51 protein-coding genes and 1 pseudogene are annotated in these 54,214 nt (G+C 66.4%); 31 read left to right on the forward strand and 21 right to left on the reverse strand.

The features are described from left to right. The 3 genes and pseudogenes from ACOJTD_RS11730 to map form a co-directional block, all read left to right on the forward strand. Positions 1–245 (forward strand): annotated as a pseudogene (locus ACOJTD_RS11730) (hypothetical protein); the annotation flags it as partial. 112 nt (positions 246–357) lie between these two features. Continuing rightward, positions 358–1,671, forward strand: a complete 1,314-nt coding sequence (locus ACOJTD_RS11735) for a mechanosensitive ion channel family protein (RefSeq protein ID WP_420133089.1) — start codon at positions 358–360, stop codon at positions 1,669–1,671. 98 nt (positions 1,672–1,769) lie between these two features. Further along, positions 1,770–2,594 carry a type I methionyl aminopeptidase gene (map, locus tag ACOJTD_RS11740; protein WP_420133090.1) on the forward strand — a complete coding sequence of 275 codons (825 nt, stop codon included), beginning with the start codon at positions 1,770–1,772 and terminating at the stop codon, positions 2,592–2,594. Positions 2,595–2,851: 257 nt separating this feature from the next. On the opposite strand, the gene ACOJTD_RS11745 is transcribed toward map, so the two are convergent. After that, on the reverse strand, positions 2,852–3,850 hold the full coding sequence (locus ACOJTD_RS11745) for a Ku protein (protein WP_420133091.1): 999 nt from the start codon (positions 3,848–3,850) through the stop codon (positions 2,852–2,854). 142 nt (positions 3,851–3,992) lie between these two features. Here ACOJTD_RS11745 and ACOJTD_RS11750 point away from each other — a divergent pair, with 142 nt between their 5' ends. Both ACOJTD_RS11750 and radC read left to right on the forward strand, forming a co-directional pair. Then, positions 3,993–4,244: a hypothetical protein gene (locus ACOJTD_RS11750; protein WP_420133092.1), complete on the forward strand. Its 252-nt coding sequence runs from the start codon at positions 3,993–3,995 to the stop codon at positions 4,242–4,244. Between the two features lie 109 nt (positions 4,245–4,353). Continuing rightward, on the forward strand, positions 4,354–5,073 hold the full coding sequence (gene radC / locus ACOJTD_RS11755) for a RadC family protein (protein ID WP_420133093.1): 720 nt from the start codon (positions 4,354–4,356) through the stop codon (positions 5,071–5,073). A 170-nt stretch (positions 5,074–5,243) separates the two neighbouring features. Here the strand turns inward: radC and ACOJTD_RS11760 are convergent, their stop codons facing one another. The 6 genes from ACOJTD_RS11760 to ACOJTD_RS11785 all read right to left on the reverse strand — a co-directional run bounded on the left by ACOJTD_RS11760 (position 5,244) and on the right by ACOJTD_RS11785 (position 11,938). After that, on the reverse strand, positions 5,244–6,026 hold the full coding sequence (locus tag ACOJTD_RS11760; RefSeq protein WP_420133094.1) for a crotonase/enoyl-CoA hydratase family protein: 783 nt from the start codon (positions 6,024–6,026) through the stop codon (positions 5,244–5,246). Between the two features lie 240 nt (positions 6,027–6,266). Next, on the reverse strand, positions 6,267–7,184 hold the full coding sequence (locus ACOJTD_RS11765) for a phosphoribosylaminoimidazolesuccinocarboxamide synthase (protein WP_420133095.1): 918 nt from the start codon (positions 7,182–7,184) through the stop codon (positions 6,267–6,269). Positions 7,185–7,254: 70 nt separating this feature from the next. Continuing rightward, entirely contained in the window at positions 7,255–8,172 is a 918-nt protein-coding gene (locus ACOJTD_RS11770; RefSeq protein ID WP_420133096.1) for a pirin family protein, read from the reverse strand. Positions 8,173–8,314: 142 nt separating this feature from the next. Continuing rightward, positions 8,315–9,733, reverse strand: a complete 1,419-nt coding sequence (locus ACOJTD_RS11775) for a malonyl-CoA decarboxylase (protein ID WP_420133097.1) — start codon at positions 9,731–9,733, stop codon at positions 8,315–8,317. A 146-nt stretch (positions 9,734–9,879) separates the two neighbouring features. After that, a complete protein-coding gene (locus tag ACOJTD_RS11780; RefSeq protein ID WP_420133098.1) occupies positions 9,880–10,485 on the reverse strand; it encodes a PAS domain-containing protein in 606 nt (201 codons plus the stop codon). A gap of 88 nt (positions 10,486–10,573) precedes the next feature. Continuing rightward, complete coding sequence (locus ACOJTD_RS11785) at positions 10,574–11,938, reverse strand: MmgE/PrpD family protein (protein WP_420133099.1); 1,365 nt, start codon at positions 11,936–11,938, stop codon at positions 10,574–10,576. A gap of 165 nt (positions 11,939–12,103) precedes the next feature. Between ACOJTD_RS11785 and ACOJTD_RS11790 the strand changes: the two genes are divergently transcribed. After that, positions 12,104–13,222, forward strand: coding sequence for an FUSC family protein (locus tag ACOJTD_RS11790; RefSeq protein ID WP_420133100.1), 1,119 nt, complete (start codon positions 12,104–12,106; stop codon positions 13,220–13,222). Positions 13,223–13,225: 3 nt separating this feature from the next. Here the strand turns inward: ACOJTD_RS11790 and ACOJTD_RS11795 are convergent, their stop codons facing one another. From ACOJTD_RS11795 to ACOJTD_RS11805, 3 genes are read right to left on the reverse strand one after another with little or no spacing between them, the layout of a single operon-like run. Continuing rightward, positions 13,226–13,723: a hypothetical protein gene (locus ACOJTD_RS11795; RefSeq protein ID WP_420133101.1), complete on the reverse strand. Its 498-nt coding sequence runs from the start codon at positions 13,721–13,723 to the stop codon at positions 13,226–13,228. Positions 13,724–13,777: 54 nt separating this feature from the next. Then, positions 13,778–14,251 carry a DUF2867 domain-containing protein gene (locus ACOJTD_RS11800; protein WP_420133102.1) on the reverse strand — a complete coding sequence of 158 codons (474 nt, stop codon included), beginning with the start codon at positions 14,249–14,251 and terminating at the stop codon, positions 13,778–13,780. A 44-nt stretch (positions 14,252–14,295) separates the two neighbouring features. Then, the gene (locus ACOJTD_RS11805) at positions 14,296–14,757 is read right to left on the reverse strand and encodes a DUF2269 family protein (protein ID WP_420133139.1); all 462 of its coding nucleotides are present in this window, start codon (positions 14,755–14,757) and stop codon (positions 14,296–14,298) included. Positions 14,758–15,040: 283 nt separating this feature from the next. Here ACOJTD_RS11805 and ACOJTD_RS11810 point away from each other — a divergent pair, with 283 nt between their 5' ends. The 5 genes from ACOJTD_RS11810 (at position 15,041) to ACOJTD_RS11830 (ending at position 21,459) form a co-directional block, all read left to right on the forward strand. Beyond that, positions 15,041–15,658, forward strand: coding sequence for a hypothetical protein (locus tag ACOJTD_RS11810; protein WP_420133103.1), 618 nt, complete (start codon positions 15,041–15,043; stop codon positions 15,656–15,658). Beyond that, positions 15,655–17,007 (forward strand): chromate efflux transporter, encoded by a 1,353-nt coding sequence (gene chrA / locus ACOJTD_RS11815; protein WP_420133104.1) that lies wholly within the window; start codon positions 15,655–15,657, stop codon positions 17,005–17,007. Before ACOJTD_RS11810 ends, chrA begins: the two co-directional genes overlap by 4 nt. Before the next feature lie 153 nt (positions 17,008–17,160). After that, a complete protein-coding gene (locus tag ACOJTD_RS11820) occupies positions 17,161–18,336 on the forward strand; it encodes an alpha/beta hydrolase family esterase (protein ID WP_420133105.1) in 1,176 nt (391 codons plus the stop codon). A gap of 105 nt (positions 18,337–18,441) precedes the next feature. Further along, the gene (locus tag ACOJTD_RS11825; RefSeq protein WP_420133106.1) at positions 18,442–20,925 is read left to right on the forward strand and encodes a PAS domain-containing protein; all 2,484 of its coding nucleotides are present in this window, start codon (positions 18,442–18,444) and stop codon (positions 20,923–20,925) included. A 114-nt stretch (positions 20,926–21,039) separates the two neighbouring features. After that, a complete protein-coding gene (locus ACOJTD_RS11830) occupies positions 21,040–21,459 on the forward strand; it encodes a DUF1236 domain-containing protein (RefSeq protein WP_420133107.1) in 420 nt (139 codons plus the stop codon). 83 nt (positions 21,460–21,542) lie between these two features. Here the strand turns inward: ACOJTD_RS11830 and ACOJTD_RS11835 are convergent, their stop codons facing one another. Continuing rightward, positions 21,543–22,199, reverse strand: a complete 657-nt coding sequence (locus ACOJTD_RS11835; RefSeq protein ID WP_420133108.1) for an MBL fold metallo-hydrolase — start codon at positions 22,197–22,199, stop codon at positions 21,543–21,545. A gap of 288 nt (positions 22,200–22,487) precedes the next feature. Next, complete coding sequence (locus ACOJTD_RS11840) at positions 22,488–23,606, reverse strand: vWA domain-containing protein (protein WP_420133109.1); 1,119 nt, start codon at positions 23,604–23,606, stop codon at positions 22,488–22,490. Positions 23,607–23,730: 124 nt separating this feature from the next. On the opposite strand from ACOJTD_RS11840, the gene ACOJTD_RS11845 reads away from it, so the two are divergent. Then, positions 23,731–24,216: an MmcB family DNA repair protein gene (locus ACOJTD_RS11845; RefSeq protein WP_420133110.1), complete on the forward strand. Its 486-nt coding sequence runs from the start codon at positions 23,731–23,733 to the stop codon at positions 24,214–24,216. Positions 24,217–24,491: 275 nt separating this feature from the next. Here ACOJTD_RS11845 and ACOJTD_RS11850 read toward each other — a convergent pair whose 3' ends face one another. Together ACOJTD_RS11850 and ACOJTD_RS11855 are read right to left on the reverse strand one after the other, a co-directional pair. Next, a complete protein-coding gene (locus ACOJTD_RS11850; RefSeq protein ID WP_420133111.1) occupies positions 24,492–25,046 on the reverse strand; it encodes an ActR/PrrA/RegA family redox response regulator transcription factor in 555 nt (184 codons plus the stop codon). Positions 25,047–25,152: 106 nt separating this feature from the next. After that, positions 25,153–26,478, reverse strand: coding sequence for an ActS/PrrB/RegB family redox-sensitive histidine kinase (locus tag ACOJTD_RS11855; RefSeq protein WP_420133112.1), 1,326 nt, complete (start codon positions 26,476–26,478; stop codon positions 25,153–25,155). A 108-nt stretch (positions 26,479–26,586) separates the two neighbouring features. Here ACOJTD_RS11855 and ACOJTD_RS11860 point away from each other — a divergent pair, with 108 nt between their 5' ends. The 4 genes from ACOJTD_RS11860 (at position 26,587) to ACOJTD_RS11875 (ending at position 30,742) form a co-directional block, all read left to right on the forward strand. Further along, the gene (locus ACOJTD_RS11860) at positions 26,587–27,366 is read left to right on the forward strand and encodes an ABC transporter ATP-binding protein (protein WP_420133113.1); all 780 of its coding nucleotides are present in this window, start codon (positions 26,587–26,589) and stop codon (positions 27,364–27,366) included. Positions 27,367–27,376: 10 nt separating this feature from the next. Further along, complete coding sequence (locus ACOJTD_RS11865) at positions 27,377–28,207, forward strand: ABC transporter permease (protein WP_420133114.1); 831 nt, start codon at positions 27,377–27,379, stop codon at positions 28,205–28,207. 118 nt (positions 28,208–28,325) lie between these two features. Continuing rightward, positions 28,326–29,651, forward strand: coding sequence for a polyhydroxyalkanoate depolymerase (locus ACOJTD_RS11870; RefSeq protein ID WP_420133115.1), 1,326 nt, complete (start codon positions 28,326–28,328; stop codon positions 29,649–29,651). Between the two features lie 254 nt (positions 29,652–29,905). Continuing rightward, positions 29,906–30,742: a M48 family metallopeptidase gene (locus ACOJTD_RS11875; protein WP_420133116.1), complete on the forward strand. Its 837-nt coding sequence runs from the start codon at positions 29,906–29,908 to the stop codon at positions 30,740–30,742. A 329-nt stretch (positions 30,743–31,071) separates the two neighbouring features. On the opposite strand, the gene ACOJTD_RS11880 is transcribed toward ACOJTD_RS11875, so the two are convergent. Further along, entirely contained in the window at positions 31,072–33,327 is a 2,256-nt protein-coding gene (locus ACOJTD_RS11880) for a transglycosylase domain-containing protein (protein ID WP_420133117.1), read from the reverse strand. Positions 33,328–33,514: 187 nt separating this feature from the next. On the opposite strand from ACOJTD_RS11880, the gene ACOJTD_RS11885 reads away from it, so the two are divergent. Next, entirely contained in the window at positions 33,515–33,766 is a 252-nt protein-coding gene (locus ACOJTD_RS11885) for a hypothetical protein (RefSeq protein WP_420133118.1), read from the forward strand. A gap of 50 nt (positions 33,767–33,816) precedes the next feature. On the opposite strand, the gene ACOJTD_RS11890 is transcribed toward ACOJTD_RS11885, so the two are convergent. The 3 genes from ACOJTD_RS11890 to ACOJTD_RS11900 all read right to left on the reverse strand — a co-directional run bounded on the left by ACOJTD_RS11890 (position 33,817) and on the right by ACOJTD_RS11900 (position 36,024). Continuing rightward, a complete protein-coding gene (locus tag ACOJTD_RS11890; protein WP_420133119.1) occupies positions 33,817–34,023 on the reverse strand; it encodes a hypothetical protein in 207 nt (68 codons plus the stop codon). Between the two features lie 268 nt (positions 34,024–34,291). Continuing rightward, positions 34,292–35,512, reverse strand: a complete 1,221-nt coding sequence (locus ACOJTD_RS11895) for an ABC transporter substrate-binding protein (protein ID WP_420133120.1) — start codon at positions 35,510–35,512, stop codon at positions 34,292–34,294. A 149-nt stretch (positions 35,513–35,661) separates the two neighbouring features. Continuing rightward, a complete protein-coding gene (locus ACOJTD_RS11900) occupies positions 35,662–36,024 on the reverse strand; it encodes a DUF1304 domain-containing protein (protein ID WP_420133121.1) in 363 nt (120 codons plus the stop codon). A gap of 83 nt (positions 36,025–36,107) precedes the next feature. On the opposite strand from ACOJTD_RS11900, the gene ACOJTD_RS11905 reads away from it, so the two are divergent. From ACOJTD_RS11905 to ACOJTD_RS11915, 3 genes are all read left to right on the forward strand, one after another. Further along, positions 36,108–36,536, forward strand: a complete 429-nt coding sequence (locus ACOJTD_RS11905) for a DUF1330 domain-containing protein (RefSeq protein ID WP_420133122.1) — start codon at positions 36,108–36,110, stop codon at positions 36,534–36,536. Between the two features lie 158 nt (positions 36,537–36,694). Continuing rightward, positions 36,695–39,418, forward strand: coding sequence for an ATP-binding protein (locus tag ACOJTD_RS11910; protein WP_420133123.1), 2,724 nt, complete (start codon positions 36,695–36,697; stop codon positions 39,416–39,418). Between the two features lie 204 nt (positions 39,419–39,622). Further along, positions 39,623–41,239, forward strand: a complete 1,617-nt coding sequence (locus ACOJTD_RS11915) for a GAF domain-containing protein (protein WP_420133124.1) — start codon at positions 39,623–39,625, stop codon at positions 41,237–41,239. A gap of 166 nt (positions 41,240–41,405) precedes the next feature. Here ACOJTD_RS11915 and ACOJTD_RS11920 read toward each other — a convergent pair whose 3' ends face one another. Next, complete coding sequence (locus tag ACOJTD_RS11920; RefSeq protein ID WP_420133125.1) at positions 41,406–44,204, reverse strand: [protein-PII] uridylyltransferase; 2,799 nt, start codon at positions 44,202–44,204, stop codon at positions 41,406–41,408. A 241-nt stretch (positions 44,205–44,445) separates the two neighbouring features. Here ACOJTD_RS11920 and ACOJTD_RS11925 point away from each other — a divergent pair, with 241 nt between their 5' ends. From ACOJTD_RS11925 to mutT, 6 genes are all read left to right on the forward strand, one after another. Beyond that, a complete protein-coding gene (locus ACOJTD_RS11925; RefSeq protein ID WP_420133126.1) occupies positions 44,446–45,420 on the forward strand; it encodes an aliphatic sulfonate ABC transporter substrate-binding protein in 975 nt (324 codons plus the stop codon). Between the two features lie 99 nt (positions 45,421–45,519). Continuing rightward, on the forward strand, positions 45,520–46,377 hold the full coding sequence (locus ACOJTD_RS11930) for an ABC transporter permease (RefSeq protein WP_420133127.1): 858 nt from the start codon (positions 45,520–45,522) through the stop codon (positions 46,375–46,377). Then, complete coding sequence (locus ACOJTD_RS11935) at positions 46,377–47,162, forward strand: ABC transporter ATP-binding protein (protein WP_420133128.1); 786 nt, start codon at positions 46,377–46,379, stop codon at positions 47,160–47,162. The genes ACOJTD_RS11930 and ACOJTD_RS11935 overlap by 1 nt, the downstream gene beginning before the upstream one ends. Before the next feature lie 70 nt (positions 47,163–47,232). Beyond that, on the forward strand, positions 47,233–47,742 hold the full coding sequence (locus ACOJTD_RS11940) for an OsmC family protein (RefSeq protein ID WP_420133129.1): 510 nt from the start codon (positions 47,233–47,235) through the stop codon (positions 47,740–47,742). A 258-nt stretch (positions 47,743–48,000) separates the two neighbouring features. Beyond that, the gene (gene argJ / locus ACOJTD_RS11945) at positions 48,001–49,242 is read left to right on the forward strand and encodes a bifunctional glutamate N-acetyltransferase/amino-acid acetyltransferase ArgJ (RefSeq protein WP_420133130.1); all 1,242 of its coding nucleotides are present in this window, start codon (positions 48,001–48,003) and stop codon (positions 49,240–49,242) included. 193 nt (positions 49,243–49,435) lie between these two features. Then, on the forward strand, positions 49,436–49,837 hold the full coding sequence (gene mutT / locus ACOJTD_RS11950; protein ID WP_420133131.1) for an 8-oxo-dGTP diphosphatase MutT: 402 nt from the start codon (positions 49,436–49,438) through the stop codon (positions 49,835–49,837). Positions 49,838–49,987: 150 nt separating this feature from the next. Here the strand turns inward: mutT and ACOJTD_RS11955 are convergent, their stop codons facing one another. Together ACOJTD_RS11955 and ACOJTD_RS11960 are read right to left on the reverse strand one after the other, a co-directional pair. After that, positions 49,988–50,821 carry a methyltransferase domain-containing protein gene (locus ACOJTD_RS11955; RefSeq protein WP_420133132.1) on the reverse strand — a complete coding sequence of 278 codons (834 nt, stop codon included), beginning with the start codon at positions 50,819–50,821 and terminating at the stop codon, positions 49,988–49,990. A gap of 43 nt (positions 50,822–50,864) precedes the next feature. Further along, positions 50,865–51,167 (reverse strand): hypothetical protein, encoded by a 303-nt coding sequence (locus tag ACOJTD_RS11960; RefSeq protein WP_420133133.1) that lies wholly within the window; start codon positions 51,165–51,167, stop codon positions 50,865–50,867. 111 nt (positions 51,168–51,278) lie between these two features. Here ACOJTD_RS11960 and ACOJTD_RS11965 point away from each other — a divergent pair, with 111 nt between their 5' ends. The 5 genes from ACOJTD_RS11965 to ACOJTD_RS11985 form a co-directional block, all read left to right on the forward strand. Then, on the forward strand, positions 51,279–52,097 hold the full coding sequence (locus tag ACOJTD_RS11965) for a ComF family protein (RefSeq protein ID WP_420133134.1): 819 nt from the start codon (positions 51,279–51,281) through the stop codon (positions 52,095–52,097). A 50-nt stretch (positions 52,098–52,147) separates the two neighbouring features. Continuing rightward, positions 52,148–52,423 (forward strand): glutaredoxin 3, encoded by a 276-nt coding sequence (grxC, locus tag ACOJTD_RS11970; protein WP_420133135.1) that lies wholly within the window; start codon positions 52,148–52,150, stop codon positions 52,421–52,423. Further along, positions 52,420–53,298: a carbon-nitrogen hydrolase family protein gene (locus tag ACOJTD_RS11975; RefSeq protein WP_420133136.1), complete on the forward strand. Its 879-nt coding sequence runs from the start codon at positions 52,420–52,422 to the stop codon at positions 53,296–53,298. Before grxC ends, ACOJTD_RS11975 begins: the two co-directional genes overlap by 4 nt. Continuing rightward, positions 53,295–53,789 (forward strand): DUF1178 family protein, encoded by a 495-nt coding sequence (locus tag ACOJTD_RS11980; protein WP_420133137.1) that lies wholly within the window; start codon positions 53,295–53,297, stop codon positions 53,787–53,789. The genes ACOJTD_RS11975 and ACOJTD_RS11980 overlap by 4 nt, the downstream gene beginning before the upstream one ends. Before the next feature lie 178 nt (positions 53,790–53,967). Continuing rightward, positions 53,968–54,214: EamA family transporter (locus ACOJTD_RS11985; RefSeq protein ID WP_420133138.1), on the forward strand; the 247-nt coding region annotated here is incomplete at its 3' end.

Raw genomic sequence — 54,214 nt, forward strand, 5'->3', positions numbered from 1 at the left:
GGGTGCGCGGCTCCGGCGAGATCATGTGGCACGGCGAACGCATCTTCGTCAGCGAGGCGCTGGTCGGCGAAGTGATCGGCATCGCCGAACTGGAGACCGGCGACCAGATCGTGCGGTTCTGCCACTACGACATCGGCCTGATTGATCGCCACCGCGTGTTCCGGCGCTTCGCTCCGCCCCGAGAGGGGCTGCGCTACGCGCCGCAACACGCGGACCCAGACCTGTCGACAATCATCCCGGTCTAAAGTGTCGGGAATCATGCCGGTTGAACAGGGCAGTGAGTCAGCTCCCCATCTGGCCCAAATCACAGCCGCCCGCTAAGACAAGGCCGCCAACAGCGGGAGCGCGGCACCGGCGATGATCGATCTCACACAGGCTTACGAGGCGCTACTGGCGGCGGCGAGTTCGGTCGGCGCGGAAATTACCTCGCCCTGGTTCTACACTCAGCTCGGCATGATCATCGTGGCGCTCGGCATCGGGCTCGGCGGCGGCGCGCTGATCAAGGCGCGGGTCGATATGACCAAGCTGACCATGGGCTGGCCGGCGCCGCTGCGGATGTTCCTGCGGGTGGTGGTGGACAGCGCCTGGACGGCGATCTTCGCGCTGGTGGTGATCGCGATCCGGCTGGTGATGCTGCATGCGACCTGGCCGAGCCGCAGCTATCTGATCGGCATCTCGGCCAAGCTGGCGCTGGCCTGGCTGGTGATCCGGCTGGTCACCAGCATCCTGCGCAACGCCTTCCTGATCCGCGTGGTGTCGGTGTCGGCCTGGTGCGTCGCGGCGCTCAGCATCATCGGCCAGTTGTTTCCGGTGCTCGACGCGCTGGATTCGGTCTCGATCGAGATCGGCGGCCTGCGGCTGTCGCCGCTGCTCGTGCTGAAGCTGGTCGTACTGCTCGCGGTGGCACTGTGGCTGGCCAATATCGGCAGCAACTTCTTCGAAGGCCGCATCAAGCAGACCGGCGACCTGACGCCGTCGATTCAGGTGCTGCTGATCAAGCTGACGCGGATCGGCCTGATGGTGGCGGCGATCGCGATGGTGATGAGCGCGGTCGGCATCAACCTGCAGGCGCTGGCGGTGTTCTCGGGCGCGGTGGGCGTCGGCATCGGCTTCGGCCTGCAGAAGATCTTCGGCAATTTCATCTCCGGCGTGATCCTGCTGGCCGACAAGTCGGTGAAGCCCGGCGACCTCGTCACCATCGGCGAGAACTCCGGCAAGATCAGCGCGATGAACACCCGCTACATCTCGGTCGCGGCCGGCGACGGCCGCGAGTTCCTCATTCCCAACGAGGACCTGATCACCCAGAAGGTCGTCAACTGGACCTACACCGACAAGAACACGCTGGTGAAAGTCGCCTTCGCGACCAATTACGACGCCGATCCGCGGGTCGTCTGCAAGCTGGCGGTCGAGGTCGCAGCCGGGGTGCCGCGCGCCTCGAAGACCAAGCCGCCGGGCTGCATCCTGACCGAATTCACCGACACCGGGATGAAGTTCGCGCTGACGTTCTGGATCGCCGAGCCGGACGGCATGGACGGCGTCAAGAGCGAGGCGATGCTCGGGCTGTGGGACGCGTTCAAGCGCGAGGGCATCCGCGTTCCCTATCCGGTGCGCGAATTGCGGGTGCGCGGCGGCGCGCTGCCGGTCGAAACCATCGTCGAAATGCCGCAATAAGCGGCTCCGGTCTCGTCCGGAGCGGCTTCGGCTTGCGTGCGGCGCGCCGATGACTAGATTGCCATGAATCCTTCGTTTTCCCGAACCAGACCGGCCCAATGAGCTACGTGGACGCCTCCGACGCCGCCCTGCGCAAGACAGGGCAGATCAAACTGCATGGACCGGCCGGTTTCGCCGGCATGCGCAAGGCCGGGCAGGTCGTGGCGCAGTGCCTCGACGAGCTGGTCGACATCGTCAAGCCGGGCGTGCCGACGTCGCGGATCGACGATTTCGTGCGCGACTTCGCCTTCAGCCACGACGCCTTCCCGGCGACGCTGATGTATCGCGGCTACCGCTATTCGACCTGCACCTCGGTCAATCACGTGGTCTGCCACGGCATGCCGGGCGACCGGCCGCTGAAGGAAGGCGATATCGTCAATATCGACGTCACCATGATCGTCGACGGATGGTACGGCGATTCCAGCCGGATGTATCCGGTCGGCCCGATCGCCCGCAAGGCCGAGCGGTTGATCGACGTCACCTACGAGTCGCTGCTGCGCGGCATCGCCGCAGTGAAGCCCGGCGCCACCACCGGCGACATCGGCCACGCGATCCAGAGCTTCGTCGAGCCGCAGCAGATGACGGTGGTGCGCGACTTCTGCGGCCACGGCCTCGGCCGTCTGTTCCACGACGAGCCGAACATCATCCACGTCGGCAGCCCCGGCCAGGGCGCGGTGCTGAAGCCCGGCATGTTCTTCACCATCGAGCCGATGATCAATCTCGGCAAACCCTATGTGAAGATCCTGTCCGACGGCTGGACCGCTGTGACCCGCGACCGCTCGCTGTCGGCGCAGTTCGAACACTCGATCGGCGTGACGGAAACCGGCTGCGAGATTTTTACGGCGTCGCCGAAGGGCCTGGACAAGCCGCCGTTCGTGAGCTGACGGGCGCTGAGATAGCAAGCTCACTGCCTGGGGCGCCCTCACCCCAACCCTCTCCCGCAAGCGGGAGAGGGAGCCCGCTGCCTGTGCGTAGAGGCTGTGCGGTCTCCTCGAAACGAAATGATCAGCTCTGAGACGAAACTATCAGTTCTGAGCCCGAGGTCATCAGTACCCCCTCTCCCCGCGCACGGCGCGCCCCCTCTCCCGCTTGCGGGAGAGGGTTGGGGTGAGGGTGACGCGAGCACTGAAGCTGCCGTGAACTAACCGGCCTTCCGCGCTTTGCTGCCAGCGACACTCCGCGCGAGCTTCTTTCCCTTCGCCGGTTCTTCCTTCGCCTTGCCGGCGCCGCTGCCTGAGATCGGCAGCAGCATTTCCTTTTGCCCCGGCGCGGACTTGCGCTTCTTGGGGCGGGCGGGTTTTGCGGCTGGCGCCTTGTCGGACTGCTCGGACGCGGCTGACTTTTTCGCGGCAGGCGCCGCCTTCTCGCTTTGCCCGAGGCTCTTGCGCAGCGCTTCCATCAGGTCGACGACATTGTCGCCCCGCGGCCGCGCCTTGGCGGCGATCGGCTGGCCGGCGACCTTCTTGTTGATCAGTTCGGTCAGCGCGGTCTCGTAGTGATCTTCGAATGTGTCCGGCTCGAAATGGCCGGACTTCTGCTCGACGATGTGCTTGGCCAGGTCGAGCATATCCTTGGTGATCTTCACGTCCTGGATGTCGTCGAAGTAATCGGCGGCGTCGCGGACTTCGTAGGGATAGCGCAGCAGCATGCCCATCAGGCCGTTGTCACGCGCTTCCAGCGCGATGACGTGCTCGCGGTTGGTCAGCACCACGCGGGCCAGCGCGACGCGATCCATCGACCGGATGGTCTCGCGGATCACCGCATAGGCGTCGTGGCCGACCTTGCCGTCGGGCACGATGTAGTACGGCCGCACCAGATACAAATCGTCTATCTCGGATTTAGGCACGAACTGATCGATCTCGATGGTGCGGGTCGATTCCAGTGCGATCGCATCGAGTTCGTCGCGGGTGATCTCGATATAGGTATCGGAATCGACCTTGTAGCCCTTCATGATGTCGTCGGCCGATACCTCCTCGCCGGTTTCGGCGTCGACCTTGAGGTATTTGATGCGGTGGCCGGTGGAGCGGTTGATCTGGTTGAAGCTGATCTTCTCGGAGTCCGACGTCGCCGGAAACAGCGCCACCGGACAGGTCACGAGCGACAGCCGCAAAAAGCCTTTCCAATTGGCGCGAGGGGCCATTGACGCAAACTCCACAGACGCAACACACTGAGCCGGGTCGGCCCTTGGAACCGGGACTCAAGTGCAGGGCCTCGGATTCGTTCCCGGCACGCCTATATTACCGTTTATCTGGATTACCATTCGTTTGGTTCGGAGTATCAGGATGGTCGATCGCAGCCGGAAGATCCCGAAGGATCAGCCGCGCGACCTTGCAGAACGCATGGCGCGGCGCAGCAAGGCCGACGGCTTTGTCCGGCAGACCTTCGTGCTGCCGCGGCTCGACGCGCGGGCGAAAGCGCGGGCATTTCTGGAGGCCTGGCCGAAGGCCGCCTACATGTCGGGCGTGGAAAGCTGGCGTGAGCTGCCGGACGATACGATCGAATTTACCATGCGGCGATTGCCGACAGCGGATTGAGCGCGCGACCGTCGTCTGGGGCAAACGATCACTTGCCGGTTGCAAAAGCAGCGGCGCGCGGCATGGTGAGACGGGTGAGGATACGCGCCGGCCATGCTTTCGGACCGTCATGCCAGCAAATCGCGGTGAGCCAGTTCAGCAGCCCGGCTTCGCCGAGGCGCCGCATTACCACGGCCATCGCGAACGGCTGCGCGAACGCTTTCGCGAGGCCGGCGCCGACGCGCTGTCGGACTACGAACTGCTCGAGATGGTGCTGTTCCGCGCGCTGCCGCGCCGCGACGTCAAGCCGCTCGCCAAGGCGCTGATCGCACGGTTCGGCTCGTTCGCCGAAGCGATCCACGCGCCGGAGACGCGGCTGCGCGAAGTCGGCGGGCTCGGCGAGGCGGCGATCACCGAGATCAAGCTGATTGCAGCGGCGGCGGCGCGGGTCACCAAGGGACAGGTCAAACAGCGCACCGTGCTGTCGTCGTGGTCGGTGGTGATCGATTACTGCCGCACCACGATGGCGTTCGCCGACAAGGAGCAATTCCGCATCCTGTTTCTCGACAAGCGTAATCAGCTGATCGCCGACGAGCTGCAGCAGGTCGGTACCGTGGATCACACACCGGTGTATCCGCGGGAGGTCGTCAAGCGCGCGCTGGAGCTCTCCGCGACCGCGGTGATCCTGGTGCACAACCATCCCTCGGGCGATCCGACGCCGTCACAGGCCGACATCCAGATGACCAAGCAGATCGCCGCCATCGCCGACCCGCTCGGCGTCGCCGTGCATGACCACATCATCGTCGGCAAGAACGGGCATGCGAGTCTAAAGGGGATGAAGTTGTTTTAAGCTAACTACATGCGATGAGTTGTCATCCTGAGGTGCTCGCCCACAGGGCGAGCCTCGAAGGATGCGGCGACGGGTGCGTGCGGCCCATCCTTCGAGGCCGCCGCTGGGCGGCGGCGCCTCAGGATGACGTTGTGCATTAGGACGGCAGCTGGGCGGCTACTCGTCCGCGCTTAGAACGCCCCGTGCCGGCCTTCGCCCGCGCTGAACCGCTCGGCGCCCTGGAGGGTTTCGCCGCTGTCGATCACCTGCAGCCCGCCGCGCATCTCGTTCATGATGGCGTCGTCTTCCGGCATGTCCCATTGCTGCAGCGCCGACAGCCGGTCGGCGCGCAGACAGGTCTGCGGGAACGCGGCGATCTCCTTGGCGAGCGTGATGGCCTGAAATGCCGCTTCGCCGCGGTGGACCAGGCGGTTGGCGAGGCCGATGCGATGCGCCTCGATGCCCGAGACGGCGCGGCCGGTCAGAATGAGGTCCATCGCGTGCGAATGGCCGATCAGGCGCGGCAGCCGGATGGTGCCGAGGTCGATCAGCGGCACGCCGAAGCGGCGGCAGAACACCCCGAAGGTGGCGTCGTCGGCGGCGACCCGCATGTCGGCCCACAGCGCCAGTTCGAGCCCGCCGGCGACCGCATAGCCTTCGACCGCGGCGATGACGGGTTTGCTCAGCCGCAGCCGGCTCGGGCCCATCGGGGCGATGCTGCCATGACCGGCGATGTCGCGACGCCGCTCGGCGTCGCCCGATGCGACCGCCTTGAGGTCGGCGCCGGCGCAGAACGTGCCGCCGGTGCCGGTCAGCACCGCAACGGAGGACGTCTCGTCGGCGTCGAACGCCAGGAAAGCGTCGTACAGCTTCTTCGCGGTGGCGCCGTCGACCGCGTTGCGGCGCTCTGGCCGGTTGATCGACAAGATCGTCACCGGTCCGTCGCGATTGATCAGCACCGTATCCTTGGGCATGCGGAAACTCCGTCGTCGTGCGAGGTCAGAGGCGGGGATTGTGAGAGCGGATATCAGCTGCGGCTGGGGCGTCAGCCTTGATTATTATCAAAGGCCGTCCCCGCGGTCGTCATTCCGGGGCGCGCGAAGCGCGAACCCGGAATCCCGAAGCGTCCTGCGACTCCGACGTTTCCACACCTGCGGGATTCCGGGTTCGTGCGCGTTCCGCGCACGCCCCGGAATGACGGGGGCGGGGCGGAGTTACTTCACCACCAGGTCAGTTCCCGTCAGCCTGCGATAGGCTTCGAGGTAGCGCTGCGAGGTGGCGGTGACGACGTCGTCCGGCAGCTTCGGCGGCGGGGCTTCGCCGTTCCAGCGGCCGGCGCGGCGTTCGGCGTCGAGGTGATCGCGCAACGGCTGCTTGTCGAAGGAGGGCTGAGGGCGGCCCGGCTCGTATGCGTCGGCGGCCCAGAACCGCGACGAATCCGGCGTCATCACCTCGTCGATCAAAATGATCCGCCCGTCCTTGTCGCGGCCGAACTCGAACTTGGTATCGGCGATGATGATGCCGCGCTCGCGGGCGATCTGTTCGCCGAGCGTGTAGATCGCGCGGGTCATGTGCTCGAGCGTATAGGCATCCTCCTCGCCGACGATCTCGCGCATCCGGGCGATGGTGATGTTCTCGTCGTGGCCGGTCTCCGCCTTGGTGGCGGGCGAGAAAATCGGCGGCGTCAGCTGGCCGCTTTCCAAAAGGCCCTCGGGCAGCTTCTCGCCGGCCAGCGTGCCGGAGGCGGCGTATTCCTTCCAGGCCGAGCCAGTGATGTAGCCGCGGATGACGCACTCGATCGGAAACACCGTGGTGCGGCGGCACAGCATGGCGCGGCCGGCGATTTCGGCGCGATGCGGTGCCAGTACCGGCACGGCGTCGACGATCTCGTCGGTCTCGGCGCTAATCATGTGGTGCGGCACCACGCCGCCGAGCTGGCTGAACCAGAACGCGCTGACCTGGGTGAGCACCGCGCCCTTGCTCGGGATGGTCTCGCCCATCACCACGTCGAACGCGCTGATCCGGTCGGTGGTGACGAGCAGCAGGCGCTCGTCGTCGACGGCGTAGATGTCGCGCACCTTGCCGCGGCCGATCTTGGTCAGCGGCAGGTCGCTCGAAAGCATCGTGGTCATGGCCGGGTCTTTCACGCAGCAAGCGACCGCCGGCGGCCGGCGGTGCGCAACAATCGGGAACGCCAGTTTATCATTCCGGCAGCGGAATGAACTCGCTCTCGTTCGGAACGGCGGCAAAACGGCCGGTTTTCCAGTCCTGTTTGGCCTGTTCGATGCGCTCCTTGCTGGAGGAGACGAAATTCCACCAGATGTGGCGTGGCCCTTCGAGCGCGTCGCCGCCGAGAAACATCATGCGGGTGTCGGTCTGGACCCGGACGGTGATGCGGTCGCCAGGACGGAAGATCAGCAACTGCGGCCCGACATGGCGGTCGCCGGCGATCTCGATCTCGCCGTCGACCAGATAGATCGCGCGCTCCTCGTGGTCGGGGTCGAGCGGCACCGATGTGCCGGCGCGGGCGTTGACCTCGGCATAGAACCACGGCGACACCATCGTCACCGGCGACGACTTGCCGAATGCCGAGCCGGCGATCACCCGGGCGGTAAAGCCGGTGGTCTCGATGGTCGGCAGCGTCGCGGCGGCGAAATGCTGGAACGACGGCGCGATTTCCTCGCTGCCTTTCGGCAGCGCGATCCAGCTCTGCAGGCCGAGCATCGCCTGGCCGTCGCGACGCTCCACGTCGGGCGTGCGCTCGGAATGCGCGATGCCGCGGCCGGCGGTCATCAGGTTCATGGCGCCGGGCGCGATCTCCTGGATGTTGCCCTCGCTGTCGCGGTGCATGATCTTGCCGTCGAACAGATAGGTGACGGTGGCGAGCCCGATATGCGGATGCGGCCGCACGTCCATGCCCTTGCCGGCGAGAAACTGCATCGGGCCGAAATGATCGAAGAAGATGAACGGCCCGACCATCTGCCGCTTGCCGTGCGGCAGCGCCCGGCGCACCGCGAAGCCGTCGCCGAGATCCCGCGTGCGCGGCACGATGACCAGATCGAGCGCGTCGCAGCTCTGCGGATCGCCGAGCTCGGGATCGATCGATGGCATCCAGCTCATGGTGGTCTCCTCAAAATTTTCGATCCGTCATTGCGAGGAGCGAAGCGACGAAGCAATCCAGCTCAGTGCACGGCGTCTGGATTGCTTCGCTGCGCTCGCAATGACGGGGGTAGGTCATTGCCTGTAGCATCCGGCCGCGATGTTACGCTGGCGGTGCGATGGCCAGCGTTGCGGTCTTGCCGTTCGTCTTGCGCGGCTCGCTGGTCAGCGGCTTTGACGGCAGCTGCTTGCGGACCGCGGAGGCGGCGGCGATCTGGCCGCGTTCGGCGAAGGCTTCGTGGTTGGCCTCGATCTCGCCGAGCGCATACAGGTAGTTCACCATCAGGCCGTGCGACTGGCGCATGCCGTTGGGCGAGCGGTCGCCGAGGAAGTTGAGCGCTTCGAGCCGCGCGCCATTGCCGAGATGGAAACGCGCCACCGGATCGAGCGGCAGGCCGCGCGGGTTCTTGGCCTGCAGGAAGTATGCGGCCGCGAGCGCCAGCAGCAGCGGCTTGATGTGATCCGCGATCTCCTGATCCTCGAACCAGGTCGGCGTATCGAGCACCTCGAGCGCGGAGCGCGCGGAAGCGTCGAGCAGCACCGAGTCTGCATTGGCGCGCTCGCGCGCCAGCCATTTGGCGAAGCCCGGCACCGGCGACAGCGTGACGAAGCTCTGCACGTTGGGCAGCTCGCGCTTGATCTCTTCAACGACCTGCTTGATCAGAAAGTTGCCGAACGAGATGCCGGCGAGGCCCTTCTGGGTATTCGAGATCGAGTAGAACACCGCCGTCGTCGCATCTTTCGGCGAGATCGGCTCGCGGTCGAGGTCGAGCAGCGGCGCGATCGCGTTCGGCCGATCCAGCGTCAGCGCGACTTCGACGAAGATTAGCGGCTCGTCGACCAGCTGCGGATGGAAGAAGCCGTAGCAACGCCGGTCCGCCGGCGCGAGCCGCGCGCGCAGATCGTCCCAGTTGTGAATGGCGTGGACCTGCTCGTAGCGGATGATCTTTTCGAGAATGTTCGCCGGCGTATTCCAGTCGATCCGTTGCAGCACCAGGAAGCCCCGATTGAACCACGAGGTGAACAGATGCACGAAGTCGTCGTCGACATGCTTGAGTTGCGGATGATCACCGAGATGCCGCAGCACGCCTTCGCGCATCCGCACCAGCGAGGCGGTGCCGCCGGGCGCGAGGTTGAGGCGGCGGATCAGTTCCTGCCGCCGCGGCTCGGCGGCCTCGAGCAGGCGACCGGCTGCGTCCGGTGACGCACCGCTGACGTGAAAGGCTTCGACCGCCGCGGTGAGCTCGGCGAGGTCCGGGCCGAACTGTTCGGCCAGCGCATCGAGAAAGCCGATCTGGTCCTGCTCGTCGGCGTCGTCGTAGCCGGACAGCGGCGTGCGCGCCAGCACCACACCGGTCGCTTCGCCGCGGCGGGACAGCAGCGTTTCGCCGAGCGCGATCAGCTCCTCTTTGGTCTTGGGCTGATTGTTGTTCGACTTGAACAGGCTGCGGCCGCGCTCGGTGAGGCTGGTGAACAGCCCGCCGAGGAATTCCGACGCGCGATCGACGGTCGCTTGCGGCATTCAATTCTCCTCATGACTTCGGACGGAACGGCGTCGCGCAACAGGCGCGGTACGACGAAAGCATAAAGGCGCCGCGCGACCTGTTCCAGACGCGCGACGCCGCAGATGGTTGCGCCACGGCATCGTGATCGCCGCGGCCGCGACAATCAGCTCGCCAGCACCTCGGCCGTCACGTCCTCGACATGATGCAGCAGGCAGATCAGGCGGCCGTCGGCGTCGTGGATCGGCGTGTTGATCGGCTGCCAGTAGCGCTCGATGAAGACCCCCGACGCATCGCGAATGTCGTAGCGCTGCACGCTCATCGCGTGCGGCTGGCCCGTCTCGACCACGGAGCTCAGCGACTCGTAGAGATTGCTGACGCCGTCGGCGGTGTCGATTGCCGGATTGTCCGGGAAGACATCGAACAGCGGCTTGCCGGCGACGTCGCGGCGGTTGGTCAAAGTGGCGCGCGCATAGGCATCGTTGATGTCGATGATCTTCAGCCCCGGGCCGGGATCGAGCAGCATGTAGGCATGCTCGGAGGTCTCGAAGCTGGGACGTAGCTGATTGATCACCGACTCCAGATCGCCGCTCGGCCGTTTCGGCGGCACCGGCGACAGATTGGCGCCGGAGAGCTGGGAATTGAGCAAAGCGAGTTCGCGCCGCGCAGAGGACAGCAGCGTCAGCAGCGTGCGTCGCAGGGTCGGGTCGGTGGCCTCGCCGAGCAGCCGGGCGAAATGCGCGATGTTCTGTTCGCAAACGAACCGCTGCATAGCCAGCTCCGTCGCGCAGGTGTGCCGGCGGAAATAGCTACTCAGGATTGAAAGTAAGTCAATACCTCGGGCCGGGTGGGCCGGCGCGTCAGCGCGCCAGGCCCGTCACCTCGGACACCTTGCCGAACCGCTCCAGCGACAGGATCGCGTCGGCGAAGGTCTGCGCGCCGCCGTTCAGCACCGGGCGGGCGAGCTGCAGGAATTTCTGCGCCATCGCCTGGTCGGTCGGGAAGGAATTCGGCTCCCCCGACGGATCGGCGTAGATCCGTTCGTGCACGCCGTCCTCCGTGGTGATCGAAACCCGGGCGCCGAACGGATGGGTCTTTCCTTCCAGCCGGGAGTCCTGGACGACATCGAAGCGGTCGGCCAGCGCGTCGATCGCCGGATCGCCGAGCCGGGCGTAGTCGTCCCAGCCGAAGCTGCCCTGCTCGAGCGCCAGCGCGCCGGTGAAGAACATCGAGAACTGGCCGCCAACGATCGATGACGGATGCCGCTTGGTCGAGGCGTCGCCGGTCAGCGTGATGCCGTTGCGGTGCAGGCCGACCTCGACCTTCTTGACCTGATCGGGCGTCAGATTGTGCTCGCGGCGCATCGCGATCAGCGCGTCGATCGCCGCATGGGTGTAGCGGCAGCTCGGATACGGCTTCACGCCGATCTTCATCGTCTCGTAGACTTTGCCGAGATCGGCCACCGCCTTGTCGTGATGCGGCGTGTCGGTGTAGCCGACCAGCAGACCGTGAATGCCTTCGACGGATTCGCTGGAGCCGAGGAAGTCGTTCTTGGCCAGCGTGGCGGCGATCACGCCGTTCATCGCGGCGGCGCCGACCTGATAGCGCTTGTTCCAGGCGCCGTTGACCAGAAATTGCAGCGAGCCAGCGGCCTGGCTGCCGGAGACGCCGAACGCCGAGACGATCTGCTCGGCGCTGAGGCCGTAAAGCTTGGCGGCTGCCGCAGCGGCCCCGTAGGTGCCGGCGGTGGCGGTCGGGTGGAAGCCGCGGGCGTAATGCGAGGTCGGGTCGAGCGCGTTGCCGAGCCGGCAGCAGACTTCATAGCCGGCAACGATCGCGGTCAGCACGTCGCGGCCCGAGGCGCCGACCAATTCGCCGACCGCGAAGGCAGCCGGCACCACCGGCGCCGACGGATGCAGCGAGGAGTCGGCGTGGGTGTCGTCGAAGTCCAACGAATGGCCGAACGCGCCATTGAGCAGCGCCGCTACCGCCGGGGTGCGACGCTTGGCGTCGCCGAACACGGTCGCTTCGCCGTCGGCGTCGAGCGACAGCGCCTGCAAGGTCGCCAGCAAAGAGGGGGTCGATTCGGCGTCGCGGCGGGCGCGGATCGCGCTGCCGAGGAAATCGAGCGTGAGCACCTTGGCCCGGGCCAGCACGTCCTGCGGAATGTCGTCGAAGCGCAGTGCGGCGACGTAGGCGGCAAGCGTGGCGGTTTCGTTGGCCATGGGGGAGCTCCCTTGTTGTTTTGCGCGGCACGTTAGGCGGGGAGTCGGCACGGTTCAAGCCGCGCCGTCGCACAACGGGGCTGCGCGCCGGCCGCGCCGGCGATTGCGCCGCGGCAGCCGCTATGCTCTGTCAGCCGTCACCGTCAAGGCTGCGATTCCACCTGTATGAAGCCGTTCTGGTCCCGATATCCCGCACAGTGGCGTCCGCGCCGGCCGCAATGGGGGCTGGCGCTGCGCGTCACGCTCGCGTCGCTGCTGGCGCTGGCGATCGCGCAGGCGCTGCATCTGCATTTGCCGCTCTGGGCGGTGCTGACTGCCATCATCGTCACCCAGCTCAGCGTCGGCCGCTCGGTTCAGATCGCGTTCGACTATCTGGTCGGCACCGTCGGCGGCGCGATCTATGGCGGCGCCATCACCATCCTGCTGCCGCACCACAACGAGCTGGAGCTGCTCGGCGTGCTGGCGCTGGTGGTGGCGCCCTTGGCGCTGCTTTCGGCCGTCAAGCCGAACCTCAACGTCGCCACCGTGACGGCGATCATCGTGCTGCTGGTGCCGACCATGACCAAGGTGGCGCCGCTGGATTCGGCGATCGACCGGGTGCTGGAAGTTGCGGTCGGCGCGTTGACCGGGCTGCTGGTGTCGTTCCTGGTGCTGCCCTCGCGGGCGCAGGCATTGGCGCTCGGCTCGGCCGCGCGGGCGCTCGATCTGATGGCGGTGGCGCTCGGCGAACTGCTCAACGGCCTGACCAAGGGCCTCGACACCGACGCGCTGCACCGGCTGCAGGACGGCATCGGCGAATCGCTGGTGAAGCTGAACCAGATCGGCGGCGAGGCCGAGCACGAGCGCGCCACCGGCCTGTCGGCCGGGCCGGATCTCGCGCCGCTCAATCGGACGCTGCTCCGGCTGCGGCACGATCTGGTGATGGTCGGCCGCGCCGTGACGGCGCCGCTGCCGGAGCCATTGAAGGACCGTCTCGGCCCGTCGCTGGAATCGTTTCGCGCGGCGGCGACCCTGCACCTCGCTGCCAGCGCGGCGGCGCTGCGTGACCGCGCGCCGCCGCCGCCGCTGCGCGCCGTGACGGCAGCGCTCGACGCCTATGCGGCCGAAGTTCAGGCGGTTAGGCAGGACGGGCTGACGCGCGGCCTGTCGGGCGAGCAGATGGAGCGCTTCTTCGCGCTCGGCTTCGCGATGGAGCAGCTGCGTCAGAACTTCGTCGATCTGGAAATGCGCGTCGCCGAATGGGTCAAGGCGAGTGCCGCCGGCAAGGCGTCGTCGGCAGGCTGAGCTTTATCGCGTACGGAGCGCTTCCAGCGCCAGCTCGCTGAGCCGCTGCGGATCGTGCTCGCCGCGCGAGGCGTCTTCGAGAATGCGGTCGGACAGAAACTGCAGCACGCTCGACGGCGTCTGCAGCGGCAGCGTCTCGACGCAGCGCTCCAGCGCCTCCGACATCGCCGCGACGACGGGCGGCGCGAAGGCGTGGGGCGCCGGTTGCGAGTCGCTCGGGGGCGGCACGGGGGCGACCGCCGGGGCTTTGAGCTTGCTGCCGAGCCGCGCCGCTTCTTCCAGCACGCACAAATGGATCAGCGCGGATTGGGCCAGCGTGTCCTCGTCGGTCTCGCCGGCCCGCGCCAGCGCGACGATCCGGGCCGCCAGCCGCTTGCGGTTGTCGTCGGTGTCGGCGCGCGAACCCTCGATCTCGATGAAGCGCTCCCATGCGCTGTCGAACGCGCGCGCCAACGCGGCGGTGCGCTCGTCGGGGGCCGACAGGCCGGCAGTCTCGGTCATTTCGCCATCCACGCTGCGCCAACCGCTGCGGTCCGCTGAAGTTCCGGCCGCGCGTCAATCCGCGAGCTGGCTCAGCATTCCACGCACCACCAGCCGGTGAAACGGCATGATGGTCGCCAGATAGATCCGGCCGAGCCGGTTGTTGGTCCGCACCAGCGTCGAGGCGACGACCCGCCGGGTATGTGCCTGGCCTTCGACATCGATCACGACGCGGAAGTCGAGATGGCTGTCGTCGAAGCCGGCGACGATCCGTTCCGGCGTTTCGCTGCGGACCGGGAAGATGCCAATGCTGTCGCCGCGATCGGGCCGGTTCGCCGCCGGCGTCTTGAGGCCGAACGGCGCCACGACGAGGTTGCGCAGCCGCATCAGCATGCCGATCCAGGCCGGGCCGTGTTCGATCATCCGGATCGCCGCGCTGCGGGCGTCGAGCGTCCGGCTGCCGATTCCGACGGCGTAGGCGTCGACGAAGTTCGCGCCGGGCAGCAGCGCGCCGGGATCGACGGTCGGCCGGATTTCCTGGACCTGCATCGCAAGCTCCTCGGTTTGCTCGCGTCGCGATGGCGCGCGGCCGCTCAGATCTTGACCACCATAAAGAAGATCGCCGCGACCAGCGGCACGGTGGCGACGATGCCCCAAACCAGCCAGCGCCGCGCGTCGCGCCAGTAACTTTCGGGAATCGGGCTGCCGTCGGCGAAGCCGCGCGCCGCCTTCGCCTGGCGGATCTGCAGCGGAATCAGGACGCCGAGCCACATCAGGCCGGACACCGCGAACAGGATCTGGCCGATCACCAGCCAGAACGAGGAGAACAGCGGGAGGCCCTTGTGGATCGCGGCGCCGTAGCCGCCGACCATCACCAGCACGATGCCGATCACCGTGAAGATGAAATCCGACACGGTGACGCCGCGCTGGGCATGGGCGACGATCTTCGGATCGCGCGTCATGTCCGAGAATGCCTTCCAGAACGCCGTGATGGTGACGTTGCCGACCAGCACGACCACGCCGACGACGTGGAGAAACTTGAGGACGTCGTAGATTTGGTCCGACAACATGCACTCCGGTCCGGGCCTGCCGGTCAGCGCCGCGCAACCGGGACGCGAGCGCGACGGACATGATCTGCTCGGGGTTTTCCGGGCGCTTGTCAAATCGACCTTCGTTGCGCGGCAGGATGGCGCGCAGCCGCCATCGCGTCTCGCTCGGCGCGCGGTGAAACCTTCGCGTCGGGAACAGTTGAGACGGCCGGGCAGAGTTGTTAGCGTGACTAAGCGCCTGAGTCGCGACGCCCACCGCGTTTCCTTTCCGCTCTATCCGGCGAGCTGCATGAGCAGACCTCAGCTTTTGCCCGAGTCTCCCAGCGAGCTGGAGATTGCCAGATTTCTGCGCCGATTTTCCGAGCTGATCGCCACCGGCCAGAGCGCCGGCTATCTACGCGAGGCGGCCGGGCTGATCGAACAGCAGGCCGATCGCATTCGCCAGACCGAAGATCAGCTTCAGCAACAGACGCGCGAAGCGGAGCAGAGCCGCGCGGCGACGCGTGAGGCCGAGGCGCAGGCACAGAGCCTGCGCGACGACGCTGCCCCGCAGCAGCGGGCGGTTGCGGCGCTGCAGGACAGGCTGGCGGCGGCCGAAACCGAATTCGCCGCCCATCGCGCACGCCTGCTGGAGCGGATCGTCCGGGCCGAGGGCCGTGTCGCCGAGGCCGATCGCGAACTCCGCCGGCTGCGCGGCCAACTTGCGCCGCTCGGCCGGAGCCATGCGGTGGTCGCGGTCGAGACGCTGCGGCTGCTGCGCGGGCAGTTCGATGCGCTGGCGCAGGACCTTCAGCGCGGCGGCGATCTGGTGTCCGGCGCGATGTGCCAGGTCGGCATCTGCGCGATCGACCAGACGCTGGCGGCGAGATCCACGCCACGCCCCGCTGCTGTCCGGGAGAGTGCTTGAGCACTGCCGTGCCGCAGCCGGGCCGGGCGGACGCGCGCGGCCACGGCGTTTCGCTGGCAGAGGCGACATCGACGTGGCTGCGGATCGCGCTGCTGTCGTGCGGCGGTCCGGCCGGCCAGATCGCCGTGATGCACCGCATCGTTGTCGACGAGAAGCGCTGGGTTTCGGAGCAGCGGTTTCTGCACGCGCTGAACTATTGCATGCTGCTGCCGGGCCCGGAAGCGCAGCAGCTCGCCACTTATCTCGGCTGGCTGATGCATGGCACCCGCGGCGGGCTGATTGCCGGCGGGTTGTTCATTCTGCCGGGCGTGATCGCCATCATGGCGCTCAGCGTCGTCTACATGTCGTTCGGCCAGCTCGGCATCGTCGCGGCGCTGTTCTTCGGCCTCAAGGCGGCGGTGCTGGCGATCGTGCTACAGGCGGTGGCCCGCGTCGGCGGCCGCGCGCTGAAGACCCACAGCATGCGGGCACTCGCTTTGCTGGCGCTGCTCGCCATCACGATCTTCGACGTGCCGTTTCCTCTGATCGTGCTAGGCGCGGGACTAATCGGCTGGCTCGGCCATCGCGGCGGCTGGCTGCCGGCGCAGGTCGCTGCGGCAGCCGAGGATGAGCTCGGCGCAACCGGCAGTTCGTCCGCGCAGGCGCTCCGCGTCGCGGCGGTGTGCCTGGTGCTGTGGCTGACGCCGGTGGCCGTGCTGCTGATCGCGCTCGGACCCGAGAACGTGTTCAGCCAGCTCGCGGTGTTCTTCTCCAAGATGGCGCTGGTGACGTTCGGCGGCGCCTATGCGGTGCTGGCCTATGTGGCGCAGCTCGCCGTCGATCACTACGGCTGGCTGCGGCCCGGCGAAATGCTCGATGGCCTCGGCATGGCGGAGACGACGCCGGGGCCGCTGATCATGGTGCTGCAATTCGTCGGCTATGTCGCGGCGTATCGGGCGCCTGGGATATTGCCGCCAATTGCGGCGGGCGTGCTCGGCGGGCTGCTCACCACCTGGGTCACCTTCGCGCCGTGCTTCCTCTGGATTTTCCTGGGCGCGCCCTACATCGAACGGCTGCGCGGCAACGCGGCGCTGACGGCGGCGCTTGCGGCCATCACCGCCGCGGTGGTCGGAGTGATGCTCAACCTGGCGCTGTGGTTCGCGCTGCACACCATCTTTCGCGAGGTGCGCAAGCTTCCGGTCGGCGCGCTGTCGCTGGATGTGCCGGTGCTTTCGAGCTTCAATCCGTGGGCTGCGCTGCTGGCCGCCGCCGCGATGGTGGCGGTGTTTCGCTTCAAGGCCGGCACCGCCGCGGTGCTGCTGCTGTGCGCGGCCATGGGTCTCGCGCTGCACCTTGCGGGGCTGGTCTGAGCTGCGCGTAAGGCCGGAACTTTCCGGCGGCCCCGGCTCTTGGATTTGCCTTTGCTGCGCCGACGCCGCGCACAAAACCGTGCGCGTCATTCCATATTGCGGTGCAGCAACTATATCAGCCTGTGCCTGCGGGCTGACCGATCAGGAGCTGCCGTGTCCCTCAAAAATACCATCGACTTCCTCGCCCATCTGCCAAAAATGAATGGATTCAGCGGCTTGGAGGGAATCGGCGGGGCCGCGGAAGCCGCCAGCCCGCTGACCGAAACGGCCGATTTCGGTGCAAATCCGGGCAATTTGCGGATGCTGTCGTTCATCCCTGAGGGGCTGTCGCAGCGCATTCCGCTCGTGGTCGTGCTGCATGGCTGCACCCAGACGGCGGCGGGCTACGATGTCGGTGCCGGATGGTCGGCCTTGGCGCAGCGTTACGGCTTCGGGCTGCTGATGCCGGAGCAGAAGCGCGCCAACAATCCGAACGCCTGCTTCAACTGGTTCGTGCCGGAGGACATCCATCGCGACCATGGCGAGGCCGGTTCGATCCGGCAGATGGTCGAGCATCTGACGCAGCACCACGATATCGACCGCGCGCGCATCTTCGTGACCGGCCTGTCGGCCGGCGGCGCAATGGCGGCCGTGATGCTGGCTACTTACCCTGACGTGTTCGCCGGCGGCGCGGTGATCGCCGGCCTGCCTTACGGCGTCGCCACTAATGTGCGGGCCGCATTGAAGGAGATGCGGCATCCGACGCATCTGCCCGCTCATCAGCTCGGCGATCTGGTGCGCAAGGCGTCGGCGCATCGCGGGCCGTGGCCGAAGCTGTCGGTGTGGCAGGGCACCGCCGACCGCACCGTCCATCCCGGCAATGCCGACGCGCTGATCGAGCAGTGGCTCGATCTGCACGGCCTGCCGGAGACGCCGATGGCGGAGCGCAAGGTCGACGGCTTTCCCCACAAGGTGTGGTGGAACTCAAGTGGCGAGCCGACGGTGGAGTCCTACACCATCACCGATATGGCACATGGTACGCCGCTCGGCCTCTCCAATGACGAGCCTTATGGTGTCGCGGGTCCGTATCTGCTCGATGCTGGAATTTCCTCGTCCTACCATATCGCCACGTTCTTCGGTCTCACCGGGCGCATTCATCAGCGCAAGGCCCTGACCAAGCCGGCAGCGAAACCCGAGCGCGAAGCCGCGACAGCGGAACCTCAGGCCGCCAAGGCGAAAGCCCGCAGTTCCGCCGGCGCGCGCGCCGGCCAAGGTCCGCGCGATCGTCGCGGCATCGATGTCAACGCGGTGATTACCCGCGCGCTTACGGCTGCGGGATTGATGAAGTAACGGCCAGCCGCGAGCCGGCGGGTTCCATGCGCCGGCTCAGGGTTGCGGCAGCGTCTGACGGTGTTAGGTTGCCGCAATCGCCGCGGCGAGATCCTCTCCTGACATATGCTGGACCCTCAATCATCGCTGATACCGGACTTTCTCGCCCGTGGTGGTGAAATGGGCGCGCTGACGCGCGCGCATGATTGGACGAGTTCCCCGCTCGGGCCTCCGCAGAATTGGCCGCAGGGGTTGCGCACGGCGCTGCGGATCGTCCTCAACACGCATCATCCGATGCTGGTGTGGTGGGGCCCGGATCAGCTGCAGTTCTACAACGACGCGTATCGCGAACTCATCGGGCCCGAGCGGCACCCACGCGCGCTCGGCCAGCCGGCCCGCGAATGCTGGCCGGAATTCTGGCATTCGCTAGCGCCGAAGATCGAGCAGATCATGGGCGGCGGCGAGCCGATCTGGCGCGAGAACGATCTGGTGCCGGTCATCCGCCACGGCCGGCTCGAAGATATCTACTGGACCTACGGATTCAGCCCGATCGATCAGGACGACCGCGTCGGCGGCGTGCTGGTGGTGTGCCGTGACGTCACCGGTGACGTGCTGGCCTCGCACGCACTGCGCGAACGCGAGGCCGAACTGGCGCGGGTTCAGCAGATCGGCCGGATCGGTGGCCTCGAAGTCGATCTGCGCTCCGGTTTCCGCAACCGGCGCTCGCCCGAATATCTGCTGGTCCACGGCTTGCCGCCGGATGCCACGCACGAAACCCACGAAGACTGGGTGCGGCGGATTCATCCTGAGGATCGCGAGGCGACCGAGCAGCAATTCGTCGAGGCGGTGAAGGGGACTACGCGGGACTACACGGCGCGCTATCGCATCATTCGCCCGAGCGATGGCGAGACGCGCTGGATCTCGGTGCGGTCGGTGATCGAGCGCAGCGACGACGGCACGCCGCTGCGGCTGGTCGGCGCGCATATCGACGTCACCGAACAGGTCGAGGCCGAGCAGCGGCTGCAGGCCAGCGAGGAAGCGGCGCATCGGCTGGCCGATCAGCTCGCGCAGCTCAACACCACGCTGGAGCAGCGTGTGCAGGAGAAGACGCGCGAGCGCGACCGGATCTGGAATGTCTCGCAGGATCTGCTGCTGGTCGCGGGACGCGACGGCGTATGGCGCACCGTCAATCCGGCCTGGACCCAGACGCTCGGCTGGAGCGCCGCCGAACTACTCGACAACACGTCGGACTGGCTGGAGCACCCGGCCGACGGCGGCGTGACGCGGCTGCATTTCGCGCGGCTCTCCGCCGGTCCGGGCACGGTCCGGTTCGAAAGCCGCATTCGCCATCAGGACGGCAGCTATCGCTGGCTGTCCTGGACCGGCGTGTCCGACGCCGAGGCGATCTATGCGGTGGCGCGCGACGTCACCGCGGAAAAAGCCGCAGCCGAACGGCTGAAGCTTGCCGAGGAGGCGCTCCGTCAATCGCAGAAAATGGAGGCGGTCGGCCAGCTCACCGGCGGCATCGCGCACGACTTCAACAATCTACTGACCGGCATCGTCGGTTCGCTCGACCTGATGCAGACCCGGCTGGACCAGGGCCGGCTCGACAATCTCAGCCGTTACATCGGCGTGGCGATGACGTCCGCCAATCGCGCTGCGGCGCTGACGCACCGGCTGCTCGCCTTCGCCCGTCGCCAGCCGCTGGTGCCGAGGCCGGTCGACGTCAATCAACTCGTGGTCTCCCTGGAAGATCTGCTGCGGCGAACCATCGGCGAGGCGATCGATCTGTCGATCAGGTCGGCGCCGGATCTGTGGCTCACGCTGTGCGATCCCAACCAGCTCGAAAGCGCGCTGCTCAATCTCGCCATCAACGCGCGCGACGCGATGCCGGACGGCGGGCGGCTGACGGTGTCAACGCACAACGCCAGCTTCGATGCCGCCGAGATGCCGGCGCTGGTGCCGGGCGACTATGTCTGCCTCACGGTGTCGGACACCGGGACCGGGATGAGCGAAGAGATTGCGGCACGCGCGTTCGATCCGTTCTTTACGACCAAGCCGCTCGGGCAGGGTACCGGGCTCGGGCTGTCGATGATCTACGGCTTTGCCCAGCAGTCGCACGGCCATGCCGGCATCGTCAGCCGGCTTGGGGAAGGCACGTCGGTGACGTTGTATCTGCCGCGCGAATACAGTGATGCGGCTTCTGGCGACGATGCGGCGGCACGGGCACACGAGCCCGAGGCGCACGGCGAGACCGTGCTGGTGATCGAGGATGAAGCGGTGGTGCGCGGCGTGGTCGTCGAGATGCTGCGCGATCACGGCTACAACGTACGCGAAGCGATCGACGGCCCGTCGGGACTGGCGATGTTGCAAAAAGGCGGGCCGGTCGATCTGCTGCTGTCGGATATCGGTCTGCCCGGCCTCAACGGCCGTCAGCTCGCCGACCAGGCGCGCCTCACGCGGCCCGATCTCAAAGTCGTGCTGATGACCGGCTACGCCGAAAGCGCGGCGATGACCGAGGGCATCGCCGAGGCCGGCATGGAGCTGATCACCAAGCCGTTCGAGCTCGGCGATCTGGCGGCGCGCATCCGCGCACTGCTGGCGAAGTAGTTCCTCTCTGAACGTCGGTTCATCCCGGCAAATTTCCGTGTAGTTGCGTGTTGGGCGGCCGGAACTGAATTCGGTACGGTGACTTGTCATGCGCATTCCCGAACACGGAGACGAATGATGAAACGCTTTATCGGAACTGCCGCGGTGATCCTGGCGCTCGCTGCCCCCGCCGTTGCCAATGCTCAGGGTGTCCCCGGGGGCGTCGAGCGCGGCGCACGTGAAGGCGAACGCGCAGCCGGCCCGCTGGGCGCGGTGGTAGGTGGCACCATCGGTGGCGTCGTCGGCGGCGTCAGCGGCATTCTGGGCGTCGATGATCGTCCGCGCTTCCACTCCTATGTGGTCGAACAGCGCCGTCCGTCCTACACGTATCGCGACGAGCTGCGCGTCGGCGCCGTCCTGCCGGCTGAAGGCGTGACCTACTACGAAGTGCCGGACCGCTTCTCCGCCGCGCGTGAGTATCGCTACACGGTGGTGAACGGCCGCACGGTTCTGGTCGAGCCGCGCACCCATCGCGTGGTCGAGATCATCGACTAATCATTCCGGTACGGGATGACAAAACAGGCGGGTCGCTTAGCGGCCCGCCTGTTGGTCTATTCCGGATTGATCGTGAGAACGGGTCAGGTCAGGAACGGATTGGTCTGGCGCTCCTGGCCGATACTCGATCCTGGCCCGTGGCCGCAGATGAAGCCGACGTCGTCGCCGAGCGGCAGCAGCTTGTCGGTAATCGAGGCGAGCAGCGTCGCATGATTGCCGCCGGGCAGATCAGTGCGGCCGACCGAGCCGGCGAACAGCACGTCGCCGACCAGCGCGAACCGCATCGCCTCGTTGAAGAACACCACGCTGCCCGGCGAATGGCCGGGGCAATGCAGCACCTGAAATTTCAGCTCGCCGACCTCGACGCTGTCGCCCTGATCGAGCCAGCGGTCGGTGGTGACGTCGCGGACGCCGTCGATGCCGAAACTGCGGCCGCTGTTGACGACGTTCTCCAGCAGAAACTGATCGTCGCGATGCGGTCCGATAATCTGCACCTTGAGCGCATCGCGCAGATCGGCGGCGCCGCCGACGTGGTCGATATGGCCGTGCGTCAGCCAGATCGCCTCGACGCTGACGCCGACCTTCTCGATCGCGGCGAGAATCTCCGGCACGTCACCGCCGGGGTCGACGACCACCGCCTTGCGGGTGGCTTCGCACCACAGCAGCGTGCAGTTCTGCTGGAACGGCGTAACGGGGATAATGGTGGCGCCGGCTTTGGCTTTGGTCTGTGTCTCGGTCATGAAGTGAGAATGCCCTGCCGATGTGACCAAGTCAAAACGGGCGGATCTCAAGCGCCGCGCGGCCACGACAACACCGGCCAGCGCCCGCTAACGCGGGCGACCCAGTATTCCAGTGTGCTGGTTGCCTGGGCAATGCGCAGCTTCGAGTGCTCTGGAATACTGGGCCCTCCGCTTTCGCGGAGGGTGACGGCTGCGGGTGGGGCGGACGCTGTGCCCTACCGGTGTGAGCTATCGCTTCTGCCGCTTCAACTCGGCTGCTGCCGAAACTTGGCTACAGCTTCGACTCGACTACCGCTTCAACTGCACCTTCAGCGTCGCCTCAACTTCGCGATCGAACGAAGAGGCCTGCTTCGGCTGCTTGTCGCGATGGTTGCGCAAATAGTCGTCGCGTTGCTTGACCAGCGCGGCGAGTTTGGCGTTGAGCGACTGGCGTTTGCTGATCTGGGCGTCGATCTGAACTGCGCGCTGCTCGGCGGGGAGCGCGCGCAGGCTGGCGGGCAGGTCCGCGTCCTTGACGTCGCCGAGCTTCTGCCGGCCGGCCGCAATGTCGCCGACGAGATCGCCGCCGCCTGTGACGGCTTCGGACGACGTGGCGGCGCGCTTGTTGAGGTAGCTGGCCATGTCGGAGGCGGCCGCCGGTGCTGCGGCGGCGACTTCGGATAACTGCCGCATCTTGTTTTCGGTCCGCTTCTGCAGCGGTGCAGGGCCGTAGGGAATCACGGTGCCGTTGATTTCCTTCTGCAGGATGATGATGTCGTCGTCATAGGGCGTCTGGATGATCACCACCTGACCGCCGTCCTGCGGGATCGGGATGTAGCGGCCGCGGCCGCCTTCGGCGATCTCGTGCCAGACCCGCTCGGTATCCTCTGCGCTTCCAGCCTGCACAGCGTTGACGATGATGTCTTTCTGACGCGCTACCGCGAGCGTGGTCGGGTATTTGGTGTCCTGCGCGTAGTCCATGTGCGGCGGCGCGTCGCCGACCAGGAAGACGATGCGGCGGGTGTCGCTGCCGCTGGTCCATTTCAGCTTGTTGACCGCGACGTCGAGCGCTTCGTTGACGCTCTCCGGCCAGTCGCCGCCGCCGCGCGCCTGCAGTTCGAGCAGCCGGGCGTAGAGGTCCTGGATGTCGGCGGTGAGTTCGACGCTGCGCGTGACGTAGTCGTCGCCGATGTCGCGATAGGCGACCAGTCCCATGCGGATGTCGGCGTCCGGATTGCTGTCGACGATCGCGGTGGCGATCGACCAGATCTTGCGCTTGGCGCCCTCGATCAGGCCGCTCATCGAGCCGGTGGTGTCGAGCACGAAGGCGACTTCGACCGCCGGCTTGGCGTATGCGGCCGATGAAAAGCCGAAGGGCGCGGCGAGCGCCGCCAGGGTCAGCGCCCGGAACAGGGTGATGCGGTTCATCTTGATGGTCTCCAACTGCCCCCGCAGCCATGCCTGATGCATCGCTGCGCGGCGCGCGGCGATGGCGCGGTTCCGTCATGCTCCGCTTGGGAGCCGGCATCGGAATCGGCTAGACTTCGTCGCGATGAACACGAATGCCGTTCACTTGGTTGTGCCGCCCGATTTGCGGCAGTCGGAAACCGCGCTGCAGATCGCGCGCGGCACCACGCGGCTGCTGCGCTCGCTCGGCTTCGCCTGCGTCAGCGAATTGCCGCTGCCGTCGGGCCGGCGCGCCGATCTCGTGGCGCTGAACGAGCGCGGCGAGATCTGGATCGTCGAGATCAAGTCCTCGCTGGCGGATCTCCGCGCCGACCAGAAATGGCCGGAGTACCGGGCGCATTGCGACCGGCTGTTCTTCGCCTTCACCCAGGATCTGCCGTGCGAGATTTTTCCGGGCGACACCGGTCTGATCGTCGCCGACGGCTACGGCGCCCATCTGCATTGCGAAGCCCCCGAGCACAAACTCCCGGCCCCGACCCGCAAACTGATGATGCTGCGCTTCGCGCTGGCCGCCGCCGGACGGCTGAATCGGCTGAGCGATCCGCAAGGGGTTGGCGAAGGTTGGTGGTAGCGCGCTTAGTCGTGTGCCGACGGCGCTGTGCGGGACGCGACTAAACCACTTCCACGTTCGTCATTCCGGGGCGCGCGAAGCGCGAGCCCGGAATCCATAACCCCTGGAGTCAGTGATTAGTAAAAGCCGTCCGACGCTGTGCGCTCTCGCGCGCACGGGGCGTATGGATTCCGGGCTCGCTTGCTGCGCAAGCGCCCCGGAATGACGACCGAGAGGTTGATGAATCGCAGCAAGCAGCTGAATCGGGTCCGCGCCTCGCTTCGTCGCGCCTCGCCTCAGCGCGGCGCGCGCTTTGCCAAAATCCGCTGCAGGGTGCGGCGGTGCATGTTGAGGCGGCGGGCGGTTTCGGAGACGTTGCGGTTGCACATCTCGTAAATGCGCTGGATGTGCTCCCAGCGCACGCGGTCGGCCGACATCGGGTTGTTGGGCAGTTCGGACTTCTCGTTGCCGCTCGCCAGCAGCGCCGCGACGACGTCGTCGGCATCCGCCGGCTTCGACAGATAGTCGACCGCGCCCATCTTTACCGCGGTCACGGCGGTGGCAATGTTGCCATAGCCGGTGAGCACGATGGCGCGCGCGTCCGGACGCTCCTTCTTCAGCGCGGACACCACGTCGAGACCGTTGCCGTCGCCGAGCCGGAGATCGACCACCGCGAAGGCCGGCGCCTGCTTGCCGATCTGCGCCAGACCGCTGGAAACGCTGTCGCAAGACGTGACGGCGAAGCCGCGGGTCTCCATCGCGCGCGACAGGCGCTCAAGGAACGGCTTGTCGTCCTCCACGATCAGCAGCGAGCGATCGGCGTGGTCGTTCAGTTCGGGGATGGCGTTCACGGCGCGGGGTCTCCTGAGCGTCAATCCAAAAGATATGGCGACAGGGTGCGACAATGCCAAGGCCCGGCCGGCCCCGGGGCCCTGCGACCGGACCGCGCGCCCCCGGTCAAGACTCTGCGATTGCAGCGCTTTCGGTATTCTCGAAGCGGCCCCGCGGCCACGTCAGCTGGACCACGGCGCCGTGGTCGGGAAACAGCTTGTTGCGGAACGACACCTTGGCGCCGGTGCGCTCCAGCAGCGTGCGGGCGATGAACACGCCGAGGCCGAGGCCGGCGCGGTCGGTCTGGCCGTCGTCGTCGGGGTGCCGGCGCCGCGACAGATACGGCTCGCCGATCCGCTTCAACAGGTCCGGCTTGATGCCCGGGCCGTCGTCGGAGATCATGATCTGGACGGTCTCGGCATTCCACCAGGCGTTCACCTCGACCGTCTCGCGAGCGAAATCGACGGCGTTTTCCAAGATGTTGCCGATGCCGTAGAGGATCGCCGGGTTGCGCATCACCACCGGCTCGCTGACGCCGGAGACCGCCACCCGGATCTTGATGGTGACGCCGAAATCGCGGTGCGGCGCCACCGCCTCTTCGAGCAAGGTGGACAACGGCATCTTGTCGAATGGCGCCCCGGCTGCGTTGAGATGCGAGATCTTGGCGAGAATCTCGCGGCAGCGCTGCGCCTGTTCGCGCAGCGTGCGCAGGTCGCCGACCATCTCGGGCGGCGCAGATTTTTCCAGTTCGCGCGAGATCAGGAAGATGGTCGAGAGCGGCGTGCCGAGCTCGTGTGCGGCGGCGGCGGCCAGCCCGTCGATCTGGGTGAGATGCTGCTCGCGTTCCAGTACCAGCTCGGTCGCCGACAGCGCGTCGGCGAGCTTGCGCGCCTCCTCGGTGACCTGGAAGGTGTAGACGCTGGTGACGCCGATCGCGAGCAGGATCGAGAGCCAGACGCCGATCAGATAGATCTCCGGCAGTTGCACGGCCTCGTCGCCGGCCCAGGGCAGCGGCTGGTGGGTGTAGCCGAGCAATGCCGCGCAACCGGCGGCGAAAATGCCGAGCGAGATCGTCATCCGGGTCGGCAGCGCGGTGGCGGCGATCAGGACGGGACCGAGGAACAGGAACGAGAACGGGTTCTGCAGGCCGCCGGTGAAGTAGAGCAGGCCGGCGAGTTCGGCGATGTTCAGCGCCAGCAGCAGCGCCGCATAAATCGGCTCCATCCGCTGCATCGGATTGAACGCGATCTGCAGCCCGAGGCTGACGACCGCCGAGCCGCCGATGATGGCGAGGCAGGGCAGCACAGCGAAGTCGAATTCGAGCCCCTGCGCGACGATGAAGATCGCCGACAGCTGGCCCAGCGCCGCCAGCCAGCGCAGCCGCAGGATGGTGTCGAGCCGGACATGGCGGCGGGGATGGCGGAAATCGGCGGAGATCAGATCATCGGACATGCGCCGGACACTACAAGCCGCGCCGGACGTTCACAATTCGCGCCGTGGTCGCGGCGCCGGGGCCCGCGGCTTGCGCCGAGCCGCGCCGCCGGTCAAAAGGCCCGTGTCATGACGATCGAGAGCACATCCCGGCCTGCGGCGCCGGCCGACACCGCGGCGATCGAGGTCGCGGATCTGGTCAAGGTCTACAAGGCGACGCGCGCCGTGGACGGCGTGTCGTTCCGCGTTCCCCGCGGCAGCATCACCGGCCTGCTCGGCGGCAACGGCGCCGGCAAGACCACCACGATCGCGATGATCATGGGGCTGGTGCAGCCGACCGCCGGAAGGATCCGCGTGCTCGGCCGGACCATGCCGGAGCAGCGCGCCGAGGTGCTGGGGCGGATCAATTTCGAAAGTCCCTACGTCGACATGCCGTCCCGGCTGACGGTGCGGCAGAATCTCAGCGTGTTCGGACGGCTCTATGACGTGCCCGATCTGCGTGGCCGGATCGCCGAGCTGGCCTCCGATCTCGACCTGACAGAGTTTCTCGACCGGCCGAGCGGCAAGCTGTCGGCCGGTCAGAAGACCCGCGTCGCGCTCGCAAAGGCGCTCATCAACCGTCCGGAGCTGCTGCTGCTCGACGAGCCGACCGCGTCGCTCGATCCGGATACGGCGGACTGGATTCGCGGCCATCTCGAAACCTATCGCAAGGCCCGCGGCGCCTCGATCCTGCTCGCCTCGCACAACATGCTCGAGGTCGAGCGGCTGTGCGACCGCGTGGTGATCATGAAGCGCGGCCGGATCGAGGACGACGACACGCCGGCCGCCATCATGGCGCGCTACAACCGCGCGACGCTCGAAGACGTATTTCTCGACGTCGCGCGCGGCCGTGACCGCGGCGACGCGTGAGGAGGGCAGCATGCGATCGCTGATCAGCAGCCTCGAACTCGGCCAGGGCATCGCCTGGCATCGCATCGCCGCCATGGTGCTGCGCTATTGGTATCTGCTGCTGTCGTCGTGGCCGCGACTGCTCGAACTTGTGTACTGGCCGGCGCTGCAGATCATCACCTGGGGTTTCCTGCAGAGCTACATCGCCGAGAACGCCGGGTTCTTCGCCCGTGCCGGCGGCACGCTGATCGGCGCGGTGATCCTGTGGGACATCCTGTTCCGCGGCCAGCTCGGCTTCTCGATCTCGTTCCTCGAAGAGATGTGGGCGCGCAATCTCGGCAACCTGATGATGAGCCCGCTGAAGCCGATCGAGTTTCTGATCTCGCTGATGATCATGAGCCTGATCCGGCTGGCGATCGGCATCGTGCCGATGACGCTGCTGGCGATGATCTTCTTCGACTTCAACCTGCTGGGCTTCGGGCTGCCGCTGATCGCGTTCTTCTGCAACCTGATCTTCACCTCTTGGGCGCTCGGCATCTTCGTGTCCGGCCTGGTGCTGCGCAACGGCCTCGGCGCCGAGAGCATCGTCTGGTCGCTGATGTTCGGGATCATGCCGCTGGCCTGCGTGTACTATCCGGTGTCGGTGCTGCCGCACTGGCTGCAACTCATCGCCTGGGCGCTGCCGCCGACCTACGTGTTCGAGGGGATGCGGGCGCTGCTGATGCAGCATCACTTCCGGGCCGACCTGATGCTGTGGGCGCTGGGGCTCAACGCCGTGCTGTTCGCCGCCTCCTTCGTGAGCTTTCTGGTGATGCTGAACAGTGCACGCCGCCACGGATCGTTAATTCAAAGCGGCGAATAGGCCGTTTCCGGACAGCATTCGGCCCCGCTCTGTGCTCATATTTCGATCTTGTGATTGACGCCCCCCGGCCCAGCGGCCACTATGCTGCGGCGCGAGAAGAGCCCGAGGGACAGATACTATGCCAGTGATTGGTGAATTTGGCCGCCCGCCGGAGATGCCGGCCGAAGTCAGCCCGGCGATGACCACGCCGATGTACTGGTTCTACGAACTCGCCCACGCGTCGCTCAATCCGGCGCGGGCGATGTCGGATGCCACCAAGCTGGCGCTGAAGAATCCGCTGAATCCCTGGAGTCACACTGATTTCGGCAAGCAGATCGCGGCAGCCTGCGAAGTGTTCGAACGCACCACGCGGCGCTACGGCAAGCCGGAATGGGGCCTCGACACCACCGAAGTCAACGGCATGCGCGTGCCGATCGAAATTCACAGCGTCTGGGAAAAGCCGTTTTGCCGGTTGCTGTATTTTGAACGCAAGCTGGAACACCCGCTGCGCCATCCGCATCCGCGGGTGCTGATCGTCGCGCCGATGTCGGGGCACTACGCGACGCTGCTGCGCGGCACCGTCGAGGCTTTCCTGCCGACCCATGAAGTCTACATCACAGACTGGTCGGATGCCCGGATGGTGCCGGTCGCGGCCGGCCGCTTCGACCTCGACGATTACGTCGATTATGTCATCGAGATGCTGCAGGTGCTGGGCGGCAACGTTCACGTCGTTGCGGTGTGTCAGCCCTCGGTGCCGGTGCTGAGCGCGGTGTCGGTGATGGAGGCCAACCAGGATCCGTTCGTGCCGCTGTCGATGACGCTGATGGGCGGCCCGATCGACACCCGCCGCAACCCCACCGCGGTCAACAACCTCGCGGCCGAGAAGGGCATCGACTGGTTCCGCAGCCACGTCATCACCAAGGTGCCGTTCCCTCATCCTGGCTTCATGCGCGACGTCTATCCGGGCTTCCTGCAGCTCAACGGCTTCATCAGCATGAACCTCGACCGCCATGTCGACGCGCACAAGAACCTGTTCAATCATCTGGTCCAGGGCGACGGCGATCTCGCCGACAAGCATCGCGAGTTCTACGACGAATATCTGGCCGTGATGGACCTCACCGCGGAGTTCTACCTGCAGACCGTCGATCAGGTGTTCGTCAAGCACGCGCTGCCGAAAGGCGAGATGATGCATCGTGGCAAGTTGGTCGAGCCGTCGAAGATCACGCGCGTCGCGCTGATGACGGTCGAAGGTGAAAAGGACGATATCTCCGGACTGGGGCAGACCGAAGCCACGCACACGCTGTGTAGTTCGATCCCGGACGATCGCCGTGTGCACTACGTGCAGAAGGGCGTCGGCCACTACGGCGTCTTCAACGGCTCCCGGTTCCGTTCTGAAATCGTGCCGCGCATTTCCGACTTCATGGTGTCGGCTGCTAATGGCGCGCGTGCGAGCGCTGCGGAGTAATCAGTTGGCGATCAGCTGCGCGATGGCTGTGGATAGGTCTCGCGAGCTTCGCGTTTTATGGAGCCGAATCAAAACGAAGCGTGATTAGTTCGGTGTTAGTGTGCTTGGGGGAATCCGGATTCACCGGGTTCCCAATGAGTGAGGACTGAGTCACGATTCAGGTCAGGTATTTGAATCGAAATTCGCTGAAAATTCGAGTTCCGAGGCCCATTTTGTAGGGGGCTGGTCAAGCCGAAACCCCTTATATTGGGCAAATGATTTGTTTTTGCGCCGAGCGCTTCCATTGGTGGCGGATATGGCAGAGTCCAGGCGACCCTTCGTTGTCCGGATCTGCAGAAATGGCCTTCCGCGCATTGCTCTATCGGCGGCCCACCGAGCCGTCGACCATCGCCGTCCGTCACGGCTCCCAGTTCTTCGCTGTTCGCATCAGGCGCCATCGCCGCGCCAGACGCTATACGCTGCGTATTCATCCGAGTGACCGCGAAGCGATCCTGACGATGCCGCCGCGCGGCACGCTCGCCGACGCCAAGGATTTCGCGCAGCGTCACGGCGCATGGATCGCCGCGCGTCTCGGACGCCTGCCGAAGGCAGCGCCGTTCCAGCCGGGCACGCTGGTGCCGCTCCGCGGCCACGACCACAAGATCGTGCATCGCGCCGGCCGCGGCACGGTGTGGACGGAAGTGCGCGAGTCCGGCGAACGGATCATCTGCGTCGCGGGCGAGGCCGAGCATATCGACCGCCGCGTCCACGACTTCCTCAAGCGCGAGGCGCGCAAGGATCTGCAGAAGGCTTGCGATCACTATGCGCCGGCACTCGGCGTCAAGGTTGCCAGGCTGTCGATCCGCGATCAGTCGAGCCGCTGGGGCTCGTGCACCTCGGCCGGCTCACTGTCGTTCTCGTGGCGGCTGATCCTGGCGCCGTCCTACGTGCTGGATTATCTCGCCGCGCACGAAGTCGCGCATCTCGTCGAGATGAATCACTCGCCGCGATTCTGGCGAGTCGTCGGCAAGGTCTGCCCGCAAATGGAGCGCGCCAAGACCTGGCTCGACACCCACGGCAACGACCTGCACCGCTACGGCATCAGCGATTGAGGCGTGCTGGACGCGGGCTTTGTGCTCGCGTCGCCCTCACCCTAGCCCTCTCCCGCAGCGGGAGAGGAGTTCGCAGTTGTCGGGGTGAGCAACTGCCATCACGGCGAAGCATAACCAGGGGCAGGGCGGCTACCTCATCACCCCCCGTTATCGCCCGCGAAAGCGGGCGACCCAGTATGGCAGAGCGCCTGTGTTGCGCTCAGCGATAACCGCGTATTCCCTGGAATACTGGATCCTCCGCCTTCGCGGAGGATGACGGTTGATAGCGAGGCACCGACTGGACCTAAGCTGATCAGCGCAGCTTCGCTCGCATCATCGGCACGGAGCGATCACCGTCCGAACAGCCGATCCATCAGCCAGCCATCGAGCCCCGCATCCGCCTCAGGCCGCACGTTCGCGCGCGTCGGCGGCGGCATGCGGCTGGCGCCTTGCGGTGGGGGCATGTTGGTGACTTGGGTCTCGCCGCGAGGACCGGCCTGGGCAATCGTGCCGCCGCCTGCCGGCACGGCGCCGCCCGTCAGGAAGCCGCCGATCGCCCCGCCGATGCCGGAGCTGGTGGGCGCCGCGGGGCCGCTTGCCACTAGGCTGCCGCCGTTCCAACCGCCGGGCAGTGGCTGCGGGGCTGTGCCTTTGAGCGCCTCGCGCATGAAGCGGGTCCAGACGTCGACCGGCAGGCCTCCGCCTGTCGCTTTCTTGGTCGGCGAGTTGTCGTCGTTACCGAGCCAGACGCCGGTGACCAGCGTGCCGGTGTAGCCGATGAACCAGGCGTCGCGGAAATCCTGGCTGGTGCCGGTCTTGCCCGCTGCGCTCCAGCCCGGCAGGTCGGCTTTCTTCGCGGTGCCCGATTGCAGTGTCTCCTGCATCATCGCGTTCATCATGCCGACCGCTCGGGGATCGACGATGCGGGCCGGCGGATCGCTCGACCGCGCATACACCACCTTGCCTTGCGCGGTGCGGATGCGGGTCACGACATGCGGCGAGGCCATCAGGCCGCCGTTGGCGAAGGTCGCGTAGGCGCCGACCAGTTCCAGCACCGACACCTCGGAGGTGCCGAGCGCGATCGACGGATTGGCGTCGAGCTTGGAGGCGATGCCGAGCCGGTGCGCGGTGCGCACCACGTTCTTCGGCCCGACCTCGAGGCCGAGCCGCACCGCCACGGTGTTCAGCGACATCGACAGCGCCTGGGTCAGCGTGACTGCGCCGAAATATTCGTGGGTGTAGTTCTCCGGTTTCCAGCCCTTGAGGTCGAGCGGCGCGTCCTGCCGGATCGTGTCCGGCGTCAGTCCGGCTTCGACCGCGGTCAGATACACGAACGGCTTGAACGCCGAGCCGGGCTGGCGCTTGGCGGTGACGGCGCGATTGAACTGGCTGTCGGCGTAGTTGCGGCCGCCGATCATGGCGCGCACCGCGCCGTCCGGCGTCATCGCCACCAGCGCGCCCTGGCTCACCTTGAACTTCACGCTCTTGGCGGCGAGTTCGTCGATGATCGCGGCTTCCGCCTCGGATTGCAGCTTGGGGTCGATCGAGGTCTCGACCACGACCGACTGATCGATCTGGCCGATCAGGTCGTCGAGCACCTCGGTGATCCAGTCGGCGACGTAGTTGATGGTGCCGGCGCCCGTCGGTTTCACCGTGTAGACCGGATTGGCGATCGCTGTTCTGGCCTGCTTGTCGGTGATGAAGTCGGCGTCGGCCATCGCGGCCAGCACGATCTGGGCGCGCTTCTCGGCGCCTTCCGGATTGCGGTTCGGCGCCAGCCGCGACGGCGATTTGACGAGGCCGGCCAGCATTGCGGCCTCGACCAGCGAGACATCCTTGGCCGACTTGCCGAAATACTTCTGGGCCGCCGCCTCGACGCCGTAGGCGCCGGAGCCGAAATAGACCCGGTTGAGATACAGTTCGAGGATCTCGTTCTTGGAGTGCTTACGCTCGAGCCACAGCGCCAGCTCGACCTCCTGCAGCTTGCGCGTCAGCGTACGGTCCTGGGTCAGGAATAGGTTCTTGGCGAGCTGCTGGGTCAGCGTGGAGCCGCCCTGGGACACGCCCCGGTGCAGCACGTTGGCGACCGCGGCGCGGGCGATGCCGACCGGATCGACGCCGAAATGCTGATAGAACCGCCGGTCCTCGATGGCGATGAACGCCTTCGGCAGATATGGCGGCAGATCCTTCAGCGAAACATTGGTCCCGGCCATCTCGCCGCGCACCGCGAGCTGGGTGCCGTCGGCGCCGACGATGGTGATGGTCGGCGGGCGCTTTGGAATCTCCAGTGACTGGATCGGCGGCAGATGCGCGCCGACCCAGACCAGCACGCCGACCACGGCGAGCACGCCCCAGATGCCCGCGACGGCGGTCCAGTACACGGTGCCGGTGACGAAGCGGCGGAAACCGCCCTTGCGGCGCGATTTGGGTTTCGGCTTGCCGCGGCCGCCGCTGGATTTTGCAGGCGCTTTGGACTTCTTGGGCATATCGTCGTCGGCTGCGCTCACTCGATCCTGCGGACTGAGGCGCAGGCCACCCAGCGACTCGGCAAAGCCGCCGAATGTCGGCTCTCGCCGTTCGCCGGCTTTCTTTTTGCCCAACGCCATACGCTACGCCCACGCCGACCTACCGGCGCACCTTAGCGGCCCGGGTTTAAGGCCCGGTAAAGCCATGGTTAAAGCCGGGTTCCATCCTGGCCGCGATCGTGCGCCGCGCGGCTTTGAGCCATCTCAAGCGGTGTCCGGCGACGCCTGCTTTAGATCGCGGCCTGCATAGTCACGACGAAAGCGAGCAATGACCCGGGTGCTGAAGACCGCCGAGGAAATCGAACATCTGTTGCTGGCCGACGTCCGCCAGCAGCGGCATTGCGACAAGGTCCAGGCCATCCGCATCGACCGCTGCCAGCCGGACGACGACAACAACCGCGCCAACTGGAAGGTGGTGTCGGTCGATCCCGGCTCGGCCAGCCGCGAATTCGCCGGCGCGGCCGTCATGATCGCGATGGACCGATTGCAGCGCGAGGTCAGCATGATTCCGTGGGAGTGATCCGGAAGCTCCGCATCCTCGGGCTGCCGCTGCGTTCCGCCCGTCCGGGCTCAGTGATAATCGCGGCGGGGCGGGGCAATGCCCATTTCGCCCATCAGCCAGCTCTTCATCTTGGCGCGGCTGGCGAAGCGTTTCGCTTCCAGGAGCAGTTCCTCGCGCTCGTCGCCCTCGGGCGTCAAGGCCGCCTCGATGTATTTGGCGACGGCGAGCTCCTCGAGCTGTTCGACGGTGAAGTAGCGGTTGGATTCTGCTTTCATCGTTCTATCGCCGCGACGTGCGGCGCTCCCGAACTCGCTCGCATGCTGTGGCCATCGCCACGGCCGGCATTCGACGACGATTCGAGAGTGGTGTCTGTCGCGTTTTGAACGACGCGGGTTCGCCGCAAGTCGTACACGCCGCCAAACGGACGACTGAGTTACCGATTAGTTGTCCGACGGCGCCGCTGTCCTGTGCAAACTACTTGGGTTTGATCGTGTCGGAGGTGTTCCGGCGCGCCGCGTGCAACAGCGCGCCGGAGAAGCCGCCTTACATCGCGGCGTCGTCCTCGATGATCGGGCCGAACAGTTCCCAGCGCTCGCCGTTGAACTTCATCATCCGCAGCTGTTTGTTGACGCGGAAATCGGTCGGCGAGGTATTCACCGACATGCCCGGCAGCGACAGGTCGCCGACGACGTTCTTCAGGTTGGCGGCCTGCTTCATGACGTTCTCGCGGGTGAGATTGTCGCCGCATTGCTTGAGGATCGTGATCAGCAGCTCCGCAGTGCTGTAGCCGTAGCTGTTGACGGTGTTGAGCTTGTCACCCTCCGGATAGTACTTGTCCATGAAAGCGAAATACTTCTTCACGCCTTCGTCGTTGGCCCATTGCGGATCGGCAGGGTCCTTGCCGTAATTCACGCTGATGATGCCCTTGGAGATGTCGAGGCCGGCCGGCTTCAGCGTCGCCGACACCGGGCTGGCATTGATGTCGAGGATATGGACCGGATTCCAGCCGAGGTCGGCGACTTTCTTGATCGCCTGCGCGGCGAAGCGCGGCGTCGAGGCGTCGTACAGCAGCGTGGCGCCGGCTGCTTTCAACTTGACGATCTGCGAATCGACGGTCGGGTCGGTGAGTTCGTAGGACGCTTCGGCGACGATCATCTTGTCGGCCTTGTCGCCGAGCGCTGCGCGCAGGCCGGTGACATAGTCGCGGCCGAGATCGTCGTTCTGGAACAGGATGCCGATCTTGGCGTCCGGATGGTTCTGCAGAATGTAGCGGCCGTAGATGCGGCCTTCGGTCTGGTAGTTGGGGTTGAAGCCCATCGTCCAGGGGAAATTCTTCGGATCGGTGAACCGCGTCGCGCCAGTGGCCGCAAGCAGTTGCGGCACCTTCTTGGCGTTGAGATATTTCTGCACGGCGGCGTTGGACGGCGTGCCGATGATCTGGAAGGTGAGCAGCACTTCGTCGCTTTCGACCAGCTTGCGGACCTGCTCGACGGCCTTGGGCGGCGAATACGCGTCGTCGTACTGGATCAGGTTGATCTTGCGGCCGTTGATGCCGCCCTGATCGTTGATCATCCGCATATAGGCGGCCTGGGTCTTGCCGATGCCGGCGTAGGCAGACGCCGGCCCGGAGAACGGCACCGTCTGGCCGATCTTGATTTCAGTGTCGGTGGCTCCCGGATCGTATTTCTTCTGCGCCGCAGCAGGTGCGGCGGTCAGCACAGCGGTCGCAAGAGCCGCTACGGCGGCCCGATACAGGCTTTTCATCGCTGGTCTACTCCCTATGGCCTTATGACCGGCGGCGTTTTGTCTGCCGCCGTTATCAGGGAGTGTGGATCAGCACCTGGAGTCTGGCAATGGCGACACGAGGATCGGTTTCAATTTGCCGCGCTGTGCAGCGCAGCAAGCCGGACCGACTACGCGAGCCACACCGCGATCAGCGCCAGCGCCGCAGGTGCGGCCTGTACATAGAGAATCCGGCGGCTGACCGTCCAAGCGCCGTACAGACCGGCGACGATCACGCAGCCGAGGAAGAAGGTGGCGAGCTGCAGCGCGACCGCGGGATTCGGATGCAGCAGCGACCAGATCAGGCCAGCCGCGAGGAAGCCGTTATAGAGCCCCTGATTGGCCGCCAGCACCGCGGAGGCGGCTGCCTTGTCGGGCGTATTGCGGAAGACCTTCATGCCGAGCGGCTTGGTCCAGAGAAACATCTCCAGCACGAGAAAGAACACGTGCAGCGCCGCGACCAGCGCGGTGAGACAGGCGGCGAGGATGTTCAAGACAGTTCTCCAGGAGCAGACATCGGCAGGCGCGGCGTGATAGTAGCACAGCCAAGACGATTCAGAACAACAGGGAGAGAGCAATGACCGGGCATATCGATCCGACCAAGGAGGTGTTCGCGCAATTCCGCGACAAGGATCGCCCGGGGCCGATCCATATGCTCAACCTGGTGCGCCTGAAGGCCCGCGCGTCCTATCCGGATGGCCGCGAGGCGACCGGCGCGGAAGCCTATGCGGCTTACGGCCGCGAGTCGTTGCCGGTGTTCTCGCGCCTCGGCGGAAAGGTGGTCTGGCAGGGCGGGTTCGAACTGATGCTGATCGGGCCGCAGAGCGAGCATTGGGATCACATGTTCATCGCCGAGTATCCGAGCGTGGCGGCCTTCGTCGAGATGATCCGCGATCCGGTGTACCGCGAAGCGGTGAAGCATCGCCAAGCGGCAGTCGAGGACTCCCGGCTGATCAGGACGAAGCCGTTGCCGACCGGCGAGGGGTTCGGCCAGATCCCGGAGTAACTGACGATTCGCGCCACGCGATCGAACCCGGCGTGGAGGCAAGCTTCGGAGCGTGCCGCTCTAGACCATCGGCTACGCTGCGCGCGGTGGCGGGCTGGGCCGGCGTCATGTAGTTTGCCGTGGTAGCTGGTTCGTAATCGGGGCTGGAGTTCGGGCGGATGCGCTTGTCGGTGCGGCTGACGCTGGCGATGACGGCGCTGGTGTTGAGCACCGTGGCGGCGCTCGGTCTGCTCGCCTACTACAACATCGGACAGGCGATCGTGCCGTCCGGCATTCAGCGCCTGGCCGACCAGACCAAGGCACGGATCGGCGGCATCGATGCGCTGTTGAACACGGTGCGCAACGAAGTCCTGGCGGCGCAGAGTTTTCCGTCGCACCGGCGGATCGTGCGGGCCCACGCCAACGGTGGGATCGATCCGCAGGACGGTACGCCGGAGGCGTCGCTGCGGCACCATCTCGCCCAGATCTATGCGGGCCAGATGGCGGCGAAGCCTGGTATTCTGCGCTACCGGTTCGTCGGCGTCGCCGACGGCGGGCGCGAACTGGTTCGCGTTGACCGTGCCTCCGACCGTTCGCCGCGCATCGTGCCCACGGAGGAACTGCAGCAACTCGGCCCCGAGGGTTTCTTCCAGCGCGGCATTGCGCTCCGTGAGCGGGACGTCGACCTGACTTGGTCCCGGCCCGAAGCGGGAACAGATCTGGCGCCGGTTGTCACGTTCTCAACGCCGATCCGCACCGCGCAGGGCGAACCGTTCGGCCTGATCGTGATCGACATCGACATGCGGCCGACATTCGAGCGAATTCGCGCGGCCTTGAGCGAGGACAACAAGTCCTACATCGTCGAGGCCGCAGGTCCCTATCTGGTCAATCTGCGCGAAGGCCGGATCGTGCCGACCAGCGCGGCAGGCCGCTGGCAGGATGACTTTCCGGCCCTCGCGGCGGCGCTCGGCGACAAGAACGGCGCCGCGGCCTTGCTCACTGCGCCGGACGGCCAGCGCGTTGCCGCCGTGGTCGGGTTCGTTCAACTGCCCGGCGGGATGCGCGCCGGCGTGATCGAAACAGTCGCGCTCGATACGATCATGGCCCCCGCGAAGGCGCTGCAGAGCGCCAGCCTGATCGTCGCAACGGTCGCGGCGACGGTCGCGATTCTGGTGTCGGTGCTGCTGTCGCGTTCGCTCGCCCGGCCGGTGGTGGAGATCGCCCGTGCGGTCTCTGGCTACACGCAGACCGGGCGGCTGGTACTGCCAACCGGGCTCAGCGGCGAGTCCCAGGTGCTCGCCTCGGCGTTCGGCCAGATGGTCGACCAGGTCGAGGAGGCGAGTGCGGCTCTGCGCGCTAAATCGGAAGTGCTCGACAAGACCATCGCCAGCATGGCCGACGCGGTGCTGGTGATCGATGCCGATGGCGGGCGGGTGTTCGCCAATCCGCCCGCCAACGCGATCTTCGGCCATTTCTCCGATATCGGATCGGAGAAATGGAAGCGGGAATATCGCCGCTTCCAGCCCGACGGGGTGACGCTGATGCCGGAGACGGAATGTCCGGCGCGGCGCGCCGCGCAGGGCGAAAATTTCGACAACGTCGAGATCGGCATTCGTCGTGAGGGGGGCCGGCTGCTGCAACTGGCCGCCAGCGCGCGCACCATGCAGAAGGCCGACGGCAGTTTCGGCGGCGCGGTGATCGTGTATCGCAACGTCACCGCGCTGAAGGAAGCCGAGCGGCAGTTGCGCCAGGCGCAGAAGATGCAGGCGATCGGCCAGCTCACCGGCGGCGTCGCTCACGACCTCAACAACATCCTCACGGTGCTGACCGGCGGCATCGAGATTCTCACCGAGGGCGTCAGCGACCGGCCGGCGCTCAAGGACGTCGCCCTGATGGTCGACCAGGCGGTGGCGCGCGCCAGCGACCTGACCAACGGGCTGCTGTCGTTCGCCCGCAAGCAGCCGCTGCAGCCACGCAGCATCGACGTGAACGGGCTGATGGAAGAAACCGCGCGGCTGCTGCGCTCGACGTTCGGCGGCCACATCGAAGTGGACTTCCGCCCTGCGCCCGAGCTGCGATCCGCGCTGGCCGACCCCTCGCAGTTGTCCAGCGCGCTGCTCAATCTCGCGATCAATGCCCGGGACGCGATGCCCGGCGGCGGACGGCTGCTGCTGGAAACCGCCGATGTCGACCTCGATCAGGTCTATGCCGAGCAGCATGACGAAGTCACGCCCGGACGCTACGTGGTGATCGTCGTCACCGACACCGGCACGGGCATTCCGGCAGCGATCCGCGATCGGGTGTTCGAGCCGTTCTTCACCACCAAGGCGGTCGGCGAGGGCACCGGGCTCGGACTCAGCATGGTGTACGGCTTCGTCAAACAGTCCGGTGGCCACATCGAGATTCACAGCCAGGAGGGCGCAGGCACGGCGATCAGGCTGTATCTGCCTTGTGCGCCCCAGACGGGTGGCGAACGCATTGCGGCGGCCCCGCAGGCTCGGGGCGGGCACGAGACGATCCTGGTGGTCGAGGACGACGTTCTGGTGCGCAGCTACGTGATGACGGACCTCGCCGCGCTCGGCTACACCGCGCATGCCGCGGCCAGCGCCGTGCAGGCGATGGCGATGGTCTACGACGAAGTCGAGTTCGATCTCCTGTTCACCGATCTCATGCTGGGCGGCTGCATCAACGGCGCACAGCTCGCCGAGGAACTGCGCAAGTATCGGCCCAACCTGAAGGTGCTGTTCACCTCCGGCTACGGCGACAACGTTCTGAAGCAGCAAAGCGCCGAAGTGCAGGGAGCATTGCTGCTGGAGAAACCCTATCGCCGCGCCGATCTCGCCCGCATGTTGCGGCTCGCGCTCGACGGTCCGGCCGAGCCGCCATCTCAGCGGCCCGTTTAGCGTCGAACGATGCTACCGGATGGCGAAGTTTGATGACGCCATTAAGGTTCCGGATCGTTATGACGCGTTTGATGCATAGCAGGCCGCGCCGCGATGGCGCGCGGTGGCTTTGCCTCGGCCCGCGCCTCGTGGTAACGGCCTTGCTGGGCTGCGGATCGGGTCGGGCAGCCGCAGAGACCGAGCCGCAGCGTGCCTGGAGTTCCGTTGGATCCCCCTGACTATACGCATGATCGCGACAGGCTGGCGGCGCTTGCGAGCTTTGCCATCCTCGATACGCCCCCCGAGCAGGGTTTCGACGATATCGTCGAGCTGGCCACGCTGATCTGCGAAACGCCGGTCGCGCTGGTGAGCCTGGTGTCGCACGACCGGCAGTGGTTCAAGGCACGGATCGGCTTCGCCGAGTGTCAGACCGACCTGAGCAGTTCGGTGTGCGCGCATGCGCTGATCGAGCCCGATCTGCTGGTAGTGCCCGATCTCACCACCGATGAGCGCACCCGGCATAATCCGCTCGTGACGGGCGAGCCGTTCATCCGCTTCTATGCCGGCGCGCCGCTGCGAACCGCAGATGGGCACGTGCTCGGCAGCCTGTGCGCGATCGACGTCAAGCCGCGGCCGGAGGGGCTTTCGCCCGCGCAGGAGCGTGCGTTGCGCATTCTCGGCCGGCAGGTCGTGGCGCAGCTCGAACTCCGCCGCGCCGTGGCGCAACGCGATGGCCTGCTGATCGAACAGAAAGAAGCCGAGATCCGTCGCAACGGTCTGCTGGAAATCGGCGACCGGCTGCGCGACGCCACCAGCGTTGCCGAGATCACCCGCGCGGCGACGGCGGTGATCGGCCAAACGCTCGGAGTCGGACGCGCCGCGTTCGGCCGGTTCGACGAGGCCGCCGAGTACGTCGATATCGAGCCGGACTGGACCGCGCCGGGCGTGCAGTCGGCGGCCGGGCGTCACCGGATCGCCGAGTACGGCGATAAACTGCTGGACGGCGTGCTGAGCGGCGAGACGCTGGTGATTCCCGACGTGACCGTCGATCCGGCCACCGCGGGCTATATCGAGCCGCTGCGCCGCCTCAGCATCCGCTCGCTGGTCAATGTGCCGGTGATCGATCACGGTCGCACCGTGGCGATGCTGATCGTCCATGCCGGCGAGCCGCGCAACTGGCCGCCGGAGACGCTGACCTATCTGCGCAACATTGCGGACCGCATCGAGATGGGCGTCGCGCGGTTGCGCGCCGAGGCGCAGCAGCGCCTGCTCAATCACGAACTCAGCCACCGCATGAAGAACACCATGGCGCTGGTGCAGGCGGTCGCATCGCAGACGCTCAAGAACGTCCCCGACAAGGGGCCGGTGCAGGCCTTCTCGGACAGGCTGCTCGCTCTGAGCATGGCGCACGACGTGCTGCTGCAGCAGGACTGGCAGTCGGCGCAGGTCCGCAGCATCGTCGAGACGGCGATCTGTATCTTCGACGATGTCGGGCGGTTCGACGTGGCGGGAGACAAGGTCACGCTGGGGTCGCGCTCGGCGCTGTCGCTCGCGCTGCTGTTGCACGAGCTGACCACCAACGCGGTGAAGTACGGCGCCCTGTCGAACGACGGCGGCCGCGTCGAGATCAGCTGGGCGATCGAGCGAGACGGCGGCGACGACATGTTTCGGCTGCGCTGGCGGGAGTCCGGCGGCCCCGCCGTCCCCACGCCGACGCGCCAGGGGTTCGGATCGCGGCTGCTGAAGATGGGCCTGACCGGCACCGGCGACGCGCGCCTGCACTATCATTCGTCCGGCGTCGAAGCCGACTTCGCCGCCAGCCTCGCAGAGCTTCGAAGCTGACCGGACAGCGCGCTGTCGGCGCTCCCTCTGCGGCGTGCTCGCGGCTGCGGCGATACTGAATGCCGCAACGATCACGGCGGCACCCTTGAACGAATACGGCCGCAGCCCGGGGAAGCGCAGCGCCCCCGGCCACCCAGCCGGCGCCGGCGAGCGTCACTGCGACGCCTCACGCCGCCGGCTTCTGCTCCGCGTCGCTGTTGGCGAGAAGATGCACCAGAGCCCGCTTGATCGCGGCCTGCCGGGTCGGCGCGGTGATCTGGGCGCCGAGCAGGTCGGTAACGTAGAACACGTCGCGGGCGCGCTCGCCGAAGGTGGCGACGTGGGCCGAGGCGATGTTGAGGTTGAGTTTCGAGATCGCCGTGGTGAGCTGGTACAGCAGGCCCGGGCGGTCGAGCCCCGACACTTCGATCACCGTATAGCGGTCCGACCAGTTGTTGTTGATCGACACTTCCGGCTCGACCACGAAGGCACGCAGCTTGGTCTTGCCGCTGATGGCGCGGCGGGCGACCGCCTCGGGCAGCCGCAGCTTGCCTTCGAGCACTTCCTCGATCATCTCGCCGATCCGGGTGGCGCGGCGGCCCTCGTCCTCGTCGCGGTCATATTCGCGGCTGATCGAGATTGTGTCGAGCGCGCGGCCGTGGGGGGTGGTGTAGATCGGCGCGTCGACGATGTGGGCGCCGGCCGAGGCGCAAGCGCCGGCAATGATCGACAGCAGCCAGGGATGGTCGACCGCGAAGATCGTCAGTTCGGTGACGCCGCGGGCTTCATCGAATCCGACATTGATCGCCAGCTTGTGGCCGGCCTGTTCGGAGGCGCGCAGGAAGCGAGCATGGCGGATTTTCCGCGCCAGCTCGACCTTGAGCCAGTAGGCCGGGTAGTGCCGCGCCACATAGGCGTTGAGGTCGTCGTCCGGCCACTCGGTGAAAGCAGCGCGGAATTCGGCCTGCGCGCTGCGGATACGCTCGGCGCGATTGACCTCGGAGAAACCGCCGGTCAGCACCGGCTCGGTCTCGTAATAAAGCGTGCGGATCAGCTGCGCCTTCCAGCCGTTCCAGACGCCGGGACCCACGCCGCGAATGTCGGCGGTGGTGAGGATCGTCAGCAGCTTCATCTGCTCGACCGACTCGACCACGGCGGCGAAATTCTCGATGGTCTTGCGGTCCGACAGATCGCGCGACTGCGCCACCGTCGACATCACCAGATGCTTGTCGATCAGCCAGGCGATCAGTTCGGTGTCGGCGGCATTGAAGCCGAGTCGCGGACACAACCGCCGCGCCACTTTGGCGCCGGCGACGGAGTGATCTTCCGGCTGCCCCTTGGCAATGTCGTGCAGCAGCACCGCGACGTAGAGCGCCGCGCGATGGTCGGGACGGATCTTGCGGATCAGTTCGGACGACAACGCGAACTCGTCGTTGCCGCCGCGTTCGATGTCCTGCAGGTTGCCGACACAGCGCAGCAGGTGCTCGTCCACCGTGTAGCTGTGGTACATGTTGAACTGCATCATCGAGACGATGCGGCCGAAGGCGCGAATGAAGCGGCCGAGCACGCCGGTCTCGTTCATCCGCCGCAGCACCTGCTCGGAATTGTCCGAGGTCAGGATCTCGACGAACAGCCGGTTGGCTTCAGGATTATCGCGGAGCTGCGCGTTGATCAGCGCCAGCGAGCGCGTCACCGTGCGCATCGCGTCCGGGTGGAATGCGAGGCTATTCTTCTGCGCCAGGCGGAAGATCCGGATCAGATTGACCGGGTCGTGCTTGAAGACGTCCGGCGTGGCGCAATTGATGCGGTTGTTGTCGATGACGAAGTCGTCCGACTCCGGCACGCGGCGGCGGGTGGTGCCGGGGCGCAGTCGCGCCATCATTCGGGTCAGCGCAGGCGCCGGCTTGGCCTGCTGATCCTCCAGCTTGGCGCACAGGATGGCGGTGAGGTTGCCGACTTCCTTGGCGATCAGGAAGTAGTGCTTCATGAAGCGCTCGACGTCCTGCATGCCGGGGTGCGACGTGTAGCCGAGTCGCACGCCCATCTCGCGCTGCAGATCGAACGACAGCCGCTCCTCGGCGCGCCGGGTCAGGAAGTGCAGATTGCAGCGCACCGACCAGAGGAAATCCTCGCAGCGTCGGAAAGTGCGGAATTCGACCGGGTCGAACACGCCGCGCGCCAGCAGTTCGCTGGTCTCGCGCACGCGGTAGACGTACTTCGCAATCCAGAACAGCGTGTGCAGGTCGCGCAGGCCGCCTTTGCCGTCCTTGACGTTGGGCTCGACCAGATAGCGCGACTGGCCGGAGCGGCGATGCCGCTCCTCGCGTTCGGCGAGCTTGGCGGTGACGAACTCGGCGGCGGTGCCTTCGACCACTTCCTTGTCGAAACGGGCGACGAGGTCGTCGTACAGCGCCTGGTCGCCGGCCAGAAACCGCGTCTCGAGGATCGCGGTGCGGATCGTCATGTCGGCGCGCGCCTGGCGGATGCACTCGTCGACCGAGCGCGTGGCGTGGCCGACCTTCAGCCCGATGTCCCACAGCGAATACAGCACCACTTCGGCGACCTGCTCGCCCCAGGCGGTCTGCTTGTAGGGCAGGATAAACAGCAGATCGATGTCGGACTCCGGCGCCATCAGGCCGCGGCCATAGCCGCCGGTCGCCACCACCGACATCCGCTCCGAACTCGACGGCGTCGGGGAATTGTACAGATACTTCGTCGCCGCCATGAACAGCAGGCGGATGATCTCGTCCTGAACGTAGCACAGCCGCTCGGCGCAGCGCCGGCCGTGGCGGTCGCGCAGCAACTGCGCCTCGGCCTCGGCGCGCGCAGTCGCCAGTTCGGCCTTCATCAGTTGCGCCAGCGCGGTGCGGAACGCCGGATCGTTGCCGGCATGCTGCTCGGCCAGTCCGGCGATCGCGGCGGAGATCCGCGGGGTGTCGAACCGCTCGTCGGCGGCCGGCTTCGAAGGTGTCGCAACTTTGTCCATGAGAACCCCGGATATCGGACGGCGCGGACGCTGTCACGGAGCAAGTTCGGCGGATGGCAACGTCATGCTGAATTTTACCGCTTACGGGTAAAGCCGTTCCTACCTGGGCGCCGAATCGAGAACTTCATTCTTGTTGACGATACATTCTAACTAACTGAAAAGATATGTGAAATCAGGCGGCCGGCAAGGCCGCGCCGGTCACGCTGCGGCGCACGTGAAGTTTACCAGGGAGAGGGACTCGATGCCCAAGATCACACGGCGCGCGATGTCGGCGCTGATTGCAGCCGCGGCGCTGCTGCCGGCGGCAGCGCTGGCCGCCGACAAGCCGAAGGAAATCCGGATCGACTGGGCGACCTACAATCCGGTCTCGATCGTGCTCAAGCAGCAGGGCCTGCTCGAGAAGGAGTTTGCCAAGGACGGTATCAACATCGTCTGGGTGCAGTCGGCGGGCTCGAACAAGGCGCTCGAATTCCTCAATGCCGGCTCGATCGATTTCGGCTCGACCGCCGGTTCGGCGGCCCTGGTGGCGAAGATCAATGGCAATCCGATCAAGGCGATCTACGTCTATTCACGGCCGGAATGGACCGCCCTGGTCACCACCAAGGACTCCAAGATCGCGTCGGTTGCGGATCTCAAGGGCAAGCGCGTCGCGGTGACGCGCGGCACCGACCCGCACATCTTCCGGGTCCGCGCGCTGCTCGACGCCGGCTTGAAGCAGAGCGATATCACGCCGGTGCTGCTGCAGCACGCCGACGGCAAGACCGCGCTGCTGCGCGGAGATGTCGACGCCTGGGCCGGGCTCGATCCGATGATGGCGCAGGCCGAAGTCGAAGAGGGCGCGAGGCTGTTCTACCGCAAGCCCGAGGCTAATACCTGGGGCATCCTCAATGTCCGCGAGCAATTCCTGAAGGATCACCCCGATCTCGTCCGCCGCGTGCTGGCGGTCTACGAGGACGCGCGCAAGTACTCGGTCGCGAACTACGACGAGGTCAAGAAGGCCTTCATCGGCGTCACCAAACTGCCGGAGGCGGTGGTCGACAAGCAGCTGAAGGAACGCACCGACCTCACCTCCAGCCGGATCGGCGCCCCGCAGCGCGACTCGATCCTCGCCGCCGGCCTCGCCCTGCAGCAGGCCGGCGTGATCGCGTCGTCGGTCGACGTCAAGGCGACGCTCGACAGCCTGATCGACGATCAGGTGCCGTTGCCGACGAACTAACGGTTTGGACCAGCAGCGCCGAGCGGCAGGCCTTCACCCTCCCCCTCCAAGGGAGGGTAAGTCGCGCCTTGCAATTGCATCTGAGAACCCCTTCTCATTATGGCTATGACGCTTGAAACCCCGGCCCTGCAGCGCCCTGATGCGATGCAGCCTGCTGCCGCAACGCCGCCGCGCCGCGCCGCGCGCTGGCGCGGCCCGGTGCTTGGGCTGTTGTTGCCGCTGACCGTGGCGCTCGGCTGGGAGGCGGCCGTATGGCTCGGCTGGTCGAACGGCCGGCTGGTGCCGCCGCCCTCCAAGGTGATCGCCACCATTGTCGAGCTGGGGCAGACCGGCGAACTCACCCGGCACATCGTCGCCACCGTCAGCCGCGTCGCCGCCGGCTTCGGTCTCGGGGTGCTGGCAGGCACTTTGCTGGGCGCCGTCTCGGGCTACTGGGGGCTGGCGCGACAACTGCTCGATCCCACCGTGCAGGCGCTGCGGGCGATTCCCTCGATCGCCTGGGTGCCACTGTTCATCCTGTGGCTGGGCATCTTTGAGACCTCGAAAGTTGCGTTGATCGCCGTCGGCGTGTTCTTCCCGGTGTATCTCGGGGTGATGGGGGCGATCCGCTCGGTGGATCGCAAGATCGTCGAGGTCGGGCGGACGTTTCGTCTGTCCGGGCCGGCGATGATCCGTCGCATCTTATTGCCGGCGGTGCTGCCGGCTTATGTGGTGGCGCTGCGCGTCGGGCTCGGGCTGGGCTGGATGTTCGTGGTGGCGGCCGAGTTCATGGGCGCGTCCGAGGGCCTCGGCTTCCTGCTGATCGACGGTCAGCAGCTCGGCAAGCCGGCGCAGATCGTCGCCGCCATCGTGATCTTCGCGCTGCTCGGCAAGACCACCGACTGGCTGATCGAAATCGCCACCGCGCCGCTATTGCGCTGGCAGGATTCGTTCGGGCCGCGCGAGGGAGACGCCTGATGCTGGTGCTGGACGGCGTCGACAAGATCTATCCGAACGGCGTCCATGCGCTGGCGCATTTTTCCGCGCAAATCCGGCTGGGCGAGATCATCGCCATCATCGGCGGTTCGGGCTGCGGCAAGTCCACGCTGCTGCGCGCGATTGCCGGGCTCGACCGCGTCAGCTCCGGTAGCATCACGCTGGACGGCGAGGCGATCACCGCGCCGCATCCGAAGATCGGCATCATCTTCCAGGAGCCGCGGCTGCTGCCCTGGCTCAGCGTCGCGGACAATATCGGCTTCGGCCTCGAGGGCCTGAAGCGGCCGCAGCGGGTGGCGCGCGTGGCGGGAGCGCTGTCCCGCGTCGGCCTTGCCGACAAGGCGAGAGTGTGGCCGCGCGAATTGTCCGGCGGACAGGCGCAGCGCGTCGCCATCGCGCGGGCTCTGGTGCCGCAGCCGGAAGTGTTGCTGCTCGACGAGCCGTTCTCGGCGCTCGACGCCTTTACCCGCCGCGACCTGCAGGACCATCTGCTGGATCTCTGGGCCGATACGCGCCCGACGCTGATCCTGGTCACGCACGACGTCGAGGAGGCGGTGGTGCTGGCCGATCGGGTGCTGGTGATGCAGCCGCGCCCCGGGCGGCTGTTCGAGGAGATTGCCGTCGATCTGCCGCGACCGCGCGACCGCAACGCGGTGCAGTTCGAGACCTTGCGGCACCGCATCTACACTGCGCTCGACCGGTCGCTCGATCGCGGTCCGCCCGACCGCGCTGCGAAAGTGAACGTCGGCGACGCGATGTGGTGGTGACAGCGCCGCCAGTCTGTTTCTAAATACCAGCCAGAAAATTCAGCCAGACCGAACCCGAGGGAGAGACACGATGGATGCGGCCACGCTGCGCGCGACCCAGGCGCCCTATAAGGAGCGCTATAAGACCGATCCGGCCGCCGCGCTGATCACCCTGAAGGCCAAGGGCTCCGTCGATCAGGACGGCATCGCCTGCAAGGTCGAGACCGGCCGGGCGCTGGCCAGCGCCGGCCTTCATCCGGCGACCGGCGGCTCCGGGCTCGAACTGTGCTCGGGCGACATGCTGCTCGAGGCGCTGGTCGCATGTGCCGGCGTCACGCTGAAATCGGTCGCGACCGCGATCGAGGTGCCGCTGACGCGCGGCGACGTGATTGCCGAAGGCGATCTCGACTTCCGCGGCACCCTCGGCATCGACAAGGAAACCCCGGTCGGCTTCCGCGAAATCCGCCTGCGTTTCGAGGTCGGCACCGACGCGCCGCAGGACAAGCTCGACCTGCTGCTCAAGCTGACCGAGCGCTATTGCGTGGTGTACCAGACCATCAAGAACGGTCCGAAGGTCTCGGTCGCGCTGCAGCGGGTGTGAGAAACTCGCTTTCAGGCACGTAACCCTCCCCACGTCGTCCCCGCGCAGGCGAGGACCCATACGCCGCAGCCTCGCGATGAGAGCAGTGCGGCAGAGACCTTCATTCGAGAAGCCAGGGGTTATGGGTCCCCGCCTGCGCGGGGACGACTCGCCGTGGACGCAGCGGCCCGATTTTTTCTTCTCAATGCCATGCGCTTGTGAGACAGGGGTGGGGCTCCGCGCCGCGGGGCTCCGTCTGAACCTGCCGAAAGCGCTCCGATGTCCAGCTCCGTTTCGCCGCTCGCGCCCACCAACGTCCCCACGCTGCCGGAGCTCGCCGGCGTTCGCCTCGGCACCGCCGCGGCGGGCATTCGCTACAAGGGCCGCACCGACGTGCTGCTGGTGGCGCTCGATCCGGGCACCGCGGTGGCGGGCGTGTTCACCAAGTCGAAGTGCCCGTCGGCGCCGGTCGAGTGGTGCCGCGACAAGCTGAAGGGCGGCACCGCGCGCGTGCTGGTGGTCAATTCCGGCAACGCCAACGCCTTCACCGGCAAGAACGGCCGGCAATCGACCGCGCTGACTGCGTCGATCGCCGCCAAGGCGATCGGCTGCAAGACCGACGAAGTGTTCCTCGCCTCGACCGGCGTGATCGGCGAGCCGCTCGATGCCACCAAATTCGACGGTGTGCTCGGCAAGCTTGCCGAGAGCGCCGAGCCGGGCCACTGGATGGACGCCGCCAAGGCGATCATGACCACCGACACCTTCCCTAAGGTGGCGACCAAGACGGTGAAGATCGGCACCACCAAGGTCACCATCAATGGCATGGCCAAGGGCGCCGGCATGATTGCGCCCGACATGGCGACGATGCTGTCCTTCATCTTCACCGACGCGCCGCTGTCGGTGTCGTGCCTGCAGGCGCTGCTGAAGGCCGGCGTCGCCGATACGTTCAATGCCGTTACCATCGACGGCGACACCTCGACCTCGGACACGCTGCTGGCGTTCGCCACCGGGGCCGCGGCGAAGAATGGCGCGCCCAAAATTTCGCGCGCCTCCGACCCGCGGCTGAAAGCCTTCGTCAAGGCGTTCAACGCGGTGCTGGCCGATCTCGCCGAGCAGGTGGCGCGGGACGGCGAGGGCGCCCGCAAGCTGGTCGAGATCGTGGTCGAAGGTGCGAAGACGCCGGCCTCGGCGCGCAAGATCGCGATGTCGATCGCCAACTCGCCGCTGGTAAAAACCGCGATCGCCGGCGAGGACGCCAATTGGGGCCGCGTAGTGATGGCGGTCGGCAAGGCCGGCGAGCCGGCCGATCGCGACAAGCTGTCGATCTCGTTCAACGGCATCCGCGTGGCAAAAGCCGGCGCGCGCGATCCGTCCTACGACGAGAAGGAAGTCTCGGCCGCGATGAAGAAACCGGAGATCCAGATCAAGGTCGCGTTGGGTCTCGGCAAGGGGCGTGATCGCGTGCTGACGTGCGATCTGACCAAGGAATACGTCGCGATCAACGGCGATTACCGGTCGTGAATGCAGTTAAGACCACGAATGTGAAGGGCTCAGCGCTTCCCCACTCACTCCCGTCATCGCCCGCGCAGGCGTGCGACCCAGTACGCCGTGCTCCCAGTCACTTAGCCGCGGCGCTCTGGAATACTGGGTGCCCCGCTTTCGCGGGGCATGACGCTGCGATTGGGGGAATTGCGGTGCGCCGAAGGAACGCCGCATGAACCTCCTCCTCGTCGTCGCCGTCGCGCTGATCGATGCTGACAACCGCGTGCTGATCGCGCAGCGGCCGAAGCACAAGCAGCTTGGCGGGCTGTGGGAGTTTCCCGGCGGCAAGCTCGATCCGGGCGAGCGGCCGGAGGCGGCGTTGATCCGCGAACTCGACGAGGAACTCGGCATCACCGTGAAAGAAGCCTGTCTGGCGCCGCTGACATTCGCCAGCCACGCCTATGAGGATTTCCATCTGCTGATGCCGCTGTATGTGTGCCGGCGCTGGGAAGGCCAGGTGATGCCGCGCGAGGGGCAAGAGCTCGCCTGGGTGCGTGCCAACAAGCTGCGCGACTATCCGATGCCGCCGGCGGACCTGCCGCTGATCCCGCCGCTGATCGAATTGCTGCTGTAAAGCGCATGGCGCTGGCAACAAATATCAGAGTCATGCGCGGGCTTGACCCGCGCATCCATCATTCTTCGCGAGAAGATGGATTGCCGGGTCAAGCCCGGCAATGACAACCAGGATTAGTGACGTGCCGCTCCTTTGTCCGGGACACGGGAGTTACTTCGGCATCAGTCCCTTCACCGCTTGTTCCAGACTCGCTTTCGCCGAGCCCGGCTTCAGCGGCTGCTGCTGGCTTTCGTGGGGGGACCAGCCGGACAGCCAGATGATCTCGAAGGTGGTGCGGATGCGGCCGTCGGGGTCGCTGAAGCGCTCGGCGTAGATCTGCGCCATGCGGGTTAGCGTCGCGCGGCGCAGCGGGGTTTTGCGGCGTTCGATCAGCACGTTGGTGGCGCCCATCCGGCGCAGGTCCTGCATCAGCGCAAAGGCGTGATCGTAGCGCACCACGACGCGGTCGACGTCGGTCACCGGCAGCGCGAAGCCGGCGCGCTGCAGCAGTGCGCCCAGGTCGCGCAAATCGGCGGCCGGCGCGACACGCGGCGACACGCCGCCTTCGATTTCGGCCTCGGCAGCCGCGAACGCTTCACGCAACTCCATCAGCGTATCGCCGCCGGTCAGCGCCGCCAGCAGCAATCCGTCGGGTTTTAGCGCGCGGCGGATCTGCGCCAGCACGCCGGGCAGATCATTGGCGAATTGCAGCGCCAGTGCCGACACCACGAGATCGAGCGAGCCGGGCGCGAGCCCGAGCGCTTCGTCGCCGGTGATGTCGAGGTCGACATGCTGGATCGACGGAAACCGCCCCGGCGACAGCGCCGCGCCGGGTGTCCAGACGTCGGCGATTTGCTTGAAGTCGCGCAGCACGGCGTGCAGACGGTCGTCCATTTCCTCGATGACGCGATCGAGCAAAAAGCTCTCCGGCCCAGAGGCGCGGGCGCGGGCCTGACGCCCAGCAAGCAGGCGGCGGTCGAACAGGATCGGAGCGGCGTCGGTCATGGCTGGCAATTGGGGATCAGCGGTGCTGTCGGCAATGGCGCCCTCAGTTCAGCTTGGCGGCGGCCGAGTGCCCCTGCTGCGAGGCCTCGAACATTTTCAGCACCGCGTCGAGCGCGTTGCGCAGATGTAGCGCACCAGCCTGGCTGCAACGCAGCCGTGCCGTGGTAATGAACTTCACCTCGACGCTGCCGTCCGGCTGCGGGTTCAACGTGCGCGCGGCGAGTTCGATCTCCACATTGTTGGCCATCACGCCGTGGGCCGGCGCGATGTCGAAATAGAGGTGGGGCGCATCGATCCTGTCGACGTAATTAATCGTGTCGGTGGTCTTGTCGTCTGGATTGGACATGCGCGCTCTCCGGGTGTCGCAGCGTAAGGCCCCCTTGTGCGCCATTCGGCGGCCCGACACTACCCGGTTCTTATCCTTGACGGCGCAGGACGCGGCGCTAGCCTTCTCGTCATGCAGACGGAAGCGACCTTGGCTTCGGACGGCGAAACGGAGGGCGGTGGCCTGGTTCAGGCGCTCGCGGCCGTGGGCCGGGCATGGTCGCGCGCGACGAGGCTGGCGCTCGACATCGCGCTACCGACGTTGTGCGTGGCCTGCCGCGAACCGGTGGCGGGCGAGGGACTCTGCCCGCAATGCTGGTCGCAGCTCTCTTTCATCGCGCCGCCTTACTGCGAGAAACTCGGTATCCCGTTCGTCTACGATCCGGGCCCCGGCATCCTGTCGATGCAGGCGATTGCGGATCCGCCGGCCTACAGCCGCGCCCGCGCCGCTGTGCGCTACGACGACATCGCCAAGACGCTGGTGCACGCCCTGAAATTTCATGACCGCACCGATCTGGCGCCGACCATGGGGCGATGGATGGCGCATGCGGGCGAGCCGCTGCTGCGTGACGCCGATCTGCTGGTTCCGGTGCCGCTGCATTGGCGTCGCAGCTTTTCGCGGCGCTACAACCAGTCCGGGGCGCTGGCGCGGGTAATCGGCAAGCAGACGGGCGTGCCGGTGGCGATCGAGGCGCTGCGGCGGGTGCGGCCGACCGCGCATCAGATCGGGCTGTCGCGTTCGGAGCGCGCCGCCAATGTGCAGGGCGCTTTCAAGGTCCCGCCGGACCGCAAGGCCGAGGTCCAGGGGCGCCGGGTGGTGCTGGTCGACGACGTGCTGACCTCGGGCGCTACAGTCGATGCCTGCGCCCGGGCGCTGCTGCGTGCCAAGGCCCGGTCGGTCGATGTCTTGGTCTTCGCCCGGGTTGTGGAGATGCGGAAATCTCCCATATAATCCGTGCCTTGCTTTGAACGTCCGCCCTCACCGACGACCATGGAGCTGCGATGCCCGCTGCGATCGAGATTTTCACGCGCCCCGGCTGCGGCTATTGCAGCGCCGCCAAGTCGTTGCTGAACCGCAAGAAGGCGGCGTTCACCGAGTATGACGTCTCCGTCGATCCGACGTATCGCCAGCAGATGGACCAGCGCACCCATCCCGGCTCGACCTATCCGCAGATCTTCATCGGCGGCACCCATGTGGGCGGCTGCGACGACCTCTATGCGCTCGACCGCGAAGGCAAGCTCGACGCGATGCTGGCCGGCGAGACGGCCGCGTCATGAGCGAAGCCACGCCGTTCAATGCCGCGCTGGTGCAGATGCGCACCGGCCTCGAGCCCGGGCCGAGCCTTGAGCAGGGCACGAAGCTGATCCGCGAGGCGGTGGCGGCCGGCGCCGACTACGTGCTCACCCCCGAGGTGAGCAACATGATGCAGCTCAACCGCGAGAAGCTGTTCGAGAATCTCGCAGACGAAGACAGCGACGCCTCGCTGAAGGCGTATCGCGCGCTGGCGCGTGAGATGAACATTCATCTGCATATCGGTTCGCTGGCGCTGCTCGGCTCGCCGGATCGCGCCGTCAACCGCTCGTTCCTGATTGCGCCGGACGGCAGCATCCTGGCGAGCTACGACAAGATCCACATGTTCGACATCGATCTCGGCAATGGCGAGAGCTATCGCGAGTCGGCGAACTATCAGCCGGGCGAGACCGCGGTGATCTCCGATCTGCCGTGGGGCCGGATCGGGCTGACGATCTGCTACGACGTCCGCTTCCCGGCGCTGTACCGTGCGCTGGCCGAAGCCGGCGCGTCGTTCATCTCGGTGCCGGCGGCGTTCACCAAGCCGACCGGCGAAGCGCATTGGCACGTGTTGCTGCGCGCCCGCGCAATCGAGAACGGCTGTTTCGTGTTCGCCGCCGCGCAAGGCGGCCTGCATGAGAACAAGCGCGAGACCTACGGCCATTCGCTGATCATCGATCCGTGGGGCAAGGTGCTGGCCGAAGGCGGCATCGATCCCGGCTTCATCATGGCGAGGATCGATCCGGCCGAGGTGGCCAAGGCGCGCGGCAAGATCCCGTCGCTGCAGCACGGCCGCCGCTTCACGCTGGCCGATCCCAAGGCCGGCCCGGACTATCTGCATCTGGTCCGGAGCCAGCCATGATCCGCTACAGTCTGCGCTGCGACAGCGGGCATGAGTTCGAGAGCTGGTTTCAGAGCTCGTCGGCCTATGACTCGCAGGTCCGGCGCAAGCTGGTGAACTGCCCGGCCTGCGACTCCACCAAGGTCGAAAAGGCCATCATGGCGCCCCGCATTGTCGGCAAAAAGGGTCGCGGCCGTGCGCCGGAGCCGGTTGAGGCGAGCGCGCCGGCTGCCGCGCCTGAGGTTGCCGCGAGTGGCGAGGCATCGCCGACGCCGCTGCTGCTGGCGCAGGAGCGCGAGCTGCGTGCCAAGCTCAAGGAGCTGCGCGACCACATCGTCAAGACCGCCGACAATGTCGGCGACAGCTTCCCCGAGGAAGCCCGCAAGATGCACTACGGCGACATCGAGCACCGCCCGATCTACGGCGAAGCCTCGCCGACCGAAGCCAAGGCGCTGATCGAAGAAGGCATCGAGGTGGCGCCGCTGCCGGTGCTGCCGGACGACCGGAATTGACGCTGGAGCCGCCAGGTATCAAATCTCACGTTCGTCATTCCGGGGCGCCGCGCAGCGGCGAGCCCGGAATCCATACTCACTGTTAGTGGTTATGGATTCCGGGCCTGCGCGCCAAGGCGCGCATCCCGGAATGACGAACGAGAGGTTTGGTTCGGATAATTCGGCGGAAGGCTCTCTCATGAATCCCGATACGTTTCTCTCCTGGCAATTCTGGGCCCTGCTCTCCGCCGTATTCGCCGCGCTCACCGCGATCTTCGCCAAGGTCGGTGTCGCCGACATCAACTCCGATCTCGCCACCTTCATCCGCACCATCGTCATTCTTCGGGCTGCCGGGCTGATGGTGTACATCACCGGCAACTGGCAAAGCCCGGCGACGATTACGCCACGGACCTGGCTGTTCCTCGTCCTTTCCGGCCTTGCGACCG

Origin of the sequence: Rhodopseudomonas sp. (genome assembly GCF_048594845.1) — a bacterium.
GTDB lineage: Bacteria > Pseudomonadota > Alphaproteobacteria > Rhizobiales > Xanthobacteraceae > Rhodopseudomonas.

Coding starts and splice junctions, on each gene's coding strand:
- ACOJTD_RS11735 (WP_420133089.1), top strand. CDS start 358: ATGATCGATCTCACACAGGCTTACGAGGCGCTACTGGCGGCGGCGAGT.
- map (WP_420133090.1), top strand. CDS start 1,770: ATGAGCTACGTGGACGCCTCCGACGCCGCCCTGCGCAAGACAGGGCAG.
- ACOJTD_RS11745 (WP_420133091.1), bottom strand. CDS start 3,850: ATGGCCCCTCGCGCCAATTGGAAAGGCTTTTTGCGGCTGTCGCTCGTG.
- ACOJTD_RS11750 (WP_420133092.1), top strand. CDS start 3,993: ATGGTCGATCGCAGCCGGAAGATCCCGAAGGATCAGCCGCGCGACCTT.
- radC (WP_420133093.1), top strand. CDS start 4,354: ATGCCAGCAAATCGCGGTGAGCCAGTTCAGCAGCCCGGCTTCGCCGAG.
- ACOJTD_RS11760 (WP_420133094.1), bottom strand. CDS start 6,026: ATGCCCAAGGATACGGTGCTGATCAATCGCGACGGACCGGTGACGATC.
- ACOJTD_RS11765 (WP_420133095.1), bottom strand. CDS start 7,184: ATGACCACGATGCTTTCGAGCGACCTGCCGCTGACCAAGATCGGCCGC.
- ACOJTD_RS11770 (WP_420133096.1), bottom strand. CDS start 8,172: ATGAGCTGGATGCCATCGATCGATCCCGAGCTCGGCGATCCGCAGAGC.
- ACOJTD_RS11775 (WP_420133097.1), bottom strand. CDS start 9,733: ATGCCGCAAGCGACCGTCGATCGCGCGTCGGAATTCCTCGGCGGGCTG.
- ACOJTD_RS11780 (WP_420133098.1), bottom strand. CDS start 10,485: ATGCAGCGGTTCGTTTGCGAACAGAACATCGCGCATTTCGCCCGGCTG.
- ACOJTD_RS11785 (WP_420133099.1), bottom strand. CDS start 11,938: ATGGCCAACGAAACCGCCACGCTTGCCGCCTACGTCGCCGCACTGCGC.
- ACOJTD_RS11790 (WP_420133100.1), top strand. CDS start 12,104: ATGAAGCCGTTCTGGTCCCGATATCCCGCACAGTGGCGTCCGCGCCGG.
- ACOJTD_RS11795 (WP_420133101.1), bottom strand. CDS start 13,723: ATGACCGAGACTGCCGGCCTGTCGGCCCCCGACGAGCGCACCGCCGCG.
- ACOJTD_RS11800 (WP_420133102.1), bottom strand. CDS start 14,251: ATGCAGGTCCAGGAAATCCGGCCGACCGTCGATCCCGGCGCGCTGCTG.
- ACOJTD_RS11810 (WP_420133103.1), top strand. CDS start 15,041: ATGAGCAGACCTCAGCTTTTGCCCGAGTCTCCCAGCGAGCTGGAGATT.
- ACOJTD_RS11825 (WP_420133106.1), top strand. CDS start 18,442: ATGCTGGACCCTCAATCATCGCTGATACCGGACTTTCTCGCCCGTGGT.
- ACOJTD_RS11830 (WP_420133107.1), top strand. CDS start 21,040: ATGATGAAACGCTTTATCGGAACTGCCGCGGTGATCCTGGCGCTCGCT.
- ACOJTD_RS11835 (WP_420133108.1), bottom strand. CDS start 22,199: ATGACCGAGACACAGACCAAAGCCAAAGCCGGCGCCACCATTATCCCC.
- ACOJTD_RS11840 (WP_420133109.1), bottom strand. CDS start 23,606: ATGAACCGCATCACCCTGTTCCGGGCGCTGACCCTGGCGGCGCTCGCC.
- ACOJTD_RS11845 (WP_420133110.1), top strand. CDS start 23,731: ATGAACACGAATGCCGTTCACTTGGTTGTGCCGCCCGATTTGCGGCAG.
- ACOJTD_RS11855 (WP_420133112.1), bottom strand. CDS start 26,478: ATGTCCGATGATCTGATCTCCGCCGATTTCCGCCATCCCCGCCGCCAT.
- ACOJTD_RS11860 (WP_420133113.1), top strand. CDS start 26,587: ATGACGATCGAGAGCACATCCCGGCCTGCGGCGCCGGCCGACACCGCG.
- ACOJTD_RS11865 (WP_420133114.1), top strand. CDS start 27,377: ATGCGATCGCTGATCAGCAGCCTCGAACTCGGCCAGGGCATCGCCTGG.
- ACOJTD_RS11870 (WP_420133115.1), top strand. CDS start 28,326: ATGCCAGTGATTGGTGAATTTGGCCGCCCGCCGGAGATGCCGGCCGAA.
- ACOJTD_RS11875 (WP_420133116.1), top strand. CDS start 29,906: ATGATTTGTTTTTGCGCCGAGCGCTTCCATTGGTGGCGGATATGGCAG.
- ACOJTD_RS11880 (WP_420133117.1), bottom strand. CDS start 33,327: ATGGCGTTGGGCAAAAAGAAAGCCGGCGAACGGCGAGAGCCGACATTC.
- ACOJTD_RS11885 (WP_420133118.1), top strand. CDS start 33,515: ATGACCCGGGTGCTGAAGACCGCCGAGGAAATCGAACATCTGTTGCTG.
- ACOJTD_RS11890 (WP_420133119.1), bottom strand. CDS start 34,023: ATGAAAGCAGAATCCAACCGCTACTTCACCGTCGAACAGCTCGAGGAG.
- ACOJTD_RS11895 (WP_420133120.1), bottom strand. CDS start 35,512: ATGAAAAGCCTGTATCGGGCCGCCGTAGCGGCTCTTGCGACCGCTGTG.
- ACOJTD_RS11905 (WP_420133122.1), top strand. CDS start 36,108: ATGACCGGGCATATCGATCCGACCAAGGAGGTGTTCGCGCAATTCCGC.
- ACOJTD_RS11910 (WP_420133123.1), top strand. CDS start 36,695: ATGCGCTTGTCGGTGCGGCTGACGCTGGCGATGACGGCGCTGGTGTTG.
- ACOJTD_RS11920 (WP_420133125.1), bottom strand. CDS start 44,204: ATGGACAAAGTTGCGACACCTTCGAAGCCGGCCGCCGACGAGCGGTTC.
- ACOJTD_RS11925 (WP_420133126.1), top strand. CDS start 44,446: ATGCCCAAGATCACACGGCGCGCGATGTCGGCGCTGATTGCAGCCGCG.
- ACOJTD_RS11930 (WP_420133127.1), top strand. CDS start 45,520: ATGGCTATGACGCTTGAAACCCCGGCCCTGCAGCGCCCTGATGCGATG.
- ACOJTD_RS11935 (WP_420133128.1), top strand. CDS start 46,377: ATGCTGGTGCTGGACGGCGTCGACAAGATCTATCCGAACGGCGTCCAT.
- ACOJTD_RS11940 (WP_420133129.1), top strand. CDS start 47,233: ATGGATGCGGCCACGCTGCGCGCGACCCAGGCGCCCTATAAGGAGCGC.
- argJ (WP_420133130.1), top strand. CDS start 48,001: ATGTCCAGCTCCGTTTCGCCGCTCGCGCCCACCAACGTCCCCACGCTG.
- mutT (WP_420133131.1), top strand. CDS start 49,436: ATGAACCTCCTCCTCGTCGTCGCCGTCGCGCTGATCGATGCTGACAAC.
- ACOJTD_RS11955 (WP_420133132.1), bottom strand. CDS start 50,821: ATGACCGACGCCGCTCCGATCCTGTTCGACCGCCGCCTGCTTGCTGGG.
- ACOJTD_RS11960 (WP_420133133.1), bottom strand. CDS start 51,167: ATGTCCAATCCAGACGACAAGACCACCGACACGATTAATTACGTCGAC.
- ACOJTD_RS11965 (WP_420133134.1), top strand. CDS start 51,279: ATGCAGACGGAAGCGACCTTGGCTTCGGACGGCGAAACGGAGGGCGGT.
- grxC (WP_420133135.1), top strand. CDS start 52,148: ATGCCCGCTGCGATCGAGATTTTCACGCGCCCCGGCTGCGGCTATTGC.
- ACOJTD_RS11975 (WP_420133136.1), top strand. CDS start 52,420: ATGAGCGAAGCCACGCCGTTCAATGCCGCGCTGGTGCAGATGCGCACC.
- ACOJTD_RS11980 (WP_420133137.1), top strand. CDS start 53,295: ATGATCCGCTACAGTCTGCGCTGCGACAGCGGGCATGAGTTCGAGAGC.